67 protein-coding genes and 3 pseudogenes (2 of these 70 running past the window's edge) are annotated in these 55929 nt (G+C 48.6%); 46 read left to right on the plus strand and 24 right to left on the minus strand.

The window, feature by feature from the left end:
* The 31 genes from AYY16_RS02845 to AYY16_RS20770 form a co-directional block, all read left to right on the plus strand.
* Window positions 1-390, plus strand: the 3' portion of a protein-coding gene (locus AYY16_RS02845; RefSeq protein WP_067361813.1) for an antiterminator Q family protein. Its footprint begins 114 nt before the window's first position; the window shows 390 of its 504 coding nt (coding positions 115-504); its start codon lies beyond the left edge, outside the window; the stop codon is at window positions 388-390.
* Between the two features lie 351 nt (window positions 391-741).
* Entirely contained in the window at window positions 742-1053 is a 312-nt protein-coding gene (locus AYY16_RS02850; RefSeq protein ID WP_317853335.1) for a phage holin family protein, read from the plus strand.
* Window positions 1046-1438: a M15 family metallopeptidase gene (locus AYY16_RS02855; protein WP_067361816.1), complete on the plus strand. Its 393-nt coding sequence runs from the start codon at window positions 1046-1048 to the stop codon at window positions 1436-1438. Before AYY16_RS02850 ends, AYY16_RS02855 begins: the two co-directional genes overlap by 8 nt.
* The gene (locus tag AYY16_RS02860; protein ID WP_067361819.1) at window positions 1435-1812 is read left to right on the plus strand and encodes a hypothetical protein; all 378 of its coding nucleotides are present in this window, start codon (window positions 1435-1437) and stop codon (window positions 1810-1812) included. The genes AYY16_RS02855 and AYY16_RS02860 overlap by 4 nt, the downstream gene beginning before the upstream one ends.
* Window positions 1781-1957, plus strand: a complete 177-nt coding sequence (gene lysC / locus AYY16_RS19500; protein WP_156664945.1) for an Rz1-like lysis system protein LysC — start codon at window positions 1781-1783, stop codon at window positions 1955-1957. The genes AYY16_RS02860 and lysC overlap by 32 nt, the downstream gene beginning before the upstream one ends.
* On the plus strand, window positions 1954-2169 hold the full coding sequence (locus tag AYY16_RS02865; RefSeq protein ID WP_067361821.1) for a hypothetical protein: 216 nt from the start codon (window positions 1954-1956) through the stop codon (window positions 2167-2169). The genes lysC and AYY16_RS02865 overlap by 4 nt, the downstream gene beginning before the upstream one ends.
* Before the next feature lie 124 nt (window positions 2170-2293).
* Window positions 2294-2764, plus strand: a complete 471-nt coding sequence (locus AYY16_RS02870; RefSeq protein WP_067361824.1) for a hypothetical protein — start codon at window positions 2294-2296, stop codon at window positions 2762-2764.
* 9 nt (window positions 2765-2773) lie between these two features.
* A complete protein-coding gene (locus tag AYY16_RS19505; RefSeq protein WP_082970566.1) occupies window positions 2774-3406 on the plus strand; it encodes a terminase small subunit in 633 nt (210 codons plus the stop codon).
* Between the two features lie 200 nt (window positions 3407-3606).
* Window positions 3607-5013, plus strand: coding sequence for a phage terminase large subunit (gene terL / locus AYY16_RS02880; protein WP_067361827.1), 1407 nt, complete (start codon window positions 3607-3609; stop codon window positions 5011-5013).
* Between the two features lies 1 nt (window position 5014).
* A complete protein-coding gene (locus AYY16_RS02885; RefSeq protein WP_067361830.1) occupies window positions 5015-6529 on the plus strand; it encodes a phage portal protein in 1515 nt (504 codons plus the stop codon).
* A gap of 1 nt (window position 6530) precedes the next feature.
* The gene (locus AYY16_RS02890; RefSeq protein WP_223861158.1) at window positions 6531-7265 is read left to right on the plus strand and encodes a phage head morphogenesis protein; all 735 of its coding nucleotides are present in this window, start codon (window positions 6531-6533) and stop codon (window positions 7263-7265) included.
* Entirely contained in the window at window positions 7262-8533 is a 1272-nt protein-coding gene (locus AYY16_RS02895) for a DUF2213 domain-containing protein (RefSeq protein ID WP_067361833.1), read from the plus strand. Before AYY16_RS02890 ends, AYY16_RS02895 begins: the two co-directional genes overlap by 4 nt.
* Complete coding sequence (locus AYY16_RS02900) at window positions 8533-9030, plus strand: structural cement protein Gp24 (protein ID WP_067361835.1); 498 nt, start codon at window positions 8533-8535, stop codon at window positions 9028-9030. Before AYY16_RS02895 ends, AYY16_RS02900 begins: the two co-directional genes overlap by 1 nt.
* On the plus strand, window positions 9030-10097 hold the full coding sequence (locus AYY16_RS02905; RefSeq protein ID WP_067361838.1) for a major capsid family protein: 1068 nt from the start codon (window positions 9030-9032) through the stop codon (window positions 10095-10097). The genes AYY16_RS02900 and AYY16_RS02905 overlap by 1 nt, the downstream gene beginning before the upstream one ends.
* A 55-nt stretch (window positions 10098-10152) precedes the next feature.
* Window positions 10153-10506: a hypothetical protein gene (locus AYY16_RS02910; protein ID WP_067361841.1), complete on the plus strand. Its 354-nt coding sequence runs from the start codon at window positions 10153-10155 to the stop codon at window positions 10504-10506.
* Between the two features lie 9 nt (window positions 10507-10515).
* Entirely contained in the window at window positions 10516-10944 is a 429-nt protein-coding gene (locus tag AYY16_RS02915) for a DUF4054 domain-containing protein (RefSeq protein WP_067361843.1), read from the plus strand.
* The gene (locus AYY16_RS02920) at window positions 10941-11399 is read left to right on the plus strand and encodes a hypothetical protein (RefSeq protein ID WP_067361846.1); all 459 of its coding nucleotides are present in this window, start codon (window positions 10941-10943) and stop codon (window positions 11397-11399) included. Before AYY16_RS02915 ends, AYY16_RS02920 begins: the two co-directional genes overlap by 4 nt.
* Window positions 11399-11770, plus strand: coding sequence for a phage collar protein (locus AYY16_RS02925; RefSeq protein WP_067361850.1), 372 nt, complete (start codon window positions 11399-11401; stop codon window positions 11768-11770). The genes AYY16_RS02920 and AYY16_RS02925 overlap by 1 nt, the downstream gene beginning before the upstream one ends.
* Window positions 11757-12272 (plus strand): phage gateway protein, encoded by a 516-nt coding sequence (locus AYY16_RS02930; protein WP_067361852.1) that lies wholly within the window; start codon window positions 11757-11759, stop codon window positions 12270-12272. Before AYY16_RS02925 ends, AYY16_RS02930 begins: the two co-directional genes overlap by 14 nt.
* Before the next feature lie 9 nt (window positions 12273-12281).
* The gene (locus tag AYY16_RS02935; RefSeq protein WP_067361858.1) at window positions 12282-13769 is read left to right on the plus strand and encodes a DUF3383 domain-containing protein; all 1488 of its coding nucleotides are present in this window, start codon (window positions 12282-12284) and stop codon (window positions 13767-13769) included.
* Window positions 13770-13779: 10 nt separating this feature from the next.
* Window positions 13780-14232: a phage tail fiber protein gene (locus tag AYY16_RS02940; protein WP_067361863.1), complete on the plus strand. Its 453-nt coding sequence runs from the start codon at window positions 13780-13782 to the stop codon at window positions 14230-14232.
* A 51-nt stretch (window positions 14233-14283) separates the two neighbouring features.
* The gene (locus tag AYY16_RS02945; RefSeq protein ID WP_067364584.1) at window positions 14284-14742 is read left to right on the plus strand and encodes a hypothetical protein; all 459 of its coding nucleotides are present in this window, start codon (window positions 14284-14286) and stop codon (window positions 14740-14742) included.
* An 82-nt stretch (window positions 14743-14824) separates the two neighbouring features.
* Window positions 14825-16960 (plus strand): hypothetical protein, encoded by a 2136-nt coding sequence (locus tag AYY16_RS02950; RefSeq protein ID WP_067361867.1) that lies wholly within the window; start codon window positions 14825-14827, stop codon window positions 16958-16960.
* Window positions 16957-17484, plus strand: coding sequence for a phage baseplate protein (locus tag AYY16_RS02955; RefSeq protein ID WP_067361870.1), 528 nt, complete (start codon window positions 16957-16959; stop codon window positions 17482-17484). Before AYY16_RS02950 ends, AYY16_RS02955 begins: the two co-directional genes overlap by 4 nt.
* Window positions 17484-17777 carry a phage baseplate plug family protein gene (locus AYY16_RS02960; RefSeq protein WP_067361873.1) on the plus strand — a complete coding sequence of 98 codons (294 nt, stop codon included), beginning with the start codon at window positions 17484-17486 and terminating at the stop codon, window positions 17775-17777. The genes AYY16_RS02955 and AYY16_RS02960 overlap by 1 nt, the downstream gene beginning before the upstream one ends.
* Window positions 17770-18585: a baseplate hub protein gene (locus AYY16_RS02965; protein ID WP_067364590.1), complete on the plus strand. Its 816-nt coding sequence runs from the start codon at window positions 17770-17772 to the stop codon at window positions 18583-18585. Before AYY16_RS02960 ends, AYY16_RS02965 begins: the two co-directional genes overlap by 8 nt.
* A gap of 13 nt (window positions 18586-18598) precedes the next feature.
* Window positions 18599-19291 carry a Gp138 family membrane-puncturing spike protein gene (locus tag AYY16_RS02970; RefSeq protein WP_067361890.1) on the plus strand — a complete coding sequence of 231 codons (693 nt, stop codon included), beginning with the start codon at window positions 18599-18601 and terminating at the stop codon, window positions 19289-19291.
* Window positions 19288-19632 carry a hypothetical protein gene (locus AYY16_RS02975; protein WP_067361893.1) on the plus strand — a complete coding sequence of 115 codons (345 nt, stop codon included), beginning with the start codon at window positions 19288-19290 and terminating at the stop codon, window positions 19630-19632. Before AYY16_RS02970 ends, AYY16_RS02975 begins: the two co-directional genes overlap by 4 nt.
* A complete protein-coding gene (locus AYY16_RS02980; RefSeq protein WP_067361896.1) occupies window positions 19625-20812 on the plus strand; it encodes a baseplate J/gp47 family protein in 1188 nt (395 codons plus the stop codon). Before AYY16_RS02975 ends, AYY16_RS02980 begins: the two co-directional genes overlap by 8 nt.
* Window positions 20809-21471 carry a DUF2612 domain-containing protein gene (locus AYY16_RS02985; protein WP_067361899.1) on the plus strand — a complete coding sequence of 221 codons (663 nt, stop codon included), beginning with the start codon at window positions 20809-20811 and terminating at the stop codon, window positions 21469-21471. The genes AYY16_RS02980 and AYY16_RS02985 overlap by 4 nt, the downstream gene beginning before the upstream one ends.
* 5 nt (window positions 21472-21476) lie before the next feature.
* Window positions 21477-22634 carry a gp53-like domain-containing protein gene (locus tag AYY16_RS20770; RefSeq protein WP_223861157.1) on the plus strand — a complete coding sequence of 386 codons (1158 nt, stop codon included), beginning with the start codon at window positions 21477-21479 and terminating at the stop codon, window positions 22632-22634.
* Window positions 22635-22726: 92 nt separating this feature from the next.
* On the opposite strand, the gene AYY16_RS02995 is transcribed toward AYY16_RS20770, so the two are convergent.
* The 10 genes from AYY16_RS02995 to AYY16_RS03035 all read right to left on the minus strand — a co-directional run bounded on the left by AYY16_RS02995 (window position 22727) and on the right by AYY16_RS03035 (window position 30468).
* Entirely contained in the window at window positions 22727-23551 is an 825-nt protein-coding gene (locus tag AYY16_RS02995; protein WP_235846194.1) for a glycosyltransferase family 4 protein, read from the minus strand.
* Between the two features lie 183 nt (window positions 23552-23734).
* A complete protein-coding gene (locus tag AYY16_RS20775; RefSeq protein ID WP_235846195.1) occupies window positions 23735-23872 on the minus strand; it encodes a hypothetical protein in 138 nt (45 codons plus the stop codon).
* Window positions 23873-23891: 19 nt separating this feature from the next.
* The gene (locus AYY16_RS21365) at window positions 23892-24461 is read right to left on the minus strand and encodes a serine acetyltransferase (RefSeq protein ID WP_067361905.1); all 570 of its coding nucleotides are present in this window, start codon (window positions 24459-24461) and stop codon (window positions 23892-23894) included.
* 176 nt (window positions 24462-24637) lie between these two features.
* Window positions 24638-25048 (minus strand): type II toxin-antitoxin system HicB family antitoxin, encoded by a 411-nt coding sequence (locus AYY16_RS03005; RefSeq protein WP_067361906.1) that lies wholly within the window; start codon window positions 25046-25048, stop codon window positions 24638-24640.
* Window positions 25049-25070: 22 nt separating this feature from the next.
* A complete protein-coding gene (locus tag AYY16_RS03010) occupies window positions 25071-25250 on the minus strand; it encodes a type II toxin-antitoxin system HicA family toxin (RefSeq protein ID WP_025152620.1) in 180 nt (59 codons plus the stop codon).
* Between the two features lie 746 nt (window positions 25251-25996).
* Window positions 25997-26947 (minus strand): Csu type fimbrial protein, encoded by a 951-nt coding sequence (locus tag AYY16_RS03015; protein ID WP_067361909.1) that lies wholly within the window; start codon window positions 26945-26947, stop codon window positions 25997-25999.
* Entirely contained in the window at window positions 26938-27285 is a 348-nt protein-coding gene (locus AYY16_RS21625) for a FimD/PapC C-terminal domain-containing protein (RefSeq protein WP_082970567.1), read from the minus strand. The genes AYY16_RS03015 and AYY16_RS21625 overlap by 10 nt, the downstream gene beginning before the upstream one ends.
* Window positions 27194-29254 carry a fimbria/pilus outer membrane usher protein gene (locus AYY16_RS03025; RefSeq protein ID WP_067361916.1) on the minus strand — a complete coding sequence of 687 codons (2061 nt, stop codon included), beginning with the start codon at window positions 29252-29254 and terminating at the stop codon, window positions 27194-27196. The genes AYY16_RS21625 and AYY16_RS03025 overlap by 92 nt, the downstream gene beginning before the upstream one ends.
* Window positions 29211-29768, minus strand: coding sequence for a fimbrial biogenesis chaperone (locus AYY16_RS03030; RefSeq protein WP_162271036.1), 558 nt, complete (start codon window positions 29766-29768; stop codon window positions 29211-29213). The genes AYY16_RS03025 and AYY16_RS03030 overlap by 44 nt, the downstream gene beginning before the upstream one ends.
* Window positions 29769-29997: 229 nt before the next feature.
* Window positions 29998-30468, minus strand: coding sequence for a Csu type fimbrial protein (locus AYY16_RS03035; protein ID WP_082970569.1), 471 nt, complete (start codon window positions 30466-30468; stop codon window positions 29998-30000).
* Between the two features lie 1051 nt (window positions 30469-31519).
* Here AYY16_RS03035 and AYY16_RS20785 point away from each other — a divergent pair.
* From AYY16_RS20785 to AYY16_RS03050, 3 genes are read left to right on the plus strand one after another with little or no spacing between them, the layout of a single operon-like run.
* A complete protein-coding gene (locus AYY16_RS20785) occupies window positions 31520-31696 on the plus strand; it encodes a YidC/Oxa1 family membrane protein insertase (RefSeq protein WP_235846196.1) in 177 nt (58 codons plus the stop codon).
* Window positions 31697-31706: 10 nt separating this feature from the next.
* The gene (locus AYY16_RS03045; protein ID WP_223861156.1) at window positions 31707-32315 is read left to right on the plus strand and encodes a hypothetical protein; all 609 of its coding nucleotides are present in this window, start codon (window positions 31707-31709) and stop codon (window positions 32313-32315) included.
* 45 nt (window positions 32316-32360) lie between these two features.
* Window positions 32361-32951 (plus strand): DUF1287 domain-containing protein, encoded by a 591-nt coding sequence (locus AYY16_RS03050; protein WP_067361922.1) that lies wholly within the window; start codon window positions 32361-32363, stop codon window positions 32949-32951.
* 41 nt (window positions 32952-32992) lie between these two features.
* Here AYY16_RS03050 and osmB read toward each other — a convergent pair.
* Both osmB and AYY16_RS20790 read right to left on the minus strand, forming a co-directional pair.
* A pseudogene (gene osmB, locus AYY16_RS03055) lies at window positions 32993-33208 on the minus strand (osmotically-inducible lipoprotein OsmB); the annotation flags it as partial.
* Window positions 33209-33327: 119 nt separating this feature from the next.
* Window positions 33328-33684: a hypothetical protein gene (locus AYY16_RS20790; protein WP_223861155.1), complete on the minus strand. Its 357-nt coding sequence runs from the start codon at window positions 33682-33684 to the stop codon at window positions 33328-33330.
* Between the two features lie 177 nt (window positions 33685-33861).
* Here AYY16_RS20790 and AYY16_RS03065 point away from each other — a divergent pair, with 177 nt between their 5' ends.
* The gene (locus AYY16_RS03065; RefSeq protein ID WP_067361928.1) at window positions 33862-34086 is read left to right on the plus strand and encodes a hypothetical protein; all 225 of its coding nucleotides are present in this window, start codon (window positions 33862-33864) and stop codon (window positions 34084-34086) included.
* Between the two features lie 9 nt (window positions 34087-34095).
* On the opposite strand, the gene AYY16_RS03070 is transcribed toward AYY16_RS03065, so the two are convergent.
* Window positions 34096-35028, minus strand: coding sequence for a helix-turn-helix domain-containing protein (locus tag AYY16_RS03070; protein ID WP_223861154.1), 933 nt, complete (start codon window positions 35026-35028; stop codon window positions 34096-34098).
* A 218-nt stretch (window positions 35029-35246) separates the two neighbouring features.
* Here AYY16_RS03070 and AYY16_RS03075 point away from each other — a divergent pair, with 218 nt between their 5' ends.
* Window positions 35247-35513 (plus strand): DUF6694 family lipoprotein, encoded by a 267-nt coding sequence (locus tag AYY16_RS03075; protein ID WP_235846197.1) that lies wholly within the window; start codon window positions 35247-35249, stop codon window positions 35511-35513.
* Window positions 35514-35563: 50 nt separating this feature from the next.
* Here AYY16_RS03075 and AYY16_RS20110 read toward each other — a convergent pair whose 3' ends face one another.
* From AYY16_RS20110 to yddG, 3 genes are all read right to left on the minus strand, one after another.
* The gene (locus AYY16_RS20110; protein ID WP_150384720.1) at window positions 35564-35764 is read right to left on the minus strand and encodes a hypothetical protein; all 201 of its coding nucleotides are present in this window, start codon (window positions 35762-35764) and stop codon (window positions 35564-35566) included.
* A gap of 125 nt (window positions 35765-35889) precedes the next feature.
* Entirely contained in the window at window positions 35890-36987 is a 1098-nt protein-coding gene (locus AYY16_RS03080) for a glycosyltransferase family 9 protein (protein WP_067361935.1), read from the minus strand.
* A gap of 55 nt (window positions 36988-37042) precedes the next feature.
* Entirely contained in the window at window positions 37043-37936 is an 894-nt protein-coding gene (yddG, locus tag AYY16_RS03085) for an aromatic amino acid DMT transporter YddG (protein ID WP_067361938.1), read from the minus strand.
* Between the two features lie 188 nt (window positions 37937-38124).
* Here yddG and AYY16_RS03090 point away from each other — a divergent pair, with 188 nt between their 5' ends.
* A complete protein-coding gene (locus AYY16_RS03090; RefSeq protein WP_067361941.1) occupies window positions 38125-38661 on the plus strand; it encodes a DUF924 family protein in 537 nt (178 codons plus the stop codon).
* Here AYY16_RS03090 and AYY16_RS03095 read toward each other — a convergent pair.
* The 3 genes and pseudogenes from AYY16_RS03095 to AYY16_RS03105 all read right to left on the minus strand — a co-directional run bounded on the left by AYY16_RS03095 (window position 38635) and on the right by AYY16_RS03105 (window position 41412).
* Window positions 38635-39928: pseudogene (locus AYY16_RS03095) on the minus strand (mechanosensitive ion channel family protein). The gene AYY16_RS03090 and the pseudogene AYY16_RS03095 overlap by 27 nt on opposite strands.
* Window positions 39929-40142: 214 nt before the next feature.
* Entirely contained in the window at window positions 40143-40715 is a 573-nt protein-coding gene (locus AYY16_RS03100) for an HdeD family acid-resistance protein (protein ID WP_067361944.1), read from the minus strand.
* Between the two features lie 139 nt (window positions 40716-40854).
* Window positions 40855-41412, minus strand: coding sequence for a helix-turn-helix domain-containing protein (locus AYY16_RS03105; protein ID WP_067361946.1), 558 nt, complete (start codon window positions 41410-41412; stop codon window positions 40855-40857).
* Window positions 41413-41640: 228 nt separating this feature from the next.
* Between AYY16_RS03105 and AYY16_RS03110 the strand changes: the two genes are divergently transcribed.
* Complete coding sequence (locus AYY16_RS03110) at window positions 41641-42303, plus strand: AzlC family ABC transporter permease (RefSeq protein ID WP_067361949.1); 663 nt, start codon at window positions 41641-41643, stop codon at window positions 42301-42303.
* Window positions 42303-42629, plus strand: coding sequence for an AzlD domain-containing protein (locus AYY16_RS03115; protein ID WP_067361952.1), 327 nt, complete (start codon window positions 42303-42305; stop codon window positions 42627-42629). The genes AYY16_RS03110 and AYY16_RS03115 overlap by 1 nt, the downstream gene beginning before the upstream one ends.
* Window positions 42630-42681: 52 nt before the next feature.
* On the opposite strand, the gene AYY16_RS03120 is transcribed toward AYY16_RS03115, so the two are convergent.
* The 3 genes from AYY16_RS03120 to AYY16_RS03130 form a co-directional block, all read right to left on the minus strand.
* Complete coding sequence (locus AYY16_RS03120; protein WP_082970649.1) at window positions 42682-44067, minus strand: ATP-binding protein; 1386 nt, start codon at window positions 44065-44067, stop codon at window positions 42682-42684.
* Between the two features lie 51 nt (window positions 44068-44118).
* Window positions 44119-44784: a response regulator gene (locus AYY16_RS03125; RefSeq protein ID WP_067361958.1), complete on the minus strand. Its 666-nt coding sequence runs from the start codon at window positions 44782-44784 to the stop codon at window positions 44119-44121.
* Between the two features lie 110 nt (window positions 44785-44894).
* Window positions 44895-45356, minus strand: a complete 462-nt coding sequence (locus AYY16_RS03130) for a DUF6097 family protein (RefSeq protein ID WP_067361961.1) — start codon at window positions 45354-45356, stop codon at window positions 44895-44897.
* Between the two features lie 255 nt (window positions 45357-45611).
* Between AYY16_RS03130 and AYY16_RS03135 the strand changes: the two genes are divergently transcribed.
* On the plus strand, window positions 45612-46418 hold the full coding sequence (locus AYY16_RS03135; protein ID WP_067361965.1) for an MBL fold metallo-hydrolase: 807 nt from the start codon (window positions 45612-45614) through the stop codon (window positions 46416-46418).
* 26 nt (window positions 46419-46444) lie between these two features.
* Here the strand turns inward: AYY16_RS03135 and AYY16_RS03140 are convergent, their stop codons facing one another.
* Complete coding sequence (locus AYY16_RS03140) at window positions 46445-46993, minus strand: NADPH-dependent FMN reductase (protein ID WP_067364604.1); 549 nt, start codon at window positions 46991-46993, stop codon at window positions 46445-46447.
* Window positions 46994-47147: 154 nt separating this feature from the next.
* On the opposite strand from AYY16_RS03140, the gene AYY16_RS03145 reads away from it, so the two are divergent.
* Window positions 47148-49190 (plus strand): S9 family peptidase, encoded by a 2043-nt coding sequence (locus AYY16_RS03145; RefSeq protein ID WP_067361968.1) that lies wholly within the window; start codon window positions 47148-47150, stop codon window positions 49188-49190.
* 63 nt (window positions 49191-49253) lie between these two features.
* On the opposite strand, the gene xseA is transcribed toward AYY16_RS03145, so the two are convergent.
* Window positions 49254-50630, minus strand: a complete 1377-nt coding sequence (xseA, locus tag AYY16_RS03150; protein ID WP_067361971.1) for an exodeoxyribonuclease VII large subunit — start codon at window positions 50628-50630, stop codon at window positions 49254-49256.
* Between the two features lie 172 nt (window positions 50631-50802).
* Here xseA and guaB point away from each other — a divergent pair, with 172 nt between their 5' ends.
* From guaB to AYY16_RS03175, 5 genes and pseudogenes are all read left to right on the plus strand, one after another.
* Window positions 50803-52269, plus strand: a complete 1467-nt coding sequence (gene guaB / locus AYY16_RS03155; RefSeq protein ID WP_067361974.1) for an IMP dehydrogenase — start codon at window positions 50803-50805, stop codon at window positions 52267-52269.
* 59 nt (window positions 52270-52328) lie between these two features.
* Entirely contained in the window at window positions 52329-53906 is a 1578-nt protein-coding gene (gene guaA, locus AYY16_RS03160; protein ID WP_067361977.1) for a glutamine-hydrolyzing GMP synthase, read from the plus strand.
* A gap of 331 nt (window positions 53907-54237) precedes the next feature.
* Window positions 54238-54486 (plus strand): annotated as a pseudogene (locus AYY16_RS20795) (IS630 family transposase); the annotation flags it as partial.
* 168 nt (window positions 54487-54654) lie between these two features.
* Window positions 54655-55188, plus strand: a complete 534-nt coding sequence (locus AYY16_RS03170) for a helix-turn-helix domain-containing protein (RefSeq protein WP_067361979.1) — start codon at window positions 54655-54657, stop codon at window positions 55186-55188.
* A 37-nt stretch (window positions 55189-55225) separates the two neighbouring features.
* Window positions 55226-55929, plus strand: the 5' portion of a protein-coding gene (locus tag AYY16_RS03175; RefSeq protein ID WP_162271037.1) for a type II toxin-antitoxin system HipA family toxin. It continues 547 nt past the right edge of the window; the window shows 704 of its 1251 coding nt (coding positions 1-704); its start codon is at window positions 55226-55228; its stop codon lies off the right edge, out of view.

A 55929-nucleotide genomic window follows, 5' to 3' on the forward strand; every position in this document is an offset into this window, starting at 1 on the left:
AATATGATTTATAAGTTTATGCAGACGGTAGAGCCGGATAAAAACCCGACCAGACCAATGTGTAATGACGATGACGGAATGTTGATTTCTCAGGTCGTAGATTCCGTCATCGCCACTGACGCACAGGCGTATGCGATATTACTCAGTTACTATGCCAACGGGTCATCTAAGCTGGCGATTGCATCTTACTATCACGGAGTTGCAAAACCACGCAAAATGCAAACGAGGGGAGGGAATAAAATCAGGCGTCCGTCACTCGGGACTTGTCGTAATGAGGTCAACGATAAACTCAAGGCGGCTCAATGGGTTTTGTATGAACCGTTGCGAATTGCAATGAACAGTCGCAAACGAGTGGGTAAAATACGTAAAATAACCGAACTTTGCTATTGACTTACTTTATCGAATTAGCAATACTTATCAGGTAAGTTGCTTTACGTGTACCTTAAGTCACTTAACCAGATTAACGAGCCTCGCCAAGTGCGGGGCTTTCGCATTTCTGCAACTTGTAACGATAGCTTACAGGTTCAACTCTCCGGAATTTCCGGATAGTTCGAATCAGTTGTCAACCGATAGTTGACTACTCACATGTTCGGTTATTCCGAACAACTGATACCAGAGGTCGCCATGTGCGGCCTTTTTTCATATACGCCGCCACAGAATCCTGAACAAACAAACGTAATCATCGCAGAGATACTGTGCGCGGCACCCTATTAACTAAATTCCTCCGTCAGGGGGTGAGCCATGAAAAAGATGCCTAACGACCCGAATAACTACGGCTGGTTCAGTAGTCTGCTGATAGTCATCATGACTTTACTCGGCACTGCTGCCAGTTGTGCCTATAAAGCCCTGAATGGTGAAGTCATCAGCTGGGGCGTTTTCTTTCTTCAGATGGTTGTCTCTGTTTTTGCCGGTGCGCTGGTCTTCCTCGCTGCCAGTTATTATACATGGGTTCCGGAGCTGTCCGGCGGCATTGCAGGTCTGGCGGGATGGTCAGGTGCTGAGTTCATTAAGGCGCTTGAGAAACGGATAAAAAGGAAAATTGATAATGAGTAGCTTCAGATTCAGTAAGCGCAGTGAAGATAACCTGAAAGGCGTCAATCCTGACTTGGTGAAAGTTATCCGCCGCGCGCTGGAGATTACACCGGTGGATTTCATTGTTATTGAAGGTCTGCGCACACAAGCTCGCCAAAAAGAATTGGTCGCAGCTGGTAAATCACAAACAAATAACAGCCGACATCTGACCGGCCATGCAGTAGACATTATTCCGGTTAACACCAAGTGGCAGATTGAAGAATTCAAGCCGTTGCTGAAAGCAGTTAAACAGGCTGCTGATGAACTTGGCGTGAAGTTGCGGTTCGGTATCAACTGGAAGAATGACCCGTCATTGCCGATTGAGACACGGTTCATTGATGCGCCTCATATCGAAATACCGGCATGAGTACCGCGACAAAGATATGGCTCGGTATTTGCGGAACACTGGCTATCGGCTTGCTGCTGATGCTACACCTGTACGGCGGGCTGAAAGATAATTATCAGCTGTTGTCTGAAAAACACAGTCGCCTGACCACTGTTAATAACATCACCATAGCGGCAGTCGCAGTCAATCACCGCGTATCACTCGACAACATCAACGCCAAACAGGTAGAGGGTACTGAGCATGTCAAAGTTAAGACTGTTATCAAAACGGTTTTCAAAGACAGCGAATGCGCTGCTATTCCTGTGCCCGCTGATGCTGTTAGTGAGTTGCAAAAGTACGCCGCCGGAATACGTGCCCGCGCCAGTGGTTTCGATACCGCCAAACCTGACCGCTGATTGCGAACAGATAGTTATACCGGATGATCTGACGTTCGGTGGCGCTGTTGAGTTGCTGGCTGATGCAATGAAATACATCGCCAACTGCAATCACGATAAGCGGGCAATACGGGAGATTGAACAACAACGGCAGGTGATGAAATGAAGCAATACAACGCAACGGCAATAAAATACTTCAAAGTAACGATGCATATAGATGAACTCGCAGTCGTGGGGTACTCAGCAACACCGGATATCTATAAAGAAGGTGACACTTTCATCACTGTACTGACAGATCCTAACAGGATAGAAACATACAGCATTCGTGTTGATTTGGTTCAATCATTCGCAGTCACCCCAGTAGCTGACGAAATATAAAATTCTGCAAACGTCGCTTACGAGTGGCGTTGATAGAGATTTATATAGGTTTTTGACTCCAGTGGTATCGCTGTACCACGGGCAAATACAAAACAAACCAGATTATTATTCTGATTGAGGACGTATGACAACTATCGCATGGGACGGAGAGACACTGGCATCTGATAGTCAGGCTCAGGCATCCGATATTATCTGCTCTACATCGGAAGTGAAGATATACCAGCCTCAACCAGGGGAGCGTTGGAGTATCTACGGTGAGACAGTATTAGCTATCGGGTGCGCCGGAGAGTGTGGTATCGAAAGAGAACTACAGAAACTGATGTCAGAAAACCTGACTTACGCATCACAGTTCATCCCGTCGACCTCATTCACTGCCATCGCGGTTATCAGCAAAAACCTCGCATACATTATTGGCAAAAGTCAGGGTGAGGACAGGGCAGGAATATCGCCACAGACAGAACCCTATGCAATCGGAAGCGGCAGCGTTATCGCCAGCACGGCTATGCACTGCGGAAAAGACGCGGTAGAAGCTGTCCGTATTGCTATTGATATGGATCCTAACAGCGGCGGGCACATTCAGGCGTTTACGATTTAAGGAAAAGGTATGGCACAAAAGAAACCAACGCTCACTGATGAGCAAAGAGTTCTTTTTGATGCCCTGACGAAACAGCAACAGCAATTCGCGTTAGGCATCCTGAAAGGGCTGAATCAGACCGATGCCTACAAACAGGCTGGCTACAAAGTGAAAACCGATGCGGCAGCAAGATCGCAATCAAGCCGAATGCTAACATTTGCTAACGTTAAATCGTTTCTCTCCGCAATGAGCACATCCGCTCTCTCGGATGCCGTTATGACCCGTCAGGAAGCCTTGGAGCGACTATCTGCAATCGGACGTGCGTCAGTATCAGAAATGGTTGAGTTCAGTGAGCACGACATGGGGAAGGATGACGACGGCAATCAGGTTATACAAGCCGTCTGGCGATTCAAAGACTCGGCATTGCAAAACCCACAAGCGCTGTCCGCGATATCTGAACTGACCGCTGGTAAAGACGGCATCAAGTTAAAACTGCACGACCCGAAAGCCGCGATAAAACAAATCGTGGATATGCAAGGGTGGGAAGCGCCGAAGAAACTGGATCACACGTCAACAGATGGCACGATGACCCCGACCGGAATTGACCTTAGCCACCTGAGTGTTGATCAGCTTTTGCAACTGAGAGAAAAATCCAGAAAATAGCCTCTCTTTAACATAATGACCGTTACCCGAATAAGCGAAATCAGGTTCATTCAAAAAGCATTCTGAACGCATCAAAATCAACACTCATCCCCGGGCAAAATGCCCGTTTGTTTTGTTACTCATTTGTTATCAAAAAACCGGAATCATCTTCATGATGATTTGAGGCTGAAAAGTCTGTTTCTGCAAATTTAGGTGATGTAATGGATATCGATATCGACTTGTTTGATGAGGAAGTCAAAAGGGAGATAGCGCGGCGTAGTCTGCATGAATTTATCCAGTACATTAACCCGGAATATATCACCAGTCACTTTTCAGAAACGGTCTGTGATGCCTTAGACCGGTTTATCGTCAGGATGATAAACGGTGAGCGTCCGGTGATTATCCTTGGTGCTCCGCCTCAGCACGGTAAGTCAGATATCGTGTCCCGCTATCTCCCCGCGTACATCTTCGGGAAATATGCCGACCTGCGTATTGCTGGTCTGTCATACGGTAAAGATTTAGCCTCGGACATGAACCGTGATGTACAGCGGATCATGATGGGTGAGGAATATGCAGCACTATTTCCGGCATCGTGCCTGAATGCAAAGCGCGTTGTTACCATCGAAGTGGAAGCAAAGCGCAACTCTGAAACGTTCGAGATTATCGGGCGCAAGGGTACCTATATCAGCCAGGGCGTAGGTGGTCCGTTAACCGGTAAAAAGGTTGATCTCGGGATTATTGATGACCCGATTAAAAACGCCAAAGAAGCACTCAGCCCGACAACCAAGCAATCCGTCTGGAACTGGTATGTTTCCACGTTTAAAACGCGTCTGTCGAAGAACAGCGGCGAAATCATCATGGCGACCCGTTGGGCTACTGATGATCTGTCCGGTCGTGTAATTGAAAATAACGCCCGCGCCGAAGTCCTGGAGTTTGCCGCTATCAACGAACAGGGTGAGGCGCTTGTCCCGGAGTTGCATCCGCTGGACAAACTGCTCGAAACAAAAGCTATTCTCGGCGATTACTTCTGGTCCGCCATGTACCAGCAGAAACCGAAACCGGGAGACGGGCAGATATTCCATGAAGAATTCGCCCGGTACTATCTGCTGAAAGATCTGCCTGAGTCCTTTGATGAAGTCATTCACAGCTGGGATATGACATTTAAGGACAGTGACGGCACGGACTACGTTGTCGGTCAGGTCTGGGGCAAGAAGGGCGCAAATGCCTATCTGCTGCATCAGATCCGCAAGCGCATGAGTTTTACCGAAACACTGAAAGCCGTGAAATTACTGGTGGAGAAATTTCCGCAGGCACGACGCAAGTTGGTCGAGGATAAAGCCAATGGTCCGGCGGTGATTGACACACTGAAATCAACTGTTTCCGGTCTGGTACCGATTGAGCCGGACGGCAGTAAAATCGCCCGCGCTCACGCCTGTACCGCAGAATGGGAAGCCGGTAACGTCTGGCTGCCTCACAAGCAAATTGAGCCGTGGATAACTGAGACGGTGGAAGAAATCACAACATTCCCGTTTGCCGGGCACGATGACACGGTTGATGCCATGACACAGGCATTACGTTATCTGTACCAGAAAAAAGGCGGCGGATTCTTTTCACGCAAGAGGACATAACATGTGGCCGTTCAGAAAGCGGAAAACAGCAGTGGTTGCCGCACCTAAGCGGTCAGCGTTCTCCACGCATTTATATTCAGCACTGGCAGCGGATAAAGGGTTTCAGGGGCTGAGTCTGCCACAACCTGCAATGCAGGGTGTCGCGATGGACAGCATCGACGGCACTGTACCGGCATTCAAGGGCGGACAGGTCTACGGCGTTCCTGAATCACAGGCGGCGTGGTATGCCTCGCAGATGTTTATCGGCAACAACATGTGCGCGGTGATAGCAAAGCACTGGCTGGTAGATAAAGCCTGCAATATGCCCGCGCGTGATGCTATCCGGCAGGGGTACGACCTCGACTGTGCAGGCGGGGGGAATCAGGATGTCAGTAAAAAGTTACGCAAGCTGGATAAGAAGTACCGCATTCAGCACCACATTAAAGAATTAATTCACTTCGGGCGCGTGTACGGCGGCAGGCTGGCGCTGTTTCTGGTTGAGACATCAAACCCGAAAGAGTGGTACGAAAACCCGTTTAATCCTGACGGCGTGACCAAAGGTATGTACAAAGGGATTAAGCAGCTTGATCCGCAGTGGGCAACTCCGGATTTAACCGATGCTAATTTACAAGACCCTGCCAGCCCTGATTTTTATGAACCGACCTACTGGATTATAGGTAACCGGCGTTATCACAAATCGCATTTCGTTAAATTTGTCCCGTTCCCTGTTCCGGACGTACTCAAGCCGACATACAACTACTTTGGTGTTTCCGTGCCCGAACGCGTGTACGAGCGCGTGTATGCCTCAGAGCGGACTGCGAACGAAGCCCCGCAACTGGCAATGACCAAGCGTCTGCTGACCATCGGCATGGCGGATCTGGATGGCGTAGATAAAAACGTTATTCATGAAAACATGCTGTACTTCATGGATATGCGGGATAACTACGGCGTGCAGACGGTCGGGTCCACCGACACCGTTCAGCAGTTCGATACCTCACTGGCAGATCTGGATGCCACCATCATGACGCAGTATCAGCTTGTGGCGGCAGCGGCGAATGTTCCGGCGACCAAGTTACTCGGCACGACCCCGAAAGGCTTTAATGCCACCGGCGAGTACGAGGAAGCCAACTACCGGGAAGAACTGGAGAGCATTCAGGCTAATGACCTTGAGGAATTGCTGCAACGTCACTACGACATGTTACAGCGCAGCGAGGAACTTGGCACAGAGGAGCTTTCTGTCACCTGGCTTCCGCTGGACAGCCCGACCGCTATCGAAGACTCAGACATTAAGCTGAAACAGGCACAAGCCGATTCCGCGTATGCAACGGTTGGTGCTATCGACGGGCTTGATATCCGTAAAAAGCTGGCAGCTGATAAAGAGTCTGCTTACTACGGCATTGAAGTGAATGAGGAAGATTATGCCCCGGAAAATACGGGTACGAACCCAACGGGCACAGTGGGCGGCATCCCGGCAGGCGGTAATGAAGGGCAGTCCCCTCCGGTACTCAGCAGCACCACAGAGCCGCTATCAGGGTGACATGTCACGGCTGATTCAAGCCATGATTAAGGATTACGAATCGACATTCGGCGACCTGCACGAAGACTTTGACGGCGCGACAATGGACGCCAGTTTTGCCAGTCAGACGCGTATCTGGCTGAACCGTCTGAAACGAAAGTGGGATAAAATATTCAGTCAGCAGGCTGGCGCAATGGCAGATAAATTCACTTCACAGGTGGATATGAGCGCCAGGCGAAATCTGGACGAATCCCTGAAACAACTCTCCGGTGGTATCACAATAAAAACCCCGGATATGCCTGAAGCCCTGAAAGATAAAGTGATCGCCTCCACGGCTGAAAACGTCTCCCTGATTAAATCTATCCCGCAGCAATTTCATTACCGCATCGAGAGTGCGGCGCTTCGCTCTGTCAGTCAGACCGGCAGCGGCAGTAAAACGCTGCTGGATGAAATACGGGATATCGGCGGGGTGACAGAAAAGCGGGCTAATTTTATTGCCGTTGACCAGACACGCAAAATCACCACGGCGGCAAATTACGAACGGATGAAATCAGCCGGTATCCGTAAAGCCATCTGGCATCACTCGGCAGGCAGCGCGGAGCCGCGCGAATTACATCAGCGGCTGGATGGCAAAGTGTTCGATCTGGATGAGCCGCCGGTGATTGATGAAAAGACGGGAGAGCGAGGCTTACCCGGACAGCTGCCGAACTGTAAATGCTTCTGGACACCGGTTATCGACTTTGGTGAGGAGATATGACGAAGCGAACATACGACCTTAACGGCTGGCTCGAAGTAAAAGATAACCCCATCTCAAAAGTCGGGGTTTTTGATTATCTGGGGGCTGAAATCGGCGCACCGGAGCCGGACAAGATTTACAAAGTCTTCCGCCCGCCGGAAGAGTTAGACAACGAAGAGACTATTCAGTCATTCAGGCTGACCCCGTTTATCGTCGATCACGAAATGCTCGGAAAGGACGCCACACCGGCTGAGAAAAAGGGCATTCAGGGGGTTATCGGCGAAAACGTGTATTTCGATCACCCGTACCTCAGAGGCAATATCAAAATTTTCTCTGATGCCGCCCTGAGTGATATCGGCGGCGGAAAGATTGACCTTTCACCCGGCTACCGCAGCCGGTATGACTTCGACAACCCCGGCGTTTACGAAGGGGAGGCATACGAAGTTGTTCAGCGCCATTTGCGTGGCAATCACCTTGCATTAGTCGATGAGGGGCGCACCGGCGCTGACGTTGCTGTGCAGGATCATCTCGTTATTACCATTGATACAAAGGAACTTATTCGTATGAGCGAAGAAGACAAAAACAAGACGCCCACAACTGACGAAGGGTCATTCACACCTGAGCAGCTTGAGCAGTTAAAAACGATGATCGCCGCTGCTGTCTCAGCTGGCAAGCCATCGACAGATGAAGACCCGGAGAAAAAAGGAACCACTGACGAAGATCCTGATCCTGAAAAGGAAAAGGTTGCCGAAGACGCGGAAAAAGCCGTTGAAGACGCGGAAGCGGAAGCCGAAAAAGCGGAGTCAGGTGATCCGGAAGCAGTGGAAGCGGCAGAGGTGGCTATCGAAGCCGCAGAAGAAGCTATTTCCGAAGCCAAAGATGAACTCGACAAGGCAACCACAGACGGGCTGAACCGCCGCCTGAAACGTCTGAAACGCGGCTTTACCACGATGGACGAAATGTCTTCCATGAAGCGCAAAATCGCCCGCCTGGAGAAAGCTAAGCCAACCATGGACACCGGCGCACTGTTAAAGCAGATCGGTGAACGTGACGCGCTGGCGCAAAAGCTGACCCCGTTTATCGGTGTGTTTGACCATGCCGCCATGACAAAGCAGCAGGTCGCGGAATACGGCGCTGAAAAGCTCGGCGTCAAGTGTGATAAAGGCACTGAAAGTATCGCGGTGAATGCGTGGATGCAGGGGCGCACACCGGACTCACAGAAGCCGTCAGCAACGATGGACTCCGCTGTCAGCAACTCTTCAATTTTAAAAAAGTGGGGTGAAAAATAATGGCAATTCCGAATTCAGTAGCAAACGGCATGGTTTCCGGTGTTATCGGCGAAATCAGTCACCATGGCCCGACCCGCGTAACAGCGGCGATCCTCAGTTCTGCGGATCAAAAGAAAAACCTGTTCGGACACGCCTACACCTACAAAGACGATTCAGTCGAATCTGTTCAGGTCGGCGGCACCGGTTCTTTTGCGGGAATTATGATTAACCCGAAATCGTACCGCATCGGTGAAGAATTTGCCCTTAACGGTACCCAGGGTGAATTCCTGACCATGGGTGAGATTAACGTTGCAATCACAGCCGGGGCGAAAAAGATTAATGCACCGGTGGTATTCAGCGCCGATGACGGTTCGCTGTCTGCGAAAGAAAAACCCGATGCCGGCGACGTTGTTATTGGCTATGTGTCCCGTCACAAAGAGTCAGCAGAGACACCGAGTCTGTGCGTTATCCGTCTGACAGAAATCCCGTACACCGTGGCTGTAAAGGAAGGTGAATAATGCCAGTCAGTAAGCAGAAGTTTTATATGTCCGGTCGCGATATTAAAAAGCACGGGCAGTTGAATGTTAACCCGGAACAGAAATGGACATACGGCGAGCTGGAACAAATCGGCTTTGGCGGTCTGGCATCAATGGACTCCGCGTTATCCGGTCCTGCTATGAGCGGCGGTTTTATTCAGCGTGAAATGCTCCAGCATGTTTTACCCGGTCTTATCCGTACCGCGACCCGCGTCCGTGTGCTGGATGAAATCACCGGCGTAGTGACGGCAGGGCAATGGCACGATGAAGAGATTATCCTGAATGTCGCAACACCGGCAGCGAAAGCTGAGCTGTACGGCGACCACACCAATGTCCCGCTGGCATCCTACGCGCAGGATCAGGAACGTCGCGGCATCGTTCGTTTTGAGCAGGGTTTTCAGGTAGGTAAACTGGAAGAAGCCCGTCAGTCAGCCGCCGGTTTTGAAGCGGCAGCAGAAAAACGTAATGCGGCTACCGAGTCTCTTGAGCAGGGGCGCGAGCGTATCGGTTACTACGGGTTTAACAGCCCTGAAACCCGTGTGTTCGGTCTGATGAATGAACCTAACCTGCCGCCTTATGAAACAGCAGCGGCAACGTGGAAAGGCGGTACATTCGCGAATATCACCAAAGATATTACGGATATGTTTTCGCAGTTGGAGATGCGCTCCGGCGGTATTATCAAAGATGATACGTCTATCACGCTGACCCTGCCGCTTGGTTACCGTTCTGCACTGAATGTGGCAAATCCGGTCGCCCGGGGTGAAACTGTGTATCAGTGGGTGAAAGAAAACTACCCGAATATGCGTTTTGTCTTCTCACCAGAATTTGCCGGTGCCAATGGTGGCGCGGATGTAGCGTACATGTTTGCGGAGACTGTCGATGACGGTTCAACAGCAACCAGTGCAGTGATCCTCCAGGTTGTGCCGGTGAAATACCAGCTAATCGGCTCAGAAAACCAGATTAAAGGGTATCTGGAAGATGCGACCAACGCGACAGCCGGTGTCATTGTTACCCGCCCGTGGGCGATCACCCGCCTGACCGGTATTTAAACCCGTAACGCCTCATTGCCCTCTGCGGAGGGCTTTTTATTCCCGGAGAATAATTATGCCTCTGTATGTTTATTGTACCCTGTCCAACGACCAGAATTACGCTACGCCGGACGCTAAAATCTTTATTGCCGGTCAGGCTAACGTCATGACCAAACACATGTACACCCCGCGCGGGCGTGTGACGGAAGTCAGCGACGAACAGTATTCGCAGCTGAAAAATAACCACGTCTTTAAGCTGCACAAAGAAAATGGCTTTATTACGGTGGAAACCCGCAATGAGGACCCGGAAAAAGTCGCCACCAATATGGAAGCTGCTGACAAATCCGCACCGCTGACAGAAGAGCAACTGGTTGCGGAGGGTGCAGAGCCACCGGTCAGCAACAAAGACAAAAAGAACGCCAAAAAATAAGGGGGCACTATGGATGCGGCTACATTCCCGGTTGAATCGTTCCGTGTTCTGCGTCCTGAGTTCAGCGCGGTACCGGCTGATGATATTTACGTCATTGCACAATCCGCCCTGAATTACTTTTCTCCCTGCCGTGGCATCTGCACGAATGAGCTGTGGATGCTGGTTGTGGCTCACATGCTGTATCTGAATCAGAAGATTGCAGACGGTGAATCCCCGACCGGCGTGGTAACCAGCGTGACGATTGATAAGGTCAGCGTGTCCTACACAGCGCCGCCTGCCGGGTCTGATTGGTCGCACTGGTTCAAGCTGACTCCGTATGGTCAGCAGTTCCTTGCGCTGGTCAAGCGGTGCAGTGTGCCGCGTTATCACGGGGGCGGTGGTGAGCGGGCGGCCTTTCGTGGTGCCTTTGGTCGCTTCACGCGGGGAGGGCGTCAGTGACGAAATTAGCACAGTTAAAAGCCGTGTATGACGAACTGGCGAAAAAGCAACTTAAAGTCGGTTTCTTTGAGCACTCAACCTATCCGGACGGCACCCCGATAGCCTATGTAGCGGCGATTCAGGAATTGGGTTATCCGGCTGGCGGCATCCCCCCGCGCCCGTTTATGCGTCCGGCAATGACTGAACATCGTCAGGAGTATGGTCAGCTGATCGGCAGGGCAGTTAAAGCGGCAGTTAACGGTAAAATCACAGTGACCAACGGATTGACACAAATCGGGGCAAAGGCGGCGGGTGATGTGCAGATGTCAATAAAATCAGTAACCACGCCACCGCTTAATGATGCAACGATAGCTGCCCGATCCCGGCGTCACAGCAAAGGCAAATCGACCAACAAACCGCTGGTTGATTCCGGTCAGATGCTGCAAGCCGTCACCTTTGCCGTGGAGGATAAATAATGTTCGGTAATTTACATCGTATCGCGTCCCGGTACATCCCTCAGCAAAAAGTACTCTGGTATCGCTTTAAAAGCCGGGAGCCTGATGATTTGGGGCATGACCGGAATACGTATCACGACCTGGTTGAAGTTCGCGGGAGCTGGCAGGCGGTCGATACTCAGGACGCCATGTCGATGGGGCTTGATACTGCTCAGGTGTACCGCCGGTTTTATACCTCGCACGATATCAGCGGCATTCAGCGCGGCACCTCACCGGATTATCTGATGTTTAAGGGTAACCGCTATGACGTGACCGGTGATGCCGACTGGTATGAACAGGATGGCTGGAAATCAGTTATCTGCATTAAGGCGGGGGATCATGACAGACAATGATGTTGATATTGCCATCCGTAAGCAGTTGCTTGTTCAGCTGAAGCAGTCCGGTATCGATATCGCGGTAAAGGCAGGCTTTCAGTCAACAAAGCAGGGGCGTGAAGATAGTTTTGTGATGTTTTTCACCATTGGCGAGGCACCGCAGGGCTGGCAGAAACGCAGCTATAACGTGCAGGACAGAAACGCCAATCATCTGGAAGAGCAGCAGGCGGAAGTCACCTATCAGATGCAGGCATTTATCACTCAACGCGGCGACTATACCGCGAAAGACATTACCGCCGTTGTCAGGATGATCGTTAACTCATTGCCGTTTGTTGAAGCCTTGCGCAAGCAGGGGATCGGCATCCAGCGGGCGACCGCCATCCGCTCCCCGCATTTCGTTAATGACCACGGCGATTACGAACAAAACCCATCCTTTGATTTTAATGTGACATTCATCCGCACACTCCGGCCGGACACAGGCGTTGCCTCAGCGCTTACCCCGGACATTCACCGCATATAAGGTTCCACTATGCCAATTAAACAAACACGGTACGTCGATATCACCAGTGCGGTGATCGGCGCGTCTGCTGTGCCGATGCGAAAGCTGACGGCGCGGCTCTTTTCCACTAATCCGAAAATTCCCGCCGGGCATGTACTGGAATTTGCATCCGGTCAGGTAGATGAGCTGTTGGGTGAAAACACCCCGGAAGCTCAATTCGCCCGCCAGTATTTCAGCTACGTCAGTCCGGCACCGGTCAGTAAGCCGAAAGAGATACAGATTGCCTCTTATGAGCCGGTCGGTCGTGCGCCAACGTTGTTCGGTGCCAAAGCCGGTGCGCTGGCTGATCTGAAAATGATCGCTGACGGCACATTGTCAGTCACGTTCGGGAAGGTCACCAAAAGTTATAAAGATATTGATTTATCCGACGCCAAATCCTATGCCGATATCGCGTCACTGATTCAGGCAAAACTGAACGCGGAAAGTGAACCGCAGTTTGCCGGGGCTTATCTGACCTTTAACGCGCTGGACAGTGCGTTTGAGCTGAGCGGCGGGGTGCAGGAACGGGCATCCGTCAGCGTGGCGTATTCGGTACTGGCAGACGCTATGGGACTGTCAGCCGGACGCGCATCCGAGGGTAATCCGGCACAGACCCCGCTGGAGGCATTCAAAATTGCTGAACAGGTATCGGATTCATTCGGCAGTGCCACATTCCTGAGTGACTTATCACTGGATCAGGCGGTCACACTGGCACAGTACGTGTCCGGTGAAAATGTGAAGTATCAGCTTCATATCAGCGTGACAGAAGAGAGCGCCGAAGATTTCAGTGCAGCGCTGATCGGGACTGCATCTTCCGGGCTGAACCTGAAAACGGAAAGCGGATTTTTCATCCAGGCATTGCCGATGGCAGTGATGGCGGCAACGGATTACGACCGCACCAACGCGACGACAAACTATATGTTCCGTCAGCTTGGCGTGACCTTTCCGGCACAGGTCACCACCGATCAGGATGCGGACCGCTTTGATAAGCTGCGGGTGAACTACTACGGTGAAACCGCCGTTGCCGGTTCGCAGATCCGCTTTTATCAGCGTGGTTTCCTGTGCGGCAGTCACTCCAATCCGCTCGATATGAGTGTTCACGCCAATGAGCAGTGGCTGAAAGCCTGTATCGCGCAGCAGTGGTTCAGTCTGTTACTGGCGACCCGTGGTATTCCTGCCAACAAAGACGGGGAGGCGCGGGCACTGATGGTTATTGCCGGCGCAGTCACCAAAGCGGTAAACAACGGTACTGTCTTGCCGGGTAAAACCCTGACCGAAGTACAAAAAATCGCAGTGGCGGATGCGTCCGGTGATGATCTCGCCTGGCATGATGTGCAGGATAAAGGCTACTGGTACAACGCGCAGATTGTTGAAAGTACCGGTGAAAGCGGACTGCCTGAGTACGTCATGAAATACGTGCTGATTTACGGCAAAGGCGACTGGGTGCGTAAAGTCGATGGCTCACACAATTTAGTGTAAGGAACGCAATATGAATGATGTATCAGCAACCGGTCTTGCACTCGTTGTGCAGGCAAGCAAAACATTCCCGACCGGTATTTTTATCACCGCATTTGCCGATGATGCCGATCCGCTGGATTTACCGGCGGTCGATATCGCGCAGGTCGGTATGGATATCAACGGCAATCTGGTGAGCTGGTCAACACCCACGCCGCAGACAGTCACAGTGAACGTGCTGGCGGGCAGTGAGGAAGATCAGAACCTGTCCATCCTGCTGGAAGCCAACACGGCTAAAAAGGGTCGTCGTCATGCCGGTGACATTATCACCATGGTCGCCTCCTACGGTGACGGCTCCACCACAACCGCCCGTAACGGACGCATCACCAACGGCAGCCGGGGTAACTCCGCTGCCAGTGCCGGACGTCTCAAATCCAAGCAATACACCTTTGTGTTTCAGGATTTTGACTCCACACGGGTGCGTTAATTTTCGTTCATCTCCGGCGGGCATGTCCCGCCTTTTTTTATGGAAAAAATCATGCTGATTAAGCCGAAAGAAGTGGCAATTAAAGATGTGGACGGCATTGAAAAAATGTTCGTCATCAGCCGCCTGCCTGCGGTAACAGGGCGTGAAATTCTCGCCAAGTACCCGCTGTCCAATGCTCCGAAAATCGGGGATTACGAGGTCAGCAAAGAAGCCATGCTGAAAATGATGGCGTATGTGTGCGTCACGGTTGACGGCGAAGAAATCCCGCTGAAGACATCGACACTGATTGATAACCATGTGCCGGACGGGGAATCCCTGATCCGCCTTGAGCTGGAAATGCTGAAATATAACACCAGTTTTTTCGGCAGCGGCGGGAACTCCGGCTTCCTGCCCTTCCTCATCAGCAAGGTAGGCAGTTCACTCCCGTCAGTTATAAAAACGCTGATGGCTTCGTTGCAGTCATCCTCAGTGAAGGGTTCGCCACCCTCACCGAACTCAAAACCACAGTAGATCTTGAAGAGGCGATGGACATGTGGGAAATCGCCATCATCAACCGCTATAACGAAGCGCAGGCCGCTTCAAAGGACAGATAATGTCAATGATGGATACGTTTGTTCAGGTATTTGAGTTTGATACCCGGCAGGCTGACAGTGCATTTGACCGTGTCCGGCGATCAACAGATGACATTATCGACGGCATGAAACAGACGCAGGAAGCTGCACAGCAAGGATCTGATTCACTCGGCAGTGTAATGAATGAACTCTGGCAGTCACTGCAAAGTCTGTCCGGCGATCACCCTGTCGATTTTTCCACTAATGCTGCCGATGTGGCAGAGCAGACCGGTGCGGTAAAAGCACAGGTGGATGCAGTAACGGATTCCCTGTCAACGCTGGAATCTCAGCAGGCGGGATCAGATGCCAAATGGCAGGATACACAAGCCTCACTGACGGGCGCGGAGGAAGGGTATCAGGCACTGGTTCAGGCGGTGGCGGCACTGAGTGGTGATGTTGCTGTCCTGACTGATGAAGAGAGTCGCGGCAATGCGGTCAGGCGTCTTGCGGGCGCGATGATTAAAGCCTTGCAGGGTGACTATAAAGAGCTGATCCGGATTGTCGAAGAAGCCCGCCGAAAGGGTGCCGAAGCTGGTGAAAGCGAAGTAGATACTCAGAAAAAAGTTCAGGACGAACTGGATAAAACAAACGGGAAGTACAAGAAAGCCGGGGAATCTGTCGCCGGATTTGCCAAAAAGGCACTGGCGGCGGTCGGGCTGTTTATGGGGGCGTCAGCCATTGTCGGTGAGGCGGTTTCCCGTGCGGCTGAAATAGAATCCCTTGATAAATTCGGCAAAAAAATAAACGTGGCCACGGCAGATGTTGATGCGTTTGCCGGATCTATGGCAGAACTCGGCGGCACCCGCGAGGCGGCACAAACTGACATGGAAGCCATGGCGAAATCCTTTGGTTTTGCCGGTAACTCCATGGAAAAAATCCTGAAAACTGCCGATAAGGTGCAGGGGATGAAATTCGACAAAGCCAAAGCCACACTGGCGGGGCTTGGCGTATCGGATGATAAAACTGTCGAGCTGATGATGAAGGGGCGCAAAGAGCTTGAGCGGACGATGGGAATACAGAAAGAGTATTCCGGTATCACCAAAGATAGCATTGCGCAGTCAATTGAATTTAATAAATCCATGCAGAGCTTTAAACAGTCATCCGGGCTGTTAAAAAACAGCTTTATGGAAATGGTGATCCCTGTCCTCGCCACAGGTCTGAAATGGGTCGGTAAATTTGTCCTGTTCTGCAAAGAAAATAAAACGCTGCTCACCGGCTTTTTTATCGCCATCGGGGTCGCGGTTGCCGCTTACTACGTCCCGCCTATGCTGGCGGCGGCTGCGGCAACACTTGCCGCCACATGGCCCATTATCGCCATCATTGCCGTTATCGCTCTGCTGGCGGCAGCATTTGCGCTGGTCTATGACGACATCATGAATTTTATCGACGGTAACGACTCGATGATCGGTCGCATACTGGATAAATACCCCGCACTGAAAACCGTCATCCTTGCTTTGTGGGAGGCGTTTAAAGTCCTGTTCGATTTCATTATGGCGGTCGTTATGGTCGCTGCGGATATCGTGGTGGACGCCTACAAAATCATGAATAAGGCGCTGAATGATTTTATCGGCTGGCTGACTGCCAGCATTCAGGGCGTGATGGCATGGGGTGATGATTTCGGGAAGGTATTCGACACGGTATCGGACACCGTTGTCGGCATCTTCAAGTGGCTGTGGGAGCAGATAAAAACCTATCTTGACTGGATCAACAACGGTCTGGACATGATAAAAAACGGATGGGCGACCGTTAAGGGCTGGTTCGGTGCCGGTGATGATATGGAGGTTAATCAGACTGTTAACCGTACCGTAAATGACCGGGGGCAGATTGAGAACGATGTCCCGCAAGACCCGCCATTAAGTGATGAAGATGCCAATAAACTGGCAGGCGAACTGACTCACCATCTGGCAAACCTTTCTGCTAATCCGATGAACTCCGTTACCAGCCAGGCTATCAGCAACCAATCAAGCACGACCAATGAAACCAACCTGTCTATCGGCGAGGTGAAAATTGAGACGCAGGCGACTGATGCGCAGGGTATGGCAAGCGGAACCAAAGACGCACTGAATTCGCAGTTACAGGATTTAGGACAGCAGCACGGAACGGGGATGGCAAAATGATAACGGAAGTGAAAATCTTTGATACGGAATCGTTCGCCACCTTGTTCGACTCCGTCAGTCCGATTCAGATAAACGTGCGTGATGAACACAAGGCAACACAGTTTCAGGTGGAATCCGGCGAAACCCGCAGCGATCACATTGTGGTGAATGCGGTGGAAATCGGCATGGATCTCATCATCACCGGGGAGCTGAAAGATGCGTTTGAGGCTATGCAGCAGGCGTATGACCAGCACAAACTGGTCGGTGTTCAGACACGGGTAAAAACCTATCAGCCCATGCTGATGGTCAATTTTTACCACGATGAAATTCCCGATATGGCGGATGCCATAAAACTCTCTCTGCGCTTCACAGAATGGCGGACGGTTGAACCGGAATACGGGGATCTGCCGCCGCGTAAAGTGGCTAAAAAAGAGCAGTCCGGCACGGTTAACCGCGGAAAGGTTCAGACAAAAGAAGCCGATACCGCAACGAAGAAAAAAGGCTCTGTCGCGACACGTATCGCCGATGGTGACTGGAGTATCTGATGAAAATAATACCACTGAACACCGTACCTAATCAGCGCCTGCGGGTCACGCTCGGCGGACGGGAATGGGAGCTGACCATCAAAGCCGCGCGCGGGGTGATGTGCTGCGATATCCGGCGGGATGATGTCATCATTGTGCAGGGTATACGCATGATGCCGGAGCAGCCGCTGATCCCGTATCGTCACCTCACGTCAGACGGTAATCTTGCCGTACTGACGGAGGGTGACACTCTGCCGTGGTGGGAGTTGTTTGATAAAACGCAGACACTGATTTATTGGGGGGATGATGATTGATTTACGCCGGGTGCGCTGCGGTGTCGAAGTCAACGGGCGCATGCAGTGGTATGAGGGATTGCGCATACGCGCCAGCGGCACCAAATACGCCAATCCGCTACAGAATGAATGCACCGTTAATATTGACGGATTGAATGCCGAAACGCGCACCATGCTGCTGACGGAAACCAGCCCGTATGCAGGCAGTAAGACCCCTAACCGGCTGATTGTTGAGGCCGGGCGTGTTGGTTCCGGTGTGTTCCGCATCTTCTCCGGCGATATCGTCAGTGCCGAAATCACCTCACCGCCTGACGTTACCCTGACCCTGAAAGCGAAGACCAATAACGCGTCATCCCGTGACATTGTGTCATCAGAAGGGAAAGCACTGGCAAAAATGAGCGAAATCGCCGCCGGGATAGCAAAGGATTGCAACGTCTCTCTGGATTTTCAGGCGACCGATAAAAATATTGCTAACTGGTATTTCTGCGGTGCCGCACTAAAGCAGGTGGATCGCTTACAGGAAGCCGGCAACGTAAAAGCCTTCATTGATGATGATGTGCTGTATGTCAAAGACAGCAACAAAGCGCTCACCGGCAGGCTGCGGGTCCTTAATCAGAAAAGCGGCATGGTCGGCATTCCCAAAGCCACCGAAAAAGGCATTGATGTGACTTACCTTATCGATGGGGAATCCTCTCTCGGCGGCATGCTGCGACTGGAAAGCAAATTCAATCCCGCTCTGAACGGGGATTATCTCATCGAGCAACTTAAATTCGATATCGCCTCACACGACGATCCTTTCTTCTACCAGGCAAGTTGTAAACGAGCCTGACACAGGTAAAACCATGAATCAACCAAACAGCGACCAGGCGAATGACGGCAGTCTCGCCGGGCAGTTCTCGGCTGCGTTCCGTAACCTGCTGATGAACATTGACGACATGCTGCCTGCCACTGTCGTGAGTTACGACGATGTCACCAACCGGGCGGTGATAAAACCCCTGGTGATGATGGTATCCACAGAAGGTCAGAAGATCGGGCGCGGGGCGTTGCCGAATATCCCGGTATTCCGGTTCGGCGGCGGCGGGTTTTTTATCCGTATGCCGGTTAAAGCCGGTGATTTTGGCTGGTTAAAAGCCAATGACCGCGATATCAGCCTGATATTTCAGCGCGGCGGACTGGAGGATGAACCAAATACCGCCCGGCTGCACACATTCAGCGATGCCATGTTTTACCCCGACACACTAAAAGGCTGGGTGATTGACGGGAAAAACACCGATGCGCTGGTTATTCAGTCAACGGACGGCTCTGTCTGCCTCTCCCTTCACGCGGACAAAGCCGTACTGGACACGCCGCTGCTTGAGGTTAACGCCCCGGAAACGGTTTACACCGGCAACGTCACCATCAACGGCAACCACGCGGTAAACGGTAACAGTGACTCAAACGGCGGCACCATGAAGCATAACGGGAAAGATATCGGCTCTACCCACAGGCATTCCGGGGTTCAGGGTGGTGACGGTAATTCAGGAGAGCCGGTATGAAGACATTCAATGTTAACGGAAACAACGATCTCTGCCTTGGTAATGACGACAACCTGTCCGTGGTGCAGGGTGAGGTGGCAGTGAAAAATACCTGCTCACAGTATGTCAAAGCCCTGCGCGGTGAAATGCTGCACAAAATGGATAAAGGCATTCCGTACTGGAAAACCACGTTCGGACGGCAGGCGGATTTGCCGCTGTTCGAGGCGGCGTTCCGGGAGCGCATGCGGGAAATTCCGCAGGTGACGGCGGTGGTGTCATTCAGTGCCACGCTGAGCGATAACGAGCTTAATTACGTTGCAGTTTTACAAACCGAGTACGGGAGCATCACGCTAAATGGCTGATTATAAATATATTACATCGTCCGGCGTTATTATCCCTGACACCGGCGACCAGCGTACGGCGGTTGAAGATGAGTTTAAGGCGGTGTTCGGTCAGGATCTGGACGTCTCCCCGGAGACTCCGCAGGGGGTGCTGATCACCATGGAAACCGAGAACCGTGATGCGGTTGCCCGTAATAATGCAGAGCTGGCAAACCAGATTAACCCGGACATTGCCGGCGGGGTGTTTCTGGATGCTATCTGGGCGCTGATGGGCGGGCAGCGGTGGGATGCCACGCGGTCAATACTGACGCAGGTTGCATTCGGCGGTGTGCCGGGAACCATTATTCCCAAAGGCTCACTGGCTGAAACGATGGCCGGCGATCAGTTTTCCACGACCCGGGCACTCATTATCGGTAAAGACGGAAAAACAACCGGCGATATGCGGGCAGTTGACACCGGGCTGACCGAATGCCCCGCCGGGCAGCTTAACGGAATTGCCAGCTCAGTTCTCGGATGGGAAACCGTGACCAACCCGACCAGTGCAGTATTGGGGCGCGTTGCCGAATCTGATTTACAGTCACGCCGCCGCCGTAAACTGACTCTGGCAAAAAACACGGTCAGTGTCGGCGAGGCGATCACCTCTGCGCTGTATGAGTTGGAAGGTGTGCGCTCTCTGGCTTACCGCGAGAACTACACTGATGTGCCGATGATATTTGAGGGGGTCACTATGGTGCCCCACAGTGTGTATGTCTGTGTCGAGGGAGGAGACAGTCAGGAGATTGCCGGAGCCTTGTTGCGCACAAAGACCATCGGTGCCGCGTTTAACGGCAGTGAGGAAATTGAGGTGCCGGAGCCGGTCAGCGGTCAGACCTACAATGTTAAATTTGACCGGGCGAAAGAGGTGGTGCTGTTCTGCCGCGTCACGGTAAAGAAAACATCCGTGGACGCACAGACCATTATTCCGGCAGCGGTGGAGGCGTGGGCGAACGGGGAAACAGAGGGGGACGGCGGACTGGTCGTCGGACGCGAGGTGTCGCCGTTTGAAATATCGGCAGGCGTTAACAGCGCAGAACCGCGCCTGTTTGTCACCCGCGTGGAGCTTTCACTGAACGGCACTGACTGGTCATCAGACACATTTCCTGTAAAGCTGACGGAAGTCGCCAGAATCAACCGCAGCGCGGTGCAGGTGGTGTTTGTATGACACAGACCATTCAGAGTATCACCCATCACTCAGACCTGTTACGGGCGATCCTGTGGCAATACGAAGGTGCCGGCAACCTCAAAGCACTGGCGCGGTATAAATCGGACTGGTTTGAACGGGCAACGGTGGATTTCTGGCAGAACTGGTACCGTGATGTATTTAACATCGACACCGCCGATGACTTCGGGCTGTCGGTCTGGTCGCGGATACTGGACGTGCCGCTCGGGATTGACATCCCGCCGAGTGATAAAGCCAAAATTGGTATCGGGTTCGGCAGGAAAAAAGCCAACTTCCGGGCAAACTTCCGGCGCAACGCAGATTACACCCTGTCACTGACCCCGGAACAAAAGCGGCTGATTATCCGCATGCGGTATTTCAACCTGACGCAAAGCCCGACCGTTACCAATATCAATGAATTTCTTAAGCGGTTTTTCTGGAATGAGGACAGCAAAGTCTTTGTGCTGGATCCGCTCGATATGACGTACATGTATTACGTCTTCAATTTCAACCCTGATGAGCGCCTGCGCGTTCTGCTGGAAAACTTCGACCTTATGCCGCGCCCGTCCGGGGTCGGCGTCAAATACCGGATCGTGACTAAGAAAGCATTCGGTCACGGCGAATACCGTAAAAACTTCCTGAGCAGTAACTTCGGAGCATAAAATTCATGACTAAAATATTTAAAGTCCCCTTTGCAACACAAGGGGATCGCGCTGCTATTCCTGATGATATTCAGGCTGACGGGTCTCTGTCTTACGTTCAGGGCTACGGTTACGACTATGAACGTGACCAGGTAACAGACCCGGCGGCAAAAGATATCGAGCGCGAGAAGATGAACGGCATTTTTTATGACATTACAGGTGCCGTGGGTGAATTGCAGGCGTTCGGTATGCCGGTATGGGCAGTAGAAGGCAAGCCGTATGCTGTCCGTGCCGTTGTATATCACAATAAAAAAGCCTGGCAATCGAAGGTTGAGAATAACAATATTGAACCTGTCGCGGGCGCTGCGTGGGCTGAACTGAAAGCGGATCTGACAGCAGGTGATATTGACGTTTACACCAAAGGTGATGCGGATAAGAGATATCAGCCGTTGGGTAATTATCAGGCAGCGGGCTACAGTTATTCAAAAGCAGAGTCTGATACCAATTACCAGCCAAAAGGCAATTATGCCCCGACCGGCAATTACGCCTATAAAGGTGATAGTTACACCAAAGCAGAGGGAGATACGCGGTATCAGGCGAAAGGGAATTACGCTCCGGCAGCTGATTATGCAATGAAAGGTGATAGTTATACTAAGGCAGAGGCTGACAACCGGCATCAGCCAAAAGGAAACTATCAGGCAGCGGGTTACGGCTATTCAAAAGCAGAGTCTGATTCCAGCTATCAGCCGAAAGGTAACTATGCCCCTACAGGCAATTACGCCTACAAAGGTGACAGTTATACCAAATCGGAATCAGATGATAAATATCAACCCAAAGGCAACTATCAGGCGGCGGGCTACAGTTATTCAAAAGCGGAATCGGATAATAGGTATCAGCCGAAGGGACAGGCTGTAGGTGCCAACACTGCCAATAAAGCAATAGCAGGATGGTGGAAGTGTGGTAATACCGGCATTATGCATCAGTGGAATACTCAGACATGGTATGCGGGGCAATCATTAGATTTTAAATTCCCAATAGCATTTCCTAATGCATGCATTGCGGTAATGGTAACGGATAGCTTGGGATATCAATCAATGGGGACGAAAAATAGAAGCCGAACTGGTTTTACCTTGACAGGCAATCAGAGTAGCTTGGGTTTTAGTTATTTTGCAATAGGCTATTAACGCTTATATTATGTTGATGGGGTTGTGTCGTATAGGGTAATTTTGATGGGTAATTATAGCGGCATACACGTATGCCGCTATAATTTCTTGACTTATTTTCTTATAGCCGATTCAAATTCTTTAATGAATAGGTCGTAATTCATAGTTTCCTTAGACCACGCTAGTGCATTTTTGCTGAATTGGTCATAGTTTTTAATGATGTTTTTAATTTCTGATGCGCATTTTTTGGGGTCAATTAATTTAGGAGGAGCGAGGTGATCATTAATAGGGTCATAGACATCATGGGGAAAATCAACATTTAGTCCTGTTGCTTTATGGTATTCTTCCACTGAAATGTCTGGAGTGATACCAATGCCACATTCTTTATCTTTTACCGCTTCTGGTTGCCCATTCAATAAAGGGAATATGACCGGCACGCCATTTGACATGGCTTCAATACATGATAAACCGAAGGCCTCAGCAACTGGTGTGCTAATGTATATATCAATAGTTGAGTAAAATCTTGACATATCAGATTGATAGCCAATAAATTTAATCTTTTCCTCTAACCCTAATTTAATGACCAATTCTATTAGTTCATTTTTTTGCTCACCATCGCCAGCTATAATTAATCTGGCATCCATTCCTTGCTCGGCAAGGGATTTAATACAGAGAATTGCAACTCCAATACCCTTCAGACCAACCAGCCGAGAGGCGACTCCCAGTGTAATAGGTTTTTCATGGTTAATCATTTTAGATGATGGTAAGGGCTCTATTGGTAATCGGTTTATTACCGTATTTATCGAACATGATGGATTGAACCTTAATTCCATAACTCTTTTCGATGCGTTAGAAACAGCAATGGCAAGGTCTAGCATCTTAAAAAAAAGATATGGTTTTTTCATTGATTTCATATTGCCAAGAACAACCATGGTCATAATAAACCAAAGTAGTATTTTTGGGTTTATAGGGTAATCGTGGTATGAAATCCCAAACAATAGTTATATCTGCTTTGCTCTTTTCTATTTTTTTTAGCCAGTACAATCTTTCTTAAAAACGTTGGGTATTTTATTGTTGTAGACCCAATGAAATTAGAAAACCTAATGTTTAATTGTGATATTTCATTTTTTTATGTTTTTATTTACACTGTTGCTGGTACATAAAATTTCATTATCAAAAGAGCTACTCTTTAAATATTCAAGAAAGAGGCGCTCAGCACCGCCAAATCCTTGCAAATTAATTAAATGTAATAATTTCACTCTATTTTTTCCTGTAATATTATAGATCGCATGGATGCTGCATTAAATTAAATGAAAGAACATCATGGTTTTGGCTTTTTACTACCCTGGCGGGCACACCAACGGCAGTCACATTAGCAGGGATGTCGTACACAACAACAGATCCTGCTCCAATTTTAGCGTTACTTCCAATAGATACATTTTCAATAATGCAGGAATGAGGGGCAATATAAACATTGTCGCCGATGGTTGCTGCTTTCCCTTTATTTGCCCCGATCGTTATTTGATGACTTATGTTGACGTGTTCACCAATTATTGTTGTCGGGTTAATGCATATACCACCGACTGTTATATGTCCAATATACAATCCTCCACCGATAACCGTTTCAACGGGAAGAAATATATTAAATTTTTTGCATTTTTTCTTATAAAATAGGCGTGCCAATTTTCGGATCGGCCAGCTTTCGTGATTACTCGCACGAAACCAGAATAAAAAATTAAACGACTCATTTTTTATGAATGTCCGATAAAAAGAATAGAATGTTAACTTGCTGTTATATCTAAAAAAATCGGCGATTATTAGTTTTTTTATATTAGAACGAATACTCATAATTAGGTGTCACCGCTTTGTTTTCTTCACGATATCATACCATATTCACCCGCAGCCTGTTGATACTGCGGACGGGTATAATTTGATAATATTGTGATGCATTGGTTCATCATGTGGTAACGCAATCGCTTCAAAACCCCTCAACCACACCGCAGTCAAGGGGCATACATCCGTATTTACCTTCTCTCTGTCGCAATAACCTTATCCGCCGCTACCTGGGCAAGAAAGCCGGAGCGGCTACCGTATTCGGGATGCTGAGCGACAAACTGATCGATACGGCGGATCAGCAGTGAGGGCAGAGTTACATTTATCTTCTCCGCTTTCCCCATCAGTCGGGTAATATCGACATCAACCAGCGCCCAAACCGCACCGGCATACTCCGGGTCGTTAACCCACTTTTCGATACTGGTTACTTCCGGAATAGCCTCGCCATCTTCGACAAGTAACTCAATATGCGCCTCTATAGCTTCATGTGCGCTTTCAATCGCATCCTGATAATCATCACCACCAGAAAAGCAGCCCGGAATATCAGGGACACGAACGCCGAAAGATGAATCGCTTTTATCAATAGCAACGGGATATAACATTAAAACCTCCGGTAGGAGGGGCTTAAAGCCCCGCCTGTTTTTTGATGCTTTTTAGTGTGGGTAACGGTATATCTTTGTGTGGATGTTTTACTGTTACCAACCCCTTTTTTGTCGGGTGCTTAAACTGGTGATGACTGCCTTTTACTCTTACCAGATACCACCCATCAGCTTCAATCATTGCTATTGCATTTCTGCTATCCATCCTCCGGCTCTCTGTTTTGTTTCGATGGGGTTATAGTAACCCTTAACTGGTTGGGCGTCAATATATTTAGGGGTTATAGTGGTTATATGTTTTTGTGTGGTGGTGGGTGAGGTTATTTATGCGGGGATCTGAGTTGTGGGTGATGGTTGGGGTTTTAGTGATGGGACACATTTGGGACGCAAATGGTTTTTGATGTGTTTAATACCTTTTCAATCTTTTTAATTGTTGGGACGTGAAAGCGTGACTTAATGCGGTATCTAATTGATTAAACAATAAAACTACTGACTTGTAATCAGTAGGTCACCAGTTCGACTCCGGTAGCCGGCACCATATAAAACCCGTTATCTCTTTGAGATAGCGGGTTTTTTCTTTTGTGCTCACCAACGACACTTAGGGGGTGTGGGACATATTTGGGACTGAAGTTTATGAATCAACAGTATGAATGCAATTAAAGGCACAAAAAGTTATTTGTGAGATTAAAGATGGCAAAGCAAGAGGAACGCAGTGGGATGCATCGTATAAGTAAGCGGGTAGCGCAATAACCACAGACCATGGATGGCTTGTAATTCAGATCACACATCACCTCTTAACTGAGGCTTTTTGCATCACCAGGTGATTAACATGAGGGAAACTTATTGCAAGGAAATACAAGAAATCATACAGGCTTCCCGGATAAAATATCAAGTTATTCAGATTCAATTCAAACAGCCCGCCAAGTGCAGTTTTTTATTTCCCGGAAATCATCATCAATAAAACAGTGTCACCACAACAGTGTCAGTATAATTTCCTGATACCGGCCAGTCCTGTGGCGGTATAGCACCATGTACAGTTACACTCTGACTGTTTCCATTATCAGATACCATACTTACTGTATTGGTATGAATACTGTCACCCCACGGCGCTGAATTTGCCGCATCCTGATAAAGCTGATAGCTGACACAATTTCCCTGGTTACAAAGCTGCCGGCTGTTATCTTTATAATGCAGGCCGGGACCCAGTCCCAGATAAAACGATGTATTGACAGGGCATCTGGCTGTAATTTTGGCTGTTGTTTTTGAGGCCAGTTTTTTCCCGCTGACGGGTGACAATGTGCCGAAATTCATATCACTGACACTGTCTATCTGACATCCCTGTCTTATTTCTGTACTGGCGGATGACTGAACTGTCCGTAAATTTGTTTCCGGCATTGCACTACAGGTGGGTAATTGCGCCTGTTTTTCTGCCGCCATAAACTTAATTACAGTAGAGAATCCATAATTGTAATAAGACGATGCCACCAGTGATGTCTGGTTCGGCATTATTTTTGCAGACAGATTAAAATAGGCTTCTTTAGTGGATGCGGTAGGAAGGACATAATCAATTTGCGCGTATTGTTGTGTCGAACGGCTTAAAGGAACACTCTGATCATTAAGCGGATAAAGATTAAAATAGAGCTCATTTGCCGGATAGCTGTTTGTCCGCATAGATAACGGAGCCTCATCTTGTAAACGCAGGCAGGCACGGATATACCGTGTCGAGTTTTCATAGTTATTACAGGTGAAAATAACCCTTCCGGTTGTTGAATTAGCCTGACCCTGAGTGCTGGTACCGAAATTAAATGCGGTGCCACTTCCGTTCCAGCAATTGCTGCTTGCAAATGCAGTCGGAGACAGGAAGAATATACCAATGAAAATCAAATAGTTATTATTTACAAGCATATTGCATTTTCCTCAGTAAAGGCTGCGGTGCTTTGTTTTATGTCCGGTATCTGAATATGACATTGACCTTCCGGCCAGGTCACATTAATTGTTTCTCCGGGAGCCCATGATTCCAGGTAAATCCGGCTGTCATACCCGACAATTGTTTTTTGTGTGTTATTTTCTGTTGTCACTGTTGCTGCAAAGGGCATAGGTTGCCCGCCTTTTTGTGTCAATTTCAGCAACAAGGCCCGTGTTTGGTATACATTAAAGGTTACTCTGGTTCCGCTGCCATCTCTTAATATCACGTTTTTTTTCAGTGTCTCTGATACGATAATCGGCAGGAAGTGACAAAGCATTAATTCTTATTTTTTGTGGTTCATATCCATACAGGTCATTAAGTAGTAAAAATCCGTTTTCATCTGTTTTACCCACCTCAACATTTTGCAGATAGACCGGGATCTCCGGTATTCCGGATGTGTCAGCAATTGCGAATGCATTTCCCAGCGTCCGCATAAAATAAAATTGACCATCCAGAAGACCTATCGCTCCATTACTGCCGGCAAACCAGCTGTCCTGACTGTTATTACGGTTATAACCAAGCTGCCATTCGTTTATTTCATTACGGCGGCTGATATCGGCATGAAGACTATTATTATGACCTGTCAGGGATGATAATCCCCATCCCCAACCTGTTTTGTCCGGTACCAGACTTTTCTGGTATTGAATTTGTTGGTTAACGCGCTGATCTTCATAGCTGGTCTGAAGCGATACATAATGCTCAGAAGATAAGGGAATATTAAGCATAAGATATAAGGCATGATCATTCTGATTTGTCAGTTCTTTGGTTGCATTGACTGATAATGTAAATGAATTATCCCATGTCCGAGTCCAGGAGATATTCGCATACTGCACTTTTGCAGACGGATATTGTCTGGTTACCCATCCGCTGCCAAGTGTTCCTATATTGTCAAATGCCTGACTGATAAATACACTGTCAGATGTTTTCGGCAGCGTATTACCTGCCATTACCGACATATCCGCATAATTACCGCTGAATTGCTGATGATCAGCCGATATATTGAACTGAGGATTATTCCATTGCCATCCGGTACCCCATTGTGACCCGTTATTATTCCGGTAACGGCTCAGTGCCGCATCAGTCCGGAATACGCCAAGATAAGGTGAGATAAGCCAGTGATAGCCAGCTCCTGTATTCTGAAGTGCACTGTTTATTTCACTGTGTGCAGCCAGTGTAATTTTATTACTTAATCCGTAGCGTCCGTCACCGACAACCATTAACCGGGGGTCGTAGCTGAAAGAGCGGTCACTGTAACCATCACGCAGCCAGCCGGTGCTTATATCCCATGTATACAGCCCGGGGGATAATAATTGATTAGTGTTATAAAGCGATAAATCAATTTTCTGCTGCTGTCCGTTAATATCGGTAATGACAAGCTGCGCATTACCGGCACCGGAGAAATAGGGTGCGGTATTTAATGTGAATTGTCCCGGCTCAACCCGTTGTGTGCTGTTTTTCATGCCCTCGATATATAAATCAACCGTCGAGGGCAATACGGCGGTACTGCTGTAAATAGGTTGTGATGCAGTATTAAAATTAGGTTGAACGGTGTAGTTATGTGAAAACCGGATACCACCGAACCGGACTCTGTTGGTCCCTGATTGTCCGCCGGTAATGCTGTCTCCGAGTGTCAGTACATTTAAAGAATCAACATTACTGTATGTCCAGGATGTCATCAGCCGGGTAAAGGTATTATCTGTTATGTCATTTGTGCGGGAAATCCGGGTATTAAATGATGATGAAAAATTTCCCTGACCATAACCAAATGCCCGCAGTTCAGTATATGCACTGGCACTGTCTGTGTATTTATCCTGACTGGCAAACAGGTCATAGTTAATGACCCCGCCTTTAATTGCCGGGGCTATCTGGTCTTCTTTCAGTAAAAAGCCCTGTTCCGGGGAGGATTTATTCTGATGCCCGGCAAGCCGGCTGCTTTCGGCTGTAATAGCGAGGGATTGTGTCAGAGGATCATAATTAAATGTAAATCCGGGCTGTGGCGTTAGTTTTATCCAGCCATCCTGTTTGGGTAATGTTTCTGTGTTTAAGTTCAGAGACTGGCTTTCTTCCTCTGACAGCCAAAAAGTATCACCTTCTTTTCTTACCGGGATAAGATCCGGTATTGCCCGTTTATTAACTGAAACATCAAGATAAAGCAGTTCTGTTGCAGGTGCCGCAAATCCACCTGTGGTATACAAGGCGGTACTAATCAGAATGAATAACGAAATTCTGAGGTTCTGAATGTTCATTAATAGTCACTTTCAGTGTCTGTCCTGATGACAGGTTGCCCGGTATAGGCCATTGCATCTGACTGTTTGCCAGCACATATCCCAGCAATCCTTTATTAATAATTTGTTCTTTTCCGTTACTGACAATCGCAATATCACTTAATTTGATGTGTTGGGCATTATTATTGCTAACCTGAAGTGTTGCCGGTTGTGTGCGGCTATTAATGCGAACATCAATTTTATGATTATCAAGAGGTTCTTCTGGTGTATTAATAAAAACAGGCAATGAATAACGAAGTAAAAAATTGACCGCACCATCACTTTTCGGAGCATCATTTCCCGGTAACTCATCAATTACAAGGCGGTATGATTGTTCTGTCCCTGATGTTTTAAGTCCCGGAATAATGATACGGATTAACTGTTGTTGTCCTGGCGGAATATCAGTAATCGGCGGGCTGACAATAATATTTTTTTGTTTCTGACAGTTTATTTTTATCGTTTTGTTGTTCCCAGAGGAATATCCGGATTTGGGCATTAATAGCGGTACTTCCGGCGTTAGAAACATAGACGGCTTTCACTTTTTCATCTGGTGAAAAATCGATATTGACCGGATAAACCTGCAATGTTGCCGCATCAGCAGATAAAGAGATCAATAAAGCTGAGGTAAGAAAAATCCCTAATCTTTTATATATTGATTTAAACATAAAATAAGCCGGTATAAGACGGAAAAGGAGTCATAAAGACTCCTTGCGTTTTGTGTGTGATCAATAATCTACTAAAATAGAAACCGTATCTTTATAAACACCAGCCGGAGCCTGTTTCAGTGTATTTGCTGCAATTTTACCGTAGATTTTTAATTGCTGGGCAGAACCGGTACCGGTTTCTGCTGTTCCGGTTGTCATCGGAATTTTACCTGCCTGGTCGGTATATAAAGCATAAGAGACTTTATTACCACTGTTATCTTCCAGCATATATTCATCTGCGGCATCGGCCGTTAATTTATAGTTAGTTCCCTGGGTACATGTCACGGAGGCTGTAGCATCCGTGGTTTGCTCACCAGCATTACTGAACTGGTTACCGAAATTCATATCACTGACAGAAACCGTACAGGCTTTAAGTACAGTCAGATAAACATTCATGTTCGCACTAACTTTTTCTGATGTAATCGTACTGGCAAAAGTAGTCGCAGAGGTAGATAACATCACTGCTAAACCTAAATATTTAATCTTTTTCAACGCGGGTTTACCTTAGTGGGGAGTGCTGTGTTTATTTATATAATTATCATTTTCATACAGTTATAATTTTAAGTAATTTAAAATTAACATTTGCATCAGATGATTTTTTTGTTTTTAGTAAATAGGGGGTTTACAGATACTTCCTATTTTTTATATTTTAAAATAATTGTATAGAAGATCAATAGATGTGGGGTTTAATTTTAGTATATAAGTAATATACGAAGTATTGCTCTGACTATTGGTGAAAAAATAGCTTAAATCTGTAGAAAACTCGAGTATCTTTTTTTTGTTCATTATTAGCTGCTGAAACATTAAAATAGCTGCTATCTGCTACGTATTAGTCGATTAGGTAATAATAACTATTTTCATGTTGAAAATAAGTGAAATAACGTTAATAACAACAGACCATGCCTGATATTAGCTAATTCCGCCTGAGTCATAATGTTAAGAAAAAGTAATGTTCCTGCTACAGCAGAGTGATACTTTATACCATCAGAACACCAGTAAGAGTTTGCTGGGTATTACATTAAAAAATACAGACTATGATCCAATCCGTTAATCAGGTCGCATGATTAATCTCCGGGGTGAGCACAGGGGATAACAAAACCTTATTTCGGTATTGTCTGAAAATAGTCTGAATCTGTCGCAGATAAAAATATCACCTATTATAATGCACTTTATCTGATATCATCTGACAGTGAATGTCATATAAAATAGTGTGTTATGAATATAATGTGAGTATTACTCCGACCGTTTTTTTTATTTTCACGAAGAATATTTATATCCGATATAATAAGTAAATATTACTAATGATGAAAATATCAGAGCGAATAAGCAGTTATTCATCATTATTTCCGGACAGTAAGCGACGGGAACAACGCCACCGGTGAAGCACTATAATCATAATTCAGTTTATTGCAGATAGGGACGATACGTTATGACTGATAACCACGATATGCCGGATTATTCAGAATTGAATTATGAGGCCATCTCGCAGTGCAATATAATTAAAGATAAGTTATTGGCAGCGTTGGAAAAAAGAAATAAAGAAATGCAGCGTTTGCGTATAAAAGCGCAGGAGATCCAGCGTGATTATCCCGGGGATCTGAAAAAACTTCAGGCACACATGCGTGAAATGAAAGACTCCAATAATGAAGTGATGTCTCTGGTCAGAGAATACAATGTATGGGCTGAAAAAGCGGGCCAGGAAAAACTGGTATTAGAATGAATCCGGCGATATGTTAATAAAGAAAAATAGATCCTGTTATTTTTCTGCCACTATCTTATTTTTTATTGTTCTGCTTTTCTCTGTTTTTATTAAACAGACAGCAGAAGGTAAAACCTCGGACAGCAGCAGAATTAACTTTTTATCAGCAGAATCAGCTGATGAATTGTACCGGATACTCCGTTCACGGACGGCACCTGACAGGGCGGCTATATTAAATCGTCTGCCGGATGAAGTGGTGATGCAATACGCGGATAACCGCCTTGCTCTGTTTAATCAAACGCTGGCAGATGATCCGTCCGGCAAGCGTTGTTTCCGTGGTATCTATCCTGAAAACCCTGCAATATACATCTCCGCAGTACAGATAAAGCCGTTTATGGCACAGAAACCGGTGGCGGGATTATCTGCGGCGGAGACTGATGCATTATATATCGGTCTTTTTCTCAGGCTCCGTCACACCTATGGTGATCTGATTGACGAAAAAGACGCAGATATTCCGGAAAAAGACGCTATATTAACCTGTGAAATAAAATCAGCGTTGTATCAGAGTGTTTTGCAGTTAGAGCCACACGAAGGCGCGGGGTTACTGCGTTATTTGTGGGTAAGCGAAGGCATGTTTTAACTTTCTGCAGCAACTGACCGGCAGCAACTGAACAGGATTATATTAATGTGCAGACGTGTTACGGGTGTATTGTGTGGTGTGCTGCTGTCAGTTATTGTGCCGGTCGCCCATAGCGCGGATAAACTGAGCCGGGCAGCACAGCAGTTGGATAGCCTGGTACTTTATGATTCAGCGTATGAAAAAATTGCGTATCCCGGTGGTGATGTGTCACCCCGCAGGGGCGTCTGTTCTGATGTGGTGATCCGCAGTTACCGGAAAATCGGTATTGATCTGCAACAGGAAGTTCATGAGGACATGAAAGCGAATTTCTCCCGCTACCCGAGCCGGAAATTGTGGGGATTAACCCGGACGGATACCAATATCGATCACCGGCGGGTACCGAACCTGGCTGTTTTTTTCAGCCGTAAAGGAGAGAGTAAACCCGTTACACAGCAGGCGACAGACTATGTTCCCGGCGATATTGTGACCTGGCAATTGAATAACGGACGCCCGCATATCGGCATTGTGATTGATAAAAAATCGCAGCTCAGCGGGCGACCGCTGGTTATGCACAATATTGGCGGCGGGCAGGTCAGTGAGGATGTGCTGTTTAGCTGGAAAATAACGGGACATTATCGTTACACGAAAGCCGGGTAAGGCAGGGAGCCGGCATGATACCGGCTCCGGTAAATTATTTTTTTTCCTGTCTGACGACCGATAAGTCCGCCGATTGCCGCGCCACCAACAGTACCTAATGCACTGCCATCAGTTAAGATAGCGCCACCAACAGCACCGACACCGGCACCAATTGCGGTGTGCCGGTCGCGTTTCGACATATTTGAACAGCCGGCAACAGCAAGCAACAGAGCTGCAGATAAAATCACCGTGCTTACTCTTTTGGTATTCGCATTCATATTATAAACTCCTGAGAAAATGGCGTATGACAACATAGTTCTGTTTTGCATACACCAGTATCAGAATAATCGGGAAAACGCGCTAAAATACCGGAATTATCACCGGTACTTTATCTGATTCAGGTTACGGGTGTTTTAAATGATAAGTGACAATATAAAATACTGTACGTTGAGTTTATCGCGTTATACAAATTTTCTACTTTTGCATTATGCTCCGCAATAGCACTCTCGCCGGATAAATCGGGATCGGTGATAGTCACTGCGGCGAAATGATGCGTCGGCAGCAGTGCCAGTTGTGTATTATCTTTCAGCAGATACCAGGGCGATGCAGACGGAGAGGGGATTGTTTCATGTTTACGCAGCCGCCAGCCGCCCAGCATTTGTTTATCTGTCAGTTCTTTTAACAGGGGCAGAAGTTCCTCTTCTGCGTCACACTGAATATGTGCGACAGTAATGTGCTCTGCGTGTGATGTCATCCTTATCCTCCGTGAAATCAGCAGATACCTTAATTCATAGTAACCCGTTCCCGGGCAAAAGACAGGGCTGATACGAACAGGTAATTCCGAATTTTGTTATTATCAGGCAGAGATCAGAATAATGACCGAATGAATAAGATAAAGTACGTTCATTATGACAAAGGAAGGGTCTGTATTATGGAGAACTACGTATATCTGACCGGTTTGGTTATGACTATTTCACTGAGTATTTATATTTTGTTAAGCAGGAAAATACCATCAGGCAGAAAAATGGTATACGGATTTGTACTGTTTACCTTTATTCTCGGATTTAGTGATACCTATAGTGAGCGACAGGCGTTCACTGAACAAAATGTATCATCGCCTGACAGCCGTGAAGGTGTCTCTCTGGCTGATAGATAATATATAAGACTACCTTACAGGGTTATCCAATATCACCGGAATATAATAGTGCAGTGCGCGGATCAGGGATTTTGGCTCTGTGCGTGCGTCTTCAGGTCTTTTGTCTGTTAACAGGTATTTTTCAATATCCGGGTGGTCGGGATGACGGATAATACTCATTTCAGACAGAATATTATTATAAATATCATAGGTAATATCCTGAAAATCAATATCTGAAAAATCACCGGAGAATATGATTTTCAGATAATGTACAAGGCCCGGTTCATAAACAATATCTTGTGGTGTTGTATTTGTCAGCCAGTGAGTTTCTGCCATTGTGGTATAACACATCGAAAATGTATCACCGGCTGATTTATTTACACCATGTGTTGCATATACGACATCCGGTAAAACAGGAAGCCGCTGCAAAAATAATGACCAGTATTGCTGACGTAATACGGGAGTATTCAGATTCCAGGTATCGGATGCTGCCTGATATATATGTGATGTACCGGTTAATATCTTTTGCGGTAGCATCGTTATTTCCAGTGATGAGTGCAGTTTATCAATATAACGTTTTGGCAGAACAAAACCACCGGGGTGCCAGCCATGTTTTTTCCGGTAACCTGATGGCGTAATACCAAAATGCTGTTTAAATGCACGACAAAATGTCTGCTGTGAATCAAACCGGTATTTCAATGACAAGTGCATCAGGTTAAGCGGCAGCAACCGCAGGGCTATTGCTGCACAGGACAAGCGGCGGCCACGGACGTAATTTGCCAGGGTATAGCCGGTTTGTTGTTTAAATATACGCTGAAAATGCCATTTTGAATAACCGGCTTTCTGTGCCACAGCCTCTAATGAAAGATCTGATTCCAGATTACTTTCTATCCAGCCAAGAATGTCATCAACAACGCGCTCATTAAACATAATTTTTCCGGTAGGTTTTTTTACCTGTGGCATTATATCTGCCTCAGTACTGAATAACAGTTGATTTACAATAACAGATAAATATCAGTGATCCGGGTCGGAATATGTTCTGTTTTTGTTCTGTGGCAGATGCTCATGCAGGTACTGTATAAATAATTTATACACAGATAATTGAATAAGCGTGGTTTTATTTGTTTACCGATGTAAAATACCGCAGATTTTATTAATGAGGTGAAAAATGAAAAAAAATATTGGCAGTTATTGCACTTTCTTTTGTCCTGGCAGGATGTGGTGAAGCCACGCTGGATATGAGTACACAGGAAACAGCAAAAGAATCAATTACAACAATGGAAAAAGATCTTTCACCTGAAGATGCGCGTGAACTGAAAGGGGCGATTACCAAAATTGGTTTTCAGGCTGCCTTTGCATCGGGTGGTGATGAAGCAAAAATGATGGCCGCGATGAAAGAGAAATTGCAGGGAAAAACAGCAAAAGAAATTATTAAGCTGGCAAAATAATATAGTCGATCCCTCCGGAACACTCTGTACCGGAGAGATCGTCGCAGTAATCAGTTATTTTTTGCGGCGTCGCGGTGATATTTCAGACGCTCTTTAAACCAGGCCCGTAACCGTTCAGGGCGCTGCTGCTCAATTTCTTTATCAATTTTAAGCAGTTTCAGTTTATCCCGCTGTACAAGACTTTTAGCCAGCGATTCGATCTCATCTTCTTCTTCCCGCGTCATCTTTGGCTTTGTTGAATTCTCTGACATACATCCTCCTTTTTTGCCAGTTTACTTTATTTTTGTATCCGGGATAGTTCGGGTAATTACGTATTATTTATTAAAAACAGCGTGTTACTCATTTTATGACACACTATGTACCGTAAATATGTATTTTATTTGGTAAGCGCCTTAATCGTGGCATTAATAACCGGCTCGGCCTTAACCGCTGACATTTCGTGGTCACCCGGAGCCATCAGTAACGGGCAGGCAAACCCGGAAATCACCTGATGTATTTCAAGGTTCTGATAAGGTCCGGTGTAACAGGGATTGGCGCTGACAAACAGGCTGATAGTCGGTACTTTTAATGCCAGGGCAATATGCATTGTCCCGGTATCGCCGGTAACCAGCGCATCAATATTATTGACGGCTTGTGTCAGTTCAGTCACTGAGGTTTTTCCGATTAATAATTCTGTTCTGTGATGTAATTGTGTTGGTAACCGGGCTAAAAATTGCTCACCTAACGGTATTTCACCGGGTGCGCCGAATAATACGATTATTAATTTCTTATCCAGGGCAAACAGCGCCAGTGCAACCTGCACAAAATAATGAACCGGCCAGCGGCGCTCTTCACTTGATGCGCCCATCTGAAAACCTACCCGCAGGCAATCTGATGGTGTTTTTGTGACACCGCAGGGAACATGCATCTCAACACTGGTTTCAGTAAATTGACAGCCAAGCGGGGCAATAAGATCCAGGCGTGCCTGAACAGAATGACCATGGAATGCCGTGAGATAATTTGTCAGCCAGCGCTCAGTGCCCGGGATCCCGGTATCTGAGCAACTGAATATAAACCGGGCTCCGCTTATTACCGCACTCAGATAATCATACGGACCGCGGGAATGGAGTATAAGGAGTAAATCAGGTGCGCCCTGTGCGTTGATGGCTTTGACCAGTGCGGGCACGCCATGAATTTTTCCGTTCCACGGGATAACCGCATCCCAGTCTTTACCGGTGCCGCTGTTGATGTAACTGTGCATTTTGTGGCTGGATACAACCGTAATACGGGCATCCGGAAAGCGGACTCTTACGGCGTGTATCGCCGGGGTGTTCATCAGAAAATCACCGAGTGCGGTAGTAGAGTAAATAACAATATTTCTAAAGTCCGGATTTTGTAACTGTTTGAATTCAGAGACAGTGTGTGACAAATCACGGCGGCGGGTATAACACCGGAGGAACCATCCTGCTAATTTATGTTTGAGTTTTTTTGACATGGTATTCCTTATAAATTAAACCCGTATAATTGGTTGCCGACGGGGTTACCGTATCTCAGCGCCGCCGGGTGGCTAGCCAGCAGAGCAGGGAGCCACCTGTGACCATCAGCACGCCCTGCCAGAAAGCGAAAGAGAGGGCGGTACTGAGCAACAGAGATGAAAACGCGGTAGAGAGTACCGGTGTAAAATAAGAAAGTGTGCCAATTAGTGCTACATTGCCGCGCAAAACAGCGATAGTCCAGAGTGAATTAGCCGCACAGGTGAGGGCGGCAGCGGCAACCAGAAAACCGAGGGTGGAGACGGAGACATCAGCCGGTATTATGATGCCGTCAAACGCGCTCAGTACCCACAGCCCCAGTGCGGTGAGGATAAAAAACAGGGTAATACCATTGTTTCCGTCAGCCAGTTTGCGTGACAAATTACTGTAAAATGCCCAGATAATGGCCCCGGTAAATGCCAGTCCGTAACTCAGCGGATTGAGTGCGACATTGTCCATAACGGAGGAAAAAGATAACCCGCTGTCACCGCCGATCACCCGGCTTATTCCCAGCACGGCAAGCACCAGTCCGGCGATAAGCAGGGGCCGCAGGCGCTGCCCGCCCATAATCACTGCCAGCCCGACTGTCAGTGAAGGCCACAGATAATTGACCATTCCCAGCTCAATAGCCTGCTGGCGGTTTTGCGAAAAGCCCAGCGCCAGGATAAAGCACAATTCATAGCTGACAAACAACGCCGTACCCCAGATGAGGTATTTGCGCGGATATTTACGGATGGCGGGAAGCCCCATAACAAGCAGCAACATCACAGAGCCCAGGGTATAAATCAGTGCTGCGCCGAATGTCGGCCCGAAATCCTCACTCACCCGTTTAATTAAAGCAACAATTGTGCTCCAGAACAGGATAGCCAGAATGCCGTAAAAAGTGGCAGTGTGTGCGGAAAATTTTCCCATAAATATCAGCCTGTGATAAATAGCTTGTAAGATATATCCCCAACGTCATTCAGGATACAACCAACAAACCTGCAGGTTGAATGAATAAGGGTATACGTTAAACTAATAATGAATTTGCCAGCATACCGCGATATCACCTCCGGACAAAGGGAGAGATCCTCATATCCGGCAAGACATGGAGCACTACAATGGAAGCACAGGACATTCTGAATTTCTGGTTCAATGAAATCACGCCTGCACAATGGTTTAAAAAAGATACGCAGTTTGATGCACAGATCCGCTCACGATTTCTGACGGTATGGGAGCAGACCGCAGCCGGAGAGTGCTTTGGCTGGCGTGAACATATCGGCGGGCGTCTTGCTGAAATTATTGTTCTTGACCAGTTTTCGCGTAATATTTTCCGCGATAATGCACAGGCTTTCTCACAGGATACTATGGCGCTGGTACTGGCGCAGGAAGCGGTAAAAACACCGGATTACCTGCAATTACCGCCTGTTCAGCGGAAATTTGTGCTGATGCCGTATATGCATTCAGAATCGGCATTGATCCATAAGCAGGCGGTTATTTTGTTTAAAGGTCTGGATGAGAATACCGAAGATTACGAGCGGCAGCACAAAGCGATCATCGACCGCTTCGGCCGTTATCCGCACCGTAATGAGATTCTGGGGCGAAAATCCACCCCGGAAGAATGTGAATTTTTACGCCAACCCGGTTCCGCGTTCTGATTCTGATTCACGGACAGCAAAGTGTGCGGCGATGCCGCGCATATCAAAGCCCGTTGGTGTCTGATGTACCCGCAGATGGAATTGCGGCAGGATCGCAAACAGGTGATCGAAAATATCGGACTGGATCTGCTCATAGGCTATCCACGCCGTCACATTGGTGAAAGCATAGATTTCAATCGGCAGACCATCCGGTGTCGGCGCTAACTGGCGCACCATAATGGTCATTTTTTTTATGGATAGCCGGGTTTGCTTTAATATAGGCTTCCGCATAGGCGCGGAATGTTCCGAGGTTTGTCAGTCTACGGTGGTTGAGCGCACTGTCTTCCGGCTCTTGTGACTGTGCATTATAATCCGTTATTTCCTGTGATTTTGCATCAATATAGCCGGAAATAAGGTGTGAACGCCGCAGTTTACTGATTTCTTTGTCATCCAGAAAACGAATGCTGGTGGTGTCTAAATTCATGCTGCGCTTAATGCGCCGCCCGCCTGAGGACGTCATACCCTGCCAGTTTTTGAATGAGTCGGAAATCAGGGCATAAGTCGGGATAGTCGTGATGGTATTATCCCAGTTCTGCACTTTAACCGTGGTCAGCCCGATATCGGTCACCGCCCCGTCAGCCCCGTATTTCGGCATCTCCAGCCAGTCACCTACATTCAGCATATCATTGACAGATAACTGAATTCCCGCAACCAGCCCCATAATCGGGTCTTTAAAGACCAGCATCAGTACGGCAGTCATCGCACCCAGTCCGCTCAGCAAAATCAGCGGCGATTTACCAATCAGCAATGAAATAATCAGGATACTGAATAATACGGCGATAATTAATTTCAGGCTCTGCATTACACCGCGCAGGGGGAGTTTGCTCAGTGATTGTGTGCTGCGGGAAAGCGTCAGCAGGATATCCATCAGTGAGAAGAGCAGCAGCATGCCGAACAACAGACACCATGCCTGTGCGCCGGTGGTCAGAATTTCTTGTGTGGTGCCGCGGTGCAGCCAGACCAGCGCCTGGATATTTAATACCAGTCCCTGAATAAGAAAGGCAAACCGGTTGAACAGCTTGGTGCGGGTAATTAATGCGCCCCACGGGCGGGCGCTTCCGGCGGAGCGGCGCTCTATATAGGGCAGCAGACCTTTGTGCAGCGCGAGGTGCAAAATTACACCAATGAGGACTATCAGGGATATGACACCGGCTATGGCCGCGCCTGAAGCATAGTCGGTATTAAGTTCGAATTGTTGTTGCAGCCACAGCCGCAGTTGTTGCTCCATAAAAAAAGTCTCCGGGTCGGGATGTAACCGGCTCACTGGTGAGCAGAAAATGTTAAAAAAGGGATCGCATTGATTACTGTATCATTTTTTGACGTATTTGGCGCGTAATAGCCTAAAATACAGCAGGGAATTGCGGAGAATGGCAGATCCGGGGGCGTGAAACAGATTGTCTGAGTCACACCACCGGTATGTACTAAAAAAATCAATCAGGAGATTAACTGTTCTTTTTCAGCATTGAAGCAATCGCAATCAGGCCGAATGAACTGAACAGCAGCTCGATACCCACCAGGGTGGCAATCAGGGTGACAGAAACCAGCGGACCATTACCGACCAGAAGATAGGCAATGAACAGATCCAGCAGGCCGATGACCAGATTTAACCAGCCGCGCGGCTGCGAAAACTGACGCAGACCTGCACCCAGGCGCAGGATCCCACCGGCAATAAACAGGATAGCCAGCAAAATAGCGAGGCTCATCATGCCTTGCAGCGGATCGGTCAGGAAGACATAACTCAACAGAAGATAGGCAACGGCGACAAGAATAGAAAAAACCTTACTGCCGCCGCTGTAAATCCGGCTGCTGAGTGTCATAAACAGCATGGAAATTCCGTTTATCAGGAGCAGGCCACCGATAATATAGCTGAGCGTTACCCCGGAAATCAGTGGATTCATAAGGCATGCCACGCCGCCGATAAGAAGCAGTATGGCAATAATCCATAAATAGCCCCGTTGTTTTTTCAGGGCATCAGCGGTCATCTGCGCTAAATTCTGACGATTAAAATCAAGCATGGTTTCTCCTTGGTAAGTCCATATGTGAAATCATAACGTCAAAGTATAATATGACGCCGGATGCGGAATATACATGAAAAATATAGCGTAATTTAACATTATTTGCGATAAACCTGATTTTATGAATACCGGATATGTATCAGTGCTCAATAATCATCACGGCGGTAGTGTCCGGCTCAAGGGCTTTAAAGATATGCGGAACATCGCCGGGATAGGAAATATAATCACCGGGCAGCAGGGTAGCGGGTTCGTCAAGTGTGCCGGCAACGGCACTGCCGGTCATCAGCAGGATATGCTCTGTTACCTGAGCCATATGCGGCTCGGACACACGATCTTTGCCCGGCTGGGCGGTAATGGTGTAGAGATCACGGCGGTTGACCGATGAGGCAGAGGAGAGCAAAAACGCATGATAATACGCATTTTCTGCACTGACCCGTATTCCTTCGCCGCGCCGCAGTACCGTCACACGGCTTTTCGGTGTTTCAAACAGACTGGCAAACGGGATATTAAGCGCAACACAAAGTGCCCATAATGTCTCAATCCCCGGATTTCCCTGAGCGGATTCCAGCTGTGACAGTGTGGATTTTGCGATACCTGCACTGCGTGCTATATCGGCAATTGAGCGCCCCTGGCGCTGGCGCTCCTGTGTCAGGGTCGCTGCCATAATCTCAAGGGGTGGAGAGGCAGATGGTTCCATAATATTCACTCTCTTTGATTAACAGGAAATAGCCTTATTCATTCAACCTGCAGGTTCGTTGGCGGCATGAAGCCCGCCGGGTCACATACTTGTGTATGCTCCCCGTCGGTCGGAGCTTGCCGTCTGCCTGCATCCTGAATGACGTTGGCCATAACCCGGAATTAACACTTGCGTAATTTAAAGCGTTCGACATAATGGACATATCGTTCATTTTATAAGTCTACCGCAATGAAACTTGCTCTTCCACTTGATAATGTCACGATCCGCAATATTGTTCTGGTGTGTGTGGCGGATTTAATCGTCGGTGTGTCCTATGGTGCACTGGCACATGCCAACGGATTTTCGCTCTGGGTGCCGCTGACGCTCTCAATAATTGTGCTTGCCGGGGCATCTGAATTTCTGTTTATCGGCGTGGTGGCAGCCGGTGGCAGCCCTGTCTCTGCCGCACTGGCAGGACTTCTGGTCAATGCGCGCCATGTACCGTTCAGTATGGCGGTTCATGATCTTACCGGCAAGGGCGCTAAAAAACTCCTCGGCTTTCATATTCTTAATGATGAAAGTGTGGTGTTCGGCATGGCTGAAAAAGAGAAAGATAAGCAGAAAGCCGCGTTTTGGTTGTGCGGACTGGGGATCTTTTTGTGCTGGCCGCTGGGGACTATTATCGGCGAATTTCTCGGTACGTTTATTGTTGATACCAAAGCGCTTGGGCTGGATGCGATGTTCCCGGCCATTATTCTTGCACTTTGCCTGCCCGCTCTGCGTGAGGAAAAAACCCGCCGGGCGGCGTTGTTGGGCGCGGTGATCGCGCTGGCAGCCACGCCATTCTTACCACCGGGTATCCCGGTACTGTTATCACTGCTGGGGCTGGTTGTCAGTCTGGGGAGAGTATAATGCCGGATACATTATCAATATTGACCGGCATTGCGCTGCTGGCCGTCGGAACCTATGTTATGCGCGCATCCGGTGCGTTGCTCAGCGGACGTTTTTCTGTGTCATCACATGTGAAAAACCTGCTGTCTATGGGGGCGATTGTGATTTTGTTCGCGGTAGCCGTCACCATGACTATTTTCAGCGGACAGGAATTGTCGGACTGGCCTAAAATTGCCGGAGTGGCAGTGGCAGGGCTTCTGACATGGTATAAAAAACCCTTTCTGCTGATTGTTCTGGCAGCCGCCGTTGTCACTGCGCTGTTGCGTTATCTGCTGTCACTGTGGTGAGGATTTTCCCCTGTTACCGGCCGGTAACAGGGAACGCGCCACTGTACATATATTACGTGTCTGAATTGTCATGATGTACCGCAGACGTACTGTTGCTCTCTGCAAGCGCAGAGAGTCCGTGTGCAGAAATATGGATAACAAAACCGATCCCGCGCTGTTGTAAACCATCAGTGACAGACAAATACCCGCCAATTTTTCCGGCCAGATTTTGCGCAATTGCCAGCCCGAGTCCGCTGCCGGTTTCACAACTGCCCGGAACACGGAAAAAACGTGAAAACAGGCGGGGACGATACTGTTCACTTATACCGTCGCCGTTATCACGGATGATTATCCGGATATCATCTGCGTGACCGGTTTCCAGTGTGGTTTCAACCAGACTGCCAGGCGGACAATATTTAACCGCATTATTCAGGATATTGTTAATTATCGAGAAAAGCGCCTGTTTATCGGTTATGACTAGGCAAACCTGCGGACCATCAAAGGCCAGTTCAATATTTTTGCGCAGCGCATAAGGCACCATCATGGCGATGGTGTGGCTCAGTTCCCGGCTCAGGTCAATCTCTTCCATTTTCAGCGGGTAATCTTCTGTTTCCAGCCGTGCCAGATCAATCAACTGGCGGGAAAGGGAAACCGCACGATCAAGGCTGATTTCCATATCAGCGGTGATTTCATTGCGCTCGACCGGGTCATCAATCTGTTTTAACAGGTGAATTTGCGCCAGAACGGCCGCAATCGGGGTGCGTAATTCATGAGCGGCATCTGCCATAAATTGTTTTTCCCGTAAATTACCGGCATCAACCCGCTGCATTAACTGGTTAATTGCCCGGAGAACCGGACGCAGCTCATTATACTGATGCTTCATGCTGATAGGCGTCAGATTACCGGGATTGCGGGCGGCAAGGCTTTGTGTGGTTTCCCGCAACGGACGCATACTGAGATAGGTGGTAATAATAGTCGATGCCAGCATGGTACCGAGGATAAACAGTAAAGGGATCGCGGTGCCGGAAGCCGGATCGCCAATCAGCATGTGGCGGTCTGTTGCAGATTCTCCCACAACGGCTGTCCGGGTTGTGGCAGTATCGGTATCATAAGCCAGATACCAGGTTTCACCTTCTTCACTAAAACGAACTATTCCGTTTGGTTTCAACGGAATATTAATATCAGGTTTATTGCTGTAAAGAATGTCGCCGTTACTGCCGAGTATGGCAATCAGCGGATCATAGCTTTCGTCTTCCAGACCACTGCGCATCGCGTTGGTGTACATGCTTTCAAGGGCGGAGGCAATTTGCCGGAAATTGGCAGCATCTGTAGGGGTATCTTTGAGCGTATCAGAAATACCGCGGGCAATAACTAACTGCTGGGTATTAAAATCTTCACTAACGTCAGGCAGATAAGCGTATTTCAGCCAGGCAATCCAGACGCCCCACAGTAAAAGCATGCAAACTGTCTGGAGAAAAACAGTATAAACAAAGATTGAGCGGACTTTCACTTATTCGCTGTCCTTTTTTAATAAATAGCCGATGCCGCGTACAGTAATAATCTTTTCTTTGCCTATTTTCCGGCGTAAATTATGAATATGAACTTCCAGCGAATTACTTTCAATCCGGTCATCCAATCCGAATAGCCGCTGCTCCAGTTCCTGTTTTCTGACAACATTACCGGTATTGCGCATTAATTCGTATAACAGCTGGTACTCTTTACCGGACAATAATAATAATTCCTCATTCATGCTGACCTGATGATTCATCGGGTTTAAGGTAATATTATCCACCTTCCATAACTGAGAAGAAAACCCGGCAATCCGCCGTGATACTGCTTTTACGCGGGAAATTAATTCCGGCAGTTCAACCGGTTTGGAAATAAAATCATCTGCGCCGGAGTCCAGCGAATTAACCAGATGATCCCGCTGGCTGCGGGCCGTCATAATAATAATCGGGATCTGCTCTCCGCTGTTACGCCATTCGACAAGGGAATCAAAGCCATCACCATCCGGCAGCCCCAGATCCAGCAACATCAGGTCAAAATGTTGCTCAGCCAGCCGCTTACGGGCATCACTCAGCAAACGTAACCAGCACACCCGGAACCCGGCAAGCTCAAGCCCCCGGCATAGTGCTTTACCTAATTGTAAATCATCTTCGACTAACAGAATGTGCACGTTGGCTCTCTCTCTTTGCATCAGCGGATTTCAGTATAACACTGCCCGGTACTGTGACAGCGCGAACCCATTATAGTGGCAACATGACTTAATATAGCCTTAATAAAAGATTAATAACCGGAGATCCGGTTAATAAAATCATCAATTAAATAACCTGCATATTTTTCTGTTTGTTTTTGCAGGACGTAAAAGTAAAAAATGGTGCCGAAAAGAATAAAAGCATAAATAAAAATAGCCCAGATATAGGTAAGACTGAGATCAAGAATGGTCAGCGCCAGATAACTGATGTCAATATCTAATGAAAACCAGTTAATAATTTTATGAGAGAAAAGTAACAGAGTATAAAACAGCACCGGAAGTGCCAATATACCGGTCAGAATATTGACCCGGCGGCGGCGGGTGGCAAGGGCCGGATACTCGTCATTATTCATATACACGGCAATATCGGTTAGCTGGCGATCCAGTTCATCGTGGCAGGCAACCGGCACATCCTGTTTTTCTATCTGCTGATGCAAAAGATGTAAAAGTTGGCTGTTATCTGTGCTTTTTGCAAAAGCGGTAATAATTCCCATAAGGGACTCCTGAAAAATCCGTGTCGGATGGCTATTATTTAACAAATTGACCGCCGGGTCATGCGGCTTTATTAACATTTACTGAATTATAAAATATTTCGCTCTCCACGGGGAAATACAGATACGTTATAGTGGGAAGTATCGTGTTATATGGCTGACGGCAGAATACTTTCATTTATACCCTTATTCATTCAAACTGCAGGTTCGTTGGCCGCCTGCCTGCATCCTGAATGACGTTGGCTATATAGGACTACTATGTTACGCATTACCGCATTGCTGGAAAATTCCAATACAGACGCCCGCCTGGAAGCCCACGCCGGGCTGTGTCTGCTGCTTGATGACGGTGAAACGTCACTGTTGTTTGATACCAGCGCGGATGATACCTATATCCGCAATGCGCAGGCGCTGGGGATTTCTCTGGCAGAGATTGATGCGGTGGTGTTGTCTCACGGACATTATGACCATTTCGGCGGACTGACCCGGACAGCCCGTCACCATCTGCCGTCGCCGCTGACGGTTATTGCGCATCCGCATATTTTTGAGCCGCGCCGTGCCGCTCTCTGGCTCGGCGGATATCCGTTGAAATTTAAGCGGCTTTCACCGCCGTTTTGTGAAGAGACATTGCGGGCGCAGTATCAATTTGTGCTGACGGAAAAACCGCACGCCATATCGTCCCGTTTTCTGTTCGCCGGTGAAATTACACAGCGGGCTGTAATACGCCGTTATGGTGTGCTGCTCAATAGCGGAGAGGCGGATTATGTGCGCGATGACAGCTTTCTTATCTGGCGCGGGGATGACGGTATTGTGATTATTACCGGATGCAGCCATGCGGGGATTGAGTCAGTGGTCGGGTATGCCCGGAAACTGACGAATAATGCACCGGTTCAGGCGGTAGTCGGCGGGTTGCATCTGCGCCGTGCCACTCCGGCAGCACTGCGCCGGGCACAACAGGCGATTGACCCGAAAACGCAGGTGTTCGGCTGCCATTGTACCGGAGGAAGAGGGCGCAAGGCACTGAAGGCAAACGATTTTAATACAGGGCAGCAGCTGACATTTCTGTAGTGCTGCCCAAGTATCAGCGGGGAATATTAACCGTGCTGTGTCAGGAATGCGGTGTAAGCATCAACCCATTTCTGTACAAACGCGCCGGTTTTTTCATTAAACCGCCCGTCGGCATCTATCATCTCATCATGCCATTGCAGGTACATTTCCGGTTGATTGAGTGTCGGCATGTTAAGAAATGCCAGCACATTACGCAGATGCTGTTGCGCCATCGCGGTGCCCATCGCCCCCGGCGAAGTGCCGATAACTCCGGCGGGTTTACTGTCCCAACTGTTCTGACCCCAAGGGCGGGAGCCCTGATCCAATGCATTTTTCAGCACACCGGGGATAGATCGGTTATATTCAGCGGTCACAAAAATAACACCATCTGCCGGTTCAATCTGCTGTTTAAACGCACTGACCACCGGAGAGGGATGCGGGTCAGCATCCTGATTATAAAGAGGAAGTGAGCCGATACTGATAAACTCACACTGAATATGGGCGGGGAAAAGTGTCACCAGCGCCTGAGCCAGCCGGCGGTTGTAACTCTGTTCACGCAGGGAACCGACAACAACTGCAACACGGTATTGTTTCATTTTAACCTCTCTGAGCGGCTGTACAGCCGGGGATGGATGAGAAATAAAACCTATGAAAACATTATTATCATAATGCCGGATACCTGAACAGATAACGTTTTTTTGATAATTTTTTTTGACCTGACAGCGAAAGCTGTACAAATAAGGATCACGTATGCAGGCCCCGAAAGCAATGCAGAAGCCCGTTCAACTCACGGCGCACGGCGAAACCAGAACAGATAACTATTATTGGCTGCGGGATGATAAACGGAAAAAATCGAAAGTAATACAGTATCTTACTGACGAAAACCAATATACGCATGAGAAACTTCAGGCGTGCGACCCGCTGCGTGATGAGCTGTATCAGGAAATGGTTGCCCGTATGCCGCAGGCGGATGAATCCGCGCCTTATATTTACAATGGTTATGTTTACCGTACCCGCTTTGATGCAGGCAAAGAGTATCCGTTGTATGAGCGCCGCCGCGTGACAGATGAAGACTGGGAATTGCTGGTGGATGGCAATGAACGCGCGCAGGGGCTGACCTATTATGAACTGGTATCATTGGCAGTCAGTGAAGATAACCGCCGGATAGCGATAGCGGAAGATAAACTGGGGCGGCGTGAATATGTGGTTTCGTATAAAAATCTGACAGAAGCAACCTGGCAGGAGTCTGTGATTACGGGTGTCGCCGATGACCTGGTGTGGTCAGCAGACGGCGATACGCTGTTTTATGTCAGACAGGACCCGCAGACTTTGCTGCCGTTTGAGGTATATCGCCACCGGTTCGCAACAGATACAGCACAAGATGAGTTGATTTACCGCGAAGAAGATGATCGTTTTTATACCGGGTTAGCACTCTCTTCCTCGCGCGAATGGATTATTATCGGCTGCCACAGCCCGGTCACATCAGAGGCACATCTGATTAATGCCCGCGAACCATTGCAACCGGTTGTGTGTTTTTCGCCGCGTCAGGACGGGCGCGAGTATCATATTGATCATCTCGGCGGGCAATTTTATATCCGCGCAGATCACGAAAGCGAGCTGTTTGGTCTGTATCAGACCCCGTCTCCGGAACAACCGTGGGAGACAGTGATTGCCCCGCAGCCGGATACTGACCTGGAAGATTTCACGCTGTTCCGTGACTGGCTGGTATTGCAGGAACGCACAGCCGCGCTGCCGCATATCCGCCTTATTCACCGCCACAGCGGGGAGGAAAAGCAGGTTGCGTTTGATGATGCAGCTTACTGTGCGTGGCTCGGACTGAATCCGGAACCGGATAGCATCATGCTGCGCTATGGTTATACCTCAATGACCACACCGGCGACGGTTTATGAACTGAATATGGACACCGGCGAACGAACACTGCTTAAACAGACGCAGGTTAATGGTTTTCAGCGGGATGATTACCACAGTGAGCGTATCTGGGTAACCGCCCGTGATGGTGTACAGGTGCCGGTTTCCCTGGTATGGCATAAAGATCATTATCAGCAGGGCAATAATCCGCTGCTGATTGAAGGTTATGGCGCATACGGGTCAAGTATGGACCCGGATTTTGATGCCAATCGCCTTAGTTTGCTGGATCGCGGGTTTGTTTATGCACAGGCGCATATCCGTGGTGGCGGCGAGTTAGGTAAGCGCTGGTATAATGCCGGAAAAATGCAAAACAAAATCAACAGCTTCAATGATTTTGTTGATGTCACACGCGAATTGATTGCGCAACGTTTCGGTGCAAAGGATCGTATTTATGCCACCGGCGGCAGCGCGGGCGGATTATTGATGGGGGCGGTGATAAACCAGGCGCCGGAGTTGTATCGCGGCGTGGTTACACAGGTTCCGTTTGTGGATGCGCTGACAACGATGTCTGATCCGTCCATTCCGCTGACGACCGGTGAATATGACGAGTGGGGCAATCCGGAAAGTGAATCAGCATACCGTGATATCCGTGCTTACAGCCCGTATGACAATCTGGAGGCAAAAGCTTATCCGAACTTGCTGGTTACATCCGGTCTGCATGATTCTCAGGTTCAGTACTGGGAGCCGGCAAAATGGGTGGCAAAAATGCGGGAGCTGAAAACAGATGATAATCTGTTACTGCTCTATACGGATATGGAAGCGGGGCATGGCGGAAAATCAGGGCGTTTCAATTACTTATGGGACATTGCGCTCGGGTATGTGTTCCTGCTGATGCTGGATGAGCAGGCCGCAGATATAAAATAATACCGGCAAATATACTTGTGACACCGTCACTAATAAGTGACAGCGTCACAATGATAAACAGGTTTATTCTGCGGCTTTGCGTTTACGGGGAGCCGCTTTTTTGTGTACCGCGATAATTTCACTCTCTATCTGTCCGTCCTGTAACAGCGTCGTGATTTTTTGTCCGACTTTCACCTGACGGGTTTTATTCAGCACTTCACCGCTGTCTGTCTGGCTGATACTGAAACCCCGGCTGAGTGTTGCCAGCGGACTGACACCCTCAAGCGTCGAGCAGAGCCGTGCAAAGCGTTCACGTTGCTGGCTTATCTGTTGGCGCATGGCAGACGCGAGCCGGTATTGTAACTGTTGCACATGCCGCTGGTGCTGCTGTAACTGCGGGCGCGGATCACGGCGCATCAGGCGCTGATCCAGCATGGTCAGCTGACGGGTTTTCTGTATTACCGCGCGCTGCCCGGCCTGAACCAGCCGCTGCTGTAATCCCTGAATTAACTGTTGCTGCCGTGCCAGGCGAAGTTGCGGATGCTGTTGTTGCAGACGATGATGTAACTGGCTGAATGTTCGCTGCTTTTTGGCAATAAAGTAATCCATTGCCATTTCCAGCCGTTGTTGTACCGACTGAATCTGCCGCAGGCGCTCCACCTGATCGCGGCTGACTAATTCAGCCGCCGCAGATGGCGTTGGTGCGCGTAAGTCCGCGACAAAATCGGCAATCGTCACATCTGTTTCATGACCCACGGCACTGATAACCGGCAGACGACTGGCAAAAATCGCCCGCGCTACCCGTTCATCATTAAAACTCCATAAATCTTCCAGCGAGCCGCCGCCGCGCCCGACAATCAGCACATCACATTCATCACGGCGGTTAGCGGTTTCAATCGCGCGGACAATTTGCGCCGGGGCGTCAGCTCCCTGAACCTGTGCCGGGTAAATGATCACCGGCAGTGACGGGTCGCGGCGGCGCAGAATATTCAGGATATCGTGCAGTGCCGCGCCCGTTGCAGACGTCACCACGCCCACACAGCGGGCGGGAAGCGGCAGCGGTTTTTTCAGATGAGCGGCGAACAAACCTTCGGCATTCAGTTTTTCTTTGAGCTGCTCAAACTGCTGCTGAAGTAAACCTTCACCCGCAGGTTGCATGGATTCAATAATCAGCTGATAATCACCACGCGGCTCATACAGCGTAATGGCAGCACGCACCAGCACCTGCTGACCATTTTGCGGCGCGAACGTCACGCGGGTGTTATTTCCCCGGAACATCGCGGCGCGGACCTGGGATTTTTCGTCTTTCAGCGTAAAATACCAGTGACCGGATGAAGGTCTGGAGAAATTGGAAATTTCAGCGCTGATCCATATCCGGCCCATCTCCAGTTCAAGTAACTGTCGTACGGTCGTGTTCAGGCGCGTAACGGTAAAAATTGCGTTGTTTTCTGATAGCAACATGTGAGCCAGATCAAATAATAAAACAATGACTTAATCGTCCGATACTACCGCCTTCTGACAGATTATCAACGCATTTTTTTAAAAAAAGGCTAGGCGCAACCGATTACCACCTGTATAATGCCGCGGCAATATTTTATCCCTTTTAATCCTGCTGCCTGGTGAGATATTGCACATGCTACGTATCAAAAAAGAAGCTTTAACATTCGATGATGTTCTCTTAGTTCCGGCCCATTCTGTGGTTCTGCCAAACACGGCCGACTTATCAACACAGCTCACCGCAAAAATCCGTTTAAACGTCCCGATGATCTCGGCGGCGATGGATACTGTAACGGAAGCCCGTCTGGCGATTGCCCTTGCCCAGGAAGGCGGCATCGGGTTTATCCACAAAAACATGTCAATTGAGCGTCAGGCTGACGAAGTCCGCCGCGTGAAAAAACATGAAAGTGGTGTGGTCACCGAACCCCAAACTGTCACTCCCTGCACAACACTGCGTGAAGTCAAAGAACTGACTGTACAGAACGGCTTTGCCGGTTATCCTGTCGTTACAACCGAAAACGAACTGGTGGGTATTATCACCGGTCGTGACGTGCGTTTCGTGACAGACCTGGAACAGCCGGTAACCGCAGTGATGACCCCGAAAGAGCGCCTGGTAACAGTCCGCGAAGGGGAAGCCCGCGAAGTGGTTCTGAAGAAAATGCATGAGCGCCGTGTTGAAAAAGCACTGGTGGTGGATGATTCATTCCATCTGCTCGGCATGATCACTGTAAAAGACTTCCAGAAAGCAGAGCGCAAACCAAACGCCTGTAAAGACGAGCACGGACGTTTACGTGTCGGTGCTGCTGTCGGTGCCGGTGCCGGTAATGAAGAGCGCGTGGACGCACTGGTTGCCGCTGGTGTCGATATTCTGCTGATTGACTCCTCACACGGTCACTCCGAAGGCGTTTTACAGCGTATTCGTGATACCCGCGCAAAATACCCTGATCTGGAAATCATCGGCGGCAACGTTGCTACCGCAGAAGGCGCAAAAGCGTTGGCGGAAGCGGGTTGCAGCGCTGTGAAAGTCGGGATTGGTCCGGGCTCCATCTGTACCACCCGTATTGTGACCGGTGTGGGTGTACCACAGTTAACCGCTATTTCTGACGCAGTCGAAGCCCTTGCCGGTACAGGTATCCCTGTTATCGCCGATGGCGGGATCCGTTTCTCCGGTGATATTGCAAAAGCACTGGCAGCGGGTGCAGCCTGTGTCATGGTCGGTTCAATGCTTGCCGGTACGGACGAATCTCCGGGTGAAGTTGAACTGTACCAGGGGCGCTCTTATAAATCCTACCGTGGTATGGGATCACTCGGCGCGATGTCCAAAGGGTCATCAGACCGCTACTTCCAGACAGATAACGCAGCAGACAAACTGGTGCCGGAAGGTATCGAAGGCCGCGTTGCCTACAAAGGTGTGCTGAAAACTATCGTTCACCAGCAAATGGGCGGTCTGCGCTCTTGCATGGGGCTGACCGGTTGTGCAACTATCCACGAACTGAATACTAAAGCAGAGTTTGTCCGCATCAGTGGTGCCGGGATTCAGGAAAGTCACGTCCATGACGTCACTATCACCAAAGAAGCACCGAACTACCGCTCAGGTCTGTGATTCATGCGGCGGCCTGCGGGTCGCCAGCCTATAATTGTTTGCTTTTGGAACATACATTAATGACTACGAATATTCATCAGCACCGCATTCTGATCCTCGATTTTGGCTCACAATATACCCAGCTTATCGCGCGCCGCATCCGCGAAATCGGTGTGTACTGTGAACTGTGGGCATGGGATGTTACTGAAGAACAGATCCGCGCATTTAATCCGAACGGTATTATTCTCTCCGGCGGACCGGAAAGCACCACAGAACATGACAGCCCGCGCGCACCTGACTATGTCTTCAGCGCCGGTGTTCCGGTTCTGGGTATTTGCTACGGTATGCAGACTATGTCCATGCAGCTTGGCGGAACGGTTGAAACTTCCGGTGAGCGCGAATTCGGTTATGCGCAGGTTGAGATCCGTGAAACCTGTGAGCTGTTCCGTGGCATTCACGACATACTGGATGAAAACGGTAAACCACAGCTGGATGTGTGGATGAGCCACGGTGACAAAGTCACCTCGATCCCGTCTGATTTTACCACTGTTGCCAGCACAGAAACCTGCCCGTTTGCCATTATGGCGAATGATGCAAAACGTTTTTACGGCGTACAGTTCCACCCGGAAGTGACTCACACGCATCAGGGTCTGGCGATCCTGGAACGTTTTGTCCTGGAAATCTGTCAGTGTGACGCGTTGTGGACACCGGAAGCCATTATTGAAGATACCGTTATCCGTCTGCGCGAGCAGATTGGCGACGATCACGTTATCCTGGCACTTTCCGGCGGCGTGGATTCATCTGTCACTGCAATGTTATTAGATCGCGCCATCGGCAAGCGCCTGACCTGTGTCTTTGTTGATAACGGTTTACTGCGCCTGAATGAAGCAGAGCAGGTTATGGCGATGTTTGCGGGACAATTTGATTTCAATATCATTCATGCCAAAGCCGAAGACCGCTTCCTCAATGCACTGAAAGGCATTGCGGACCCGGAAGCAAAACGCAAAGCAATCGGTCATACATTCATTGAAATTTTTGATGAAGAAGCCTCAAAACAGAAACAGGTGAAATGGCTGGCACAGGGCACAATCTATCCTGACGTCATTGAATCGGCTGCATCTGAAACCGGCAAAGCGCACGTCATCAAGTCACACCATAATGTCGGCGGACTGCCGGAAGATATGGAACTGGGGCTGGTTGAACCGCTGCGTGAACTGTTTAAAGATGAAGTCCGCCGTATTGGTCTGCAACTGGGTCTGCCGTACGACATGCTGTACCGCCATCCCTTCCCAGGACCGGGTCTGGGTGTCCGCGTACTGGGCGAAGTGAAAAAAGAGTTCTGCGATATCCTGCGCCGCGCAGATGCTATCTTTATCGAAGAGCTTCACAAAGCCGACATGTACAATAAAGTCAGCCAGGCATTCACTGTCTTCCTGCCGGTACGCTCTGTCGGTGTAATGGGCGATGGACGTAAATACGACTGGGTTGTTTCCCTGCGTGCAGTCGAAACTATCGACTTTATGACAGCACACTGGGCACATCTGCCATACGACCTGTTAGGTCGCGTATCTAACCGCATCATCAATGAAGTTGAAGGTATTTCCCGCGTTGTCTACGATATCAGCGGCAAGCCACCGGCGACCATTGAGTGGGAATGATATCCCTATAGTTTTTAACTGTCGGTAATTATCACAAAACCGAAAGCCATCAGTAAGTTACTGGTGGCTTTTTTTGTTTTCTATTGTTTTTAATTGTTGACAAGAGCCGGTATTTTTGACGGTATATGTGACGGTATCAAAAAATAAAATCACTATAAACCGGCTGTGATACCGTCAGAAAAATAAAATAGATGACGGTATTAAAATAGATCACCTGAAAGGAACTCCGTCCGGATTGTGCGATCTGATCAATCGCCAAACCAACCAAAATCACTAACCGGACTGAGCGATGACAATAATAGCACCAATATTCCGTAATTAACGACGGCTGATGCAGAAAATGGTTCAGCGAACCCCTGACAAGCACCACGCCCGCAGGCTGGCCGCAATGCTGATTTTGCACCGGGGACACAGTGCCAGCGGGGCTTCCCGTTTACTTTGTTGTGCGCCGGATCAATTGGTTCAATTTATACGGTGTCGAAGGTCTGCATTCATTGTCTGCCGGAGTACTGAGCTTCTGGCTATAAAAATCAATGAATTAACCGGATATAATATCCATTCCGGAATATTGCGCTGCTGGTTTTAACGGGTCTGGTGCTGTAAGCAGAGCTAGTCACTGACTCACAGGTGAGACGAGTGATGAGCAGATTAGCCTAATTTTGGAAGATTTACTCCTTCGATGTTATGATTGTATGTATCACAGATGAGACGTAGCTGAGTGAGACGAAGATGTACGAAGAAAAAAAATATGAGTAAACTTCGCCGGACAAAAGGCTCGGTTGTACGGCCTTCAACCGAAGCAGCTTTGGTTAAGTTAGGCAAGGATATCGAATTTGCACGTAGAGTTAGAGGGATCCCCGCTGATAGATTTGCAAACTCAGCGGGAATCTCGCGATCTACTTTACATCGACTTGAGAGTGGTAATGGTGCCGGGATCTCACTTAACACGCTTGCGATGGTGCTCACTGTTCTTGGTAAGCTTGATCTCTTAAGTAATTTGGTCGACATGCGTAACGATGATATCGGTCTATCTATGCTGCGTGAAAATGTCATGCAAAACGCAAAGACGCTCCATAGTAAGGGTGCCAAAGCAGGTGTCGTGATCCGGCCGGAGGCGACAATGGTGAAACGAGCTTCAGGTACAGCGGTCACTAAGAGATCGACAAAATCTAATGAAGCAAAACGGCAGGAAAATCAGAGGACGTTGGTGGTCAGCTCGTCAGGACGTACATCATCGCTGCTCTCTCGCTTAAAAGCTACACGAGACTCTTCCGGCTCATGATTAGAGAATTTATATGAGACAAAGACTTTACGTTTGGATGGATGGTCAGGATTTGGTCGGACAGTTGGATTTCAATGTCGACGGAATGCGACAGAACTCCGTTTTCACCTATGCGCAGAGTTGGATTGATAATCCGGCAGGCTACGACCTGTCTCCCTTCATGCCTCGTAGCCAGGTAATCGTGTCGGCTAGTCTGCAGGGAAACTCATCTCCCCTTGTGATGCCGATAGCCGATAGCACGCCTGATTCTTGGGGGCGCACTATTATGCGTGCGGCAAATGGCGGTCGTGCAATGAATGATTTCGAATACCTTATTGGGGTCGATGATTTCCTACGTTCGGGTGCACTCCGCTTTTATGAGAGCGATGAGCCGGATGCACTTCCTCTGGCTCAACCCCGGACTGGTGAAAATGTTTATTCCATACCACGGCTCATCGAACTCGAGGATATGATTCATGAGGCTCGCGCTTTAGAAGCAGACCCGGTCCATTATCGTGAAAACCGGGCACAGTTGCTTGCCGGACAAATATTGATTGATGCTGCAGGCTCGCTAGGCGGCGCACGACCAAAAGTAAATGTGCGTGACGAGGATCAGACTATCTGGATAGCGAAGTTGCCGAAGATAGGTGATGAATACGATATGGCGCGCGCTGAAGTACTCACGCTTCGTCTCGCAGGCGAAATAGGGATGATGGTTGCTGAAGCTAAGCTACTTGTCGTATCCGGGCTGTTTCCGGTTGC

It is taken from the genome of Morganella psychrotolerans, from assembly GCF_001676155.1.
Classification (GTDB): Bacteria; Pseudomonadota; Gammaproteobacteria; order Enterobacterales; family Enterobacteriaceae; genus Morganella; species Morganella psychrotolerans.

Coding starts and splice junctions, on each gene's coding strand:
- AYY16_RS21625 (WP_082970567.1), bottom strand. CDS start 27,285: ATGCTTTGTCACTTCCTGCCGATTATCGTATCAGAGACACTGAAAAAA.
- AYY16_RS02975 (WP_067361893.1), top strand. CDS start 19,288: ATGAAGACATTCAATGTTAACGGAAACAACGATCTCTGCCTTGGTAAT.
- AYY16_RS03070 (WP_223861154.1), bottom strand. CDS start 35,028: ATGCCACAGGTAAAAAAACCTACCGGAAAAATTATGTTTAATGAGCGC.
- AYY16_RS20785 (WP_235846196.1), top strand. CDS start 31,520: ATGCAGCGTTTGCGTATAAAAGCGCAGGAGATCCAGCGTGATTATCCC.
- AYY16_RS02980 (WP_067361896.1), top strand. CDS start 19,625: ATGGCTGATTATAAATATATTACATCGTCCGGCGTTATTATCCCTGAC.
- AYY16_RS03120 (WP_082970649.1), bottom strand. CDS start 44,067: ATGCTTTTACTGTGGGGCGTCTGGATTGCCTGGCTGAAATACGCTTAT.
- AYY16_RS21365 (WP_067361905.1), bottom strand. CDS start 24,461: ATGAGTATTCGTTCTAATATAAAAAAACTAATAATCGCCGATTTTTTT.
- AYY16_RS03080 (WP_067361935.1), bottom strand. CDS start 36,987: ATGTCAAAAAAACTCAAACATAAATTAGCAGGATGGTTCCTCCGGTGT.
- AYY16_RS02905 (WP_067361838.1), top strand. CDS start 9,030: ATGCCAGTCAGTAAGCAGAAGTTTTATATGTCCGGTCGCGATATTAAA.
- AYY16_RS02935 (WP_067361858.1), top strand. CDS start 12,282: ATGCCAATTAAACAAACACGGTACGTCGATATCACCAGTGCGGTGATC.
- AYY16_RS02900 (WP_067361835.1), top strand. CDS start 8,533: ATGGCAATTCCGAATTCAGTAGCAAACGGCATGGTTTCCGGTGTTATC.
- yddG (WP_067361938.1), bottom strand. CDS start 37,936: ATGGGAAAATTTTCCGCACACACTGCCACTTTTTACGGCATTCTGGCT.
- AYY16_RS02945 (WP_067364584.1), top strand. CDS start 14,284: ATGCTGATTAAGCCGAAAGAAGTGGCAATTAAAGATGTGGACGGCATT.
- AYY16_RS03100 (WP_067361944.1), bottom strand. CDS start 40,715: ATGCTTGATTTTAATCGTCAGAATTTAGCGCAGATGACCGCTGATGCC.
- AYY16_RS03030 (WP_162271036.1), bottom strand. CDS start 29,768: ATGCCCAAATCCGGATATTCCTCTGGGAACAACAAAACGATAAAAATA.
- AYY16_RS20790 (WP_223861155.1), bottom strand. CDS start 33,684: ATGACATCACACGCAGAGCACATTACTGTCGCACATATTCAGTGTGAC.
- AYY16_RS19505 (WP_082970566.1), top strand. CDS start 2,774: ATGGCACAAAAGAAACCAACGCTCACTGATGAGCAAAGAGTTCTTTTT.
- AYY16_RS02960 (WP_067361873.1), top strand. CDS start 17,484: ATGAAAATAATACCACTGAACACCGTACCTAATCAGCGCCTGCGGGTC.
- guaB (WP_067361974.1), top strand. CDS start 50,803: ATGCTACGTATCAAAAAAGAAGCTTTAACATTCGATGATGTTCTCTTA.
- AYY16_RS20770 (WP_223861157.1), top strand. CDS start 21,477: ATGACTAAAATATTTAAAGTCCCCTTTGCAACACAAGGGGATCGCGCT.
- AYY16_RS02950 (WP_067361867.1), top strand. CDS start 14,825: ATGTCAATGATGGATACGTTTGTTCAGGTATTTGAGTTTGATACCCGG.
- AYY16_RS03105 (WP_067361946.1), bottom strand. CDS start 41,412: ATGGAACCATCTGCCTCTCCACCCCTTGAGATTATGGCAGCGACCCTG.
- AYY16_RS02985 (WP_067361899.1), top strand. CDS start 20,809: ATGACACAGACCATTCAGAGTATCACCCATCACTCAGACCTGTTACGG.
- AYY16_RS02965 (WP_067364590.1), top strand. CDS start 17,770: ATGATTGATTTACGCCGGGTGCGCTGCGGTGTCGAAGTCAACGGGCGC.
- AYY16_RS20110 (WP_150384720.1), bottom strand. CDS start 35,764: ATGTCAGAGAATTCAACAAAGCCAAAGATGACGCGGGAAGAAGAAGAT.
- AYY16_RS03110 (WP_067361949.1), top strand. CDS start 41,641: ATGAAACTTGCTCTTCCACTTGATAATGTCACGATCCGCAATATTGTT.
- AYY16_RS02910 (WP_067361841.1), top strand. CDS start 10,153: ATGCCTCTGTATGTTTATTGTACCCTGTCCAACGACCAGAATTACGCT.
- AYY16_RS03015 (WP_067361909.1), bottom strand. CDS start 26,947: ATGCTTGTAAATAATAACTATTTGATTTTCATTGGTATATTCTTCCTG.
- AYY16_RS02870 (WP_067361824.1), top strand. CDS start 2,294: ATGACAACTATCGCATGGGACGGAGAGACACTGGCATCTGATAGTCAG.
- AYY16_RS02885 (WP_067361830.1), top strand. CDS start 5,015: ATGTGGCCGTTCAGAAAGCGGAAAACAGCAGTGGTTGCCGCACCTAAG.
- AYY16_RS02995 (WP_235846194.1), bottom strand. CDS start 23,551: ATGACCATGGTTGTTCTTGGCAATATGAAATCAATGAAAAAACCATAT.
- AYY16_RS03130 (WP_067361961.1), bottom strand. CDS start 45,356: ATGGGAATTATTACCGCTTTTGCAAAAAGCACAGATAACAGCCAACTT.
- AYY16_RS03145 (WP_067361968.1), top strand. CDS start 47,148: ATGCAGGCCCCGAAAGCAATGCAGAAGCCCGTTCAACTCACGGCGCAC.
- AYY16_RS02865 (WP_067361821.1), top strand. CDS start 1,954: ATGAAGCAATACAACGCAACGGCAATAAAATACTTCAAAGTAACGATG.
- guaA (WP_067361977.1), top strand. CDS start 52,329: ATGACTACGAATATTCATCAGCACCGCATTCTGATCCTCGATTTTGGC.
- AYY16_RS03170 (WP_067361979.1), top strand. CDS start 54,655: ATGAGTAAACTTCGCCGGACAAAAGGCTCGGTTGTACGGCCTTCAACC.
- AYY16_RS03005 (WP_067361906.1), bottom strand. CDS start 25,048: ATGTTATATCCCGTTGCTATTGATAAAAGCGATTCATCTTTCGGCGTT.
- AYY16_RS02925 (WP_067361850.1), top strand. CDS start 11,399: ATGTTCGGTAATTTACATCGTATCGCGTCCCGGTACATCCCTCAGCAA.
- AYY16_RS02850 (WP_317853335.1), top strand. CDS start 742: ATGAAAAAGATGCCTAACGACCCGAATAACTACGGCTGGTTCAGTAGT.
- AYY16_RS03065 (WP_067361928.1), top strand. CDS start 33,862: ATGGAGAACTACGTATATCTGACCGGTTTGGTTATGACTATTTCACTG.
- AYY16_RS03010 (WP_025152620.1), bottom strand. CDS start 25,250: ATGGATAGCAGAAATGCAATAGCAATGATTGAAGCTGATGGGTGGTAT.
- AYY16_RS03045 (WP_223861156.1), top strand. CDS start 31,707: ATGTTAATAAAGAAAAATAGATCCTGTTATTTTTCTGCCACTATCTTA.
- AYY16_RS03090 (WP_067361941.1), top strand. CDS start 38,125: ATGGAAGCACAGGACATTCTGAATTTCTGGTTCAATGAAATCACGCCT.
- AYY16_RS03140 (WP_067364604.1), bottom strand. CDS start 46,993: ATGAAACAATACCGTGTTGCAGTTGTTGTCGGTTCCCTGCGTGAACAG.
- AYY16_RS02940 (WP_067361863.1), top strand. CDS start 13,780: ATGAATGATGTATCAGCAACCGGTCTTGCACTCGTTGTGCAGGCAAGC.
- terL (WP_067361827.1), top strand. CDS start 3,607: ATGGATATCGATATCGACTTGTTTGATGAGGAAGTCAAAAGGGAGATA.
- AYY16_RS02930 (WP_067361852.1), top strand. CDS start 11,757: ATGACAGACAATGATGTTGATATTGCCATCCGTAAGCAGTTGCTTGTT.
- AYY16_RS02895 (WP_067361833.1), top strand. CDS start 7,262: ATGACGAAGCGAACATACGACCTTAACGGCTGGCTCGAAGTAAAAGAT.
- AYY16_RS03115 (WP_067361952.1), top strand. CDS start 42,303: ATGCCGGATACATTATCAATATTGACCGGCATTGCGCTGCTGGCCGTC.
- AYY16_RS02970 (WP_067361890.1), top strand. CDS start 18,599: ATGAATCAACCAAACAGCGACCAGGCGAATGACGGCAGTCTCGCCGGG.
- AYY16_RS02915 (WP_067361843.1), top strand. CDS start 10,516: ATGGATGCGGCTACATTCCCGGTTGAATCGTTCCGTGTTCTGCGTCCT.
- AYY16_RS02890 (WP_223861158.1), top strand. CDS start 6,531: ATGTCACGGCTGATTCAAGCCATGATTAAGGATTACGAATCGACATTC.
- xseA (WP_067361971.1), bottom strand. CDS start 50,630: ATGTTGCTATCAGAAAACAACGCAATTTTTACCGTTACGCGCCTGAAC.
- AYY16_RS02860 (WP_067361819.1), top strand. CDS start 1,435: ATGAGTACCGCGACAAAGATATGGCTCGGTATTTGCGGAACACTGGCT.
- AYY16_RS03135 (WP_067361965.1), top strand. CDS start 45,612: ATGTTACGCATTACCGCATTGCTGGAAAATTCCAATACAGACGCCCGC.
- AYY16_RS03025 (WP_067361916.1), bottom strand. CDS start 29,254: ATGAACATTCAGAACCTCAGAATTTCGTTATTCATTCTGATTAGTACC.
- AYY16_RS03050 (WP_067361922.1), top strand. CDS start 32,361: ATGTGCAGACGTGTTACGGGTGTATTGTGTGGTGTGCTGCTGTCAGTT.
- AYY16_RS02955 (WP_067361870.1), top strand. CDS start 16,957: ATGATAACGGAAGTGAAAATCTTTGATACGGAATCGTTCGCCACCTTG.
- AYY16_RS02855 (WP_067361816.1), top strand. CDS start 1,046: ATGAGTAGCTTCAGATTCAGTAAGCGCAGTGAAGATAACCTGAAAGGC.